This window comes from bacterium (assembly GCA_035380285.1).
Classification (GTDB): Bacteria; Auribacterota; Erginobacteria; order Erginobacterales; family DAOSXE01; genus DAOSXE01.
In genome coordinates this window covers 1-57671 of sequence record DAOSXE010000017.1, presented here as the reverse complement: position 1 = coordinate 57671, position 57671 = coordinate 1, and the positions used below count along the sequence as shown (strand labels likewise).

General features: G+C 65.3%; 48 protein-coding genes and 1 tRNA gene (1 of these 49 running past the window's edge). 40 read left to right on the top strand and 9 right to left on the bottom strand.

Annotation, left to right across the window (positions count from 1 at the left end; translation table 11 throughout):
• The 10 genes in view from rpsO to holA are tightly spaced (at most 35 nt apart) and all read left to right on the top strand, a layout consistent with a single transcriptional unit that may run on beyond the window.
• A protein-coding gene (gene rpsO, locus PLZ73_07990) for a 30S ribosomal protein S15 (protein ID HOO77813.1) crosses the window boundary here: on the top strand, positions 1-260 show its 3' portion. 10 nt of this gene lie to the left of the window's left edge; the window shows 260 of its 270 coding nt (coding positions 11-270); the start codon falls outside the window, past its left edge; the stop codon is at positions 258-260.
• Positions 261-292: 32 nt separating this feature from the next.
• Positions 293-2395 (top strand): polyribonucleotide nucleotidyltransferase, encoded by a 2103-nt coding sequence (gene pnp / locus PLZ73_07985; GenBank protein HOO77812.1) that lies wholly within the window; start codon positions 293-295, stop codon positions 2393-2395.
• 22 nt (positions 2396-2417) lie between these two features.
• Positions 2418-4865: a DNA translocase FtsK 4TM domain-containing protein gene (locus tag PLZ73_07980; GenBank protein ID HOO77811.1), complete on the top strand. Its 2448-nt coding sequence runs from the start codon at positions 2418-2420 to the stop codon at positions 4863-4865.
• Positions 4866-4869: 4 nt separating this feature from the next.
• A complete protein-coding gene (locus PLZ73_07975; protein ID HOO77810.1) occupies positions 4870-5628 on the top strand; it encodes a DUF4115 domain-containing protein in 759 nt (252 codons plus the stop codon).
• A complete protein-coding gene (gene rimO, locus PLZ73_07970; protein ID HOO77809.1) occupies positions 5625-6962 on the top strand; it encodes a 30S ribosomal protein S12 methylthiotransferase RimO in 1338 nt (445 codons plus the stop codon). The genes PLZ73_07975 and rimO overlap by 4 nt, the downstream gene beginning before the upstream one ends.
• On the top strand, positions 6959-7567 hold the full coding sequence (gene pgsA, locus PLZ73_07965; protein HOO77808.1) for a CDP-diacylglycerol--glycerol-3-phosphate 3-phosphatidyltransferase: 609 nt from the start codon (positions 6959-6961) through the stop codon (positions 7565-7567). The genes rimO and pgsA overlap by 4 nt, the downstream gene beginning before the upstream one ends.
• Positions 7551-8063, top strand: coding sequence for a phosphatidylglycerophosphatase A (locus tag PLZ73_07960; protein ID HOO77807.1), 513 nt, complete (start codon positions 7551-7553; stop codon positions 8061-8063). Before pgsA ends, PLZ73_07960 begins: the two co-directional genes overlap by 17 nt.
• A gap of 35 nt (positions 8064-8098) precedes the next feature.
• Positions 8099-9079, top strand: coding sequence for an outer membrane protein assembly factor BamD (gene bamD, locus PLZ73_07955; GenBank protein ID HOO77806.1), 981 nt, complete (start codon positions 8099-8101; stop codon positions 9077-9079).
• Entirely contained in the window at positions 9076-9582 is a 507-nt protein-coding gene (locus PLZ73_07950; GenBank protein HOO77805.1) for an LptE family protein, read from the top strand. Before bamD ends, PLZ73_07950 begins: the two co-directional genes overlap by 4 nt.
• Positions 9560-10603 carry a DNA polymerase III subunit delta gene (gene holA, locus PLZ73_07945; protein ID HOO77804.1) on the top strand — a complete coding sequence of 348 codons (1044 nt, stop codon included), beginning with the start codon at positions 9560-9562 and terminating at the stop codon, positions 10601-10603. The genes PLZ73_07950 and holA overlap by 23 nt, the downstream gene beginning before the upstream one ends.
• A gap of 1 nt (position 10604) precedes the next feature.
• Here holA and rpsT read toward each other — a convergent pair whose 3' ends face one another.
• On the bottom strand, positions 10605-10877 hold the full coding sequence (gene rpsT, locus PLZ73_07940; protein ID HOO77803.1) for a 30S ribosomal protein S20: 273 nt from the start codon (positions 10875-10877) through the stop codon (positions 10605-10607).
• A 112-nt stretch (positions 10878-10989) separates the two neighbouring features.
• Here rpsT and murJ point away from each other — a divergent pair, with 112 nt between their 5' ends.
• On the top strand, positions 10990-12591 hold the full coding sequence (gene murJ, locus PLZ73_07935) for a murein biosynthesis integral membrane protein MurJ (GenBank protein ID HOO77802.1): 1602 nt from the start codon (positions 10990-10992) through the stop codon (positions 12589-12591).
• Here the strand turns inward: murJ and PLZ73_07930 are convergent.
• Both PLZ73_07930 and PLZ73_07925 read right to left on the bottom strand, forming a co-directional pair.
• Entirely contained in the window at positions 12585-13616 is a 1032-nt protein-coding gene (locus PLZ73_07930; GenBank protein HOO77801.1) for a nucleoside kinase, read from the bottom strand. The two genes, murJ and PLZ73_07930, sit on opposite strands and share 7 nt — an antisense overlap.
• 19 nt (positions 13617-13635) lie before the next feature.
• Positions 13636-14433: a hypothetical protein gene (locus PLZ73_07925; protein ID HOO77800.1), complete on the bottom strand. Its 798-nt coding sequence runs from the start codon at positions 14431-14433 to the stop codon at positions 13636-13638.
• Between the two features lie 107 nt (positions 14434-14540).
• Here PLZ73_07925 and PLZ73_07920 point away from each other — a divergent pair, with 107 nt between their 5' ends.
• The 6 genes from PLZ73_07920 (at position 14541) to PLZ73_07895 (ending at position 20513) form a co-directional block, all read left to right on the top strand.
• Positions 14541-15965 (top strand): CoA-binding protein, encoded by a 1425-nt coding sequence (locus PLZ73_07920; GenBank protein HOO77799.1) that lies wholly within the window; start codon positions 14541-14543, stop codon positions 15963-15965.
• A gap of 22 nt (positions 15966-15987) precedes the next feature.
• Complete coding sequence (locus PLZ73_07915; GenBank protein HOO77798.1) at positions 15988-16686, top strand: acetate--CoA ligase family protein; 699 nt, start codon at positions 15988-15990, stop codon at positions 16684-16686.
• 61 nt (positions 16687-16747) lie between these two features.
• Positions 16748-18481, top strand: coding sequence for a 4-hydroxy-3-methylbut-2-enyl diphosphate reductase (ispH, locus tag PLZ73_07910; GenBank protein HOO77797.1), 1734 nt, complete (start codon positions 16748-16750; stop codon positions 18479-18481).
• On the top strand, positions 18472-18915 hold the full coding sequence (locus tag PLZ73_07905; GenBank protein HOO77796.1) for an MGMT family protein: 444 nt from the start codon (positions 18472-18474) through the stop codon (positions 18913-18915). The genes ispH and PLZ73_07905 overlap by 10 nt, the downstream gene beginning before the upstream one ends.
• The gene (locus tag PLZ73_07900) at positions 18915-19601 is read left to right on the top strand and encodes a queuosine precursor transporter (protein HOO77795.1); all 687 of its coding nucleotides are present in this window, start codon (positions 18915-18917) and stop codon (positions 19599-19601) included. The genes PLZ73_07905 and PLZ73_07900 overlap by 1 nt, the downstream gene beginning before the upstream one ends.
• Before the next feature lie 510 nt (positions 19602-20111).
• Complete coding sequence (locus PLZ73_07895) at positions 20112-20513, top strand: hypothetical protein (protein ID HOO77794.1); 402 nt, start codon at positions 20112-20114, stop codon at positions 20511-20513.
• Positions 20514-20543: 30 nt separating this feature from the next.
• On the opposite strand, the gene PLZ73_07890 is transcribed toward PLZ73_07895, so the two are convergent.
• Entirely contained in the window at positions 20544-22970 is a 2427-nt protein-coding gene (locus PLZ73_07890) for an MBL fold metallo-hydrolase (protein HOO77793.1), read from the bottom strand.
• Positions 22971-23056: 86 nt separating this feature from the next.
• Here PLZ73_07890 and mazG point away from each other — a divergent pair, with 86 nt between their 5' ends.
• The 4 genes from mazG (at position 23057) to PLZ73_07870 (ending at position 25606) form a co-directional block, all read left to right on the top strand.
• Positions 23057-23842 carry a nucleoside triphosphate pyrophosphohydrolase gene (gene mazG / locus PLZ73_07885; GenBank protein HOO77792.1) on the top strand — a complete coding sequence of 262 codons (786 nt, stop codon included), beginning with the start codon at positions 23057-23059 and terminating at the stop codon, positions 23840-23842.
• Positions 23843-23844: 2 nt separating this feature from the next.
• Complete coding sequence (locus PLZ73_07880) at positions 23845-24657, top strand: hypothetical protein (protein ID HOO77791.1); 813 nt, start codon at positions 23845-23847, stop codon at positions 24655-24657.
• Positions 24658-24761: 104 nt separating this feature from the next.
• A complete protein-coding gene (tpx, locus tag PLZ73_07875) occupies positions 24762-25328 on the top strand; it encodes a thiol peroxidase (protein HOO77790.1) in 567 nt (188 codons plus the stop codon).
• Positions 25325-25606, top strand: a complete 282-nt coding sequence (locus PLZ73_07870) for a glutaredoxin family protein (protein HOO77789.1) — start codon at positions 25325-25327, stop codon at positions 25604-25606. The genes tpx and PLZ73_07870 overlap by 4 nt, the downstream gene beginning before the upstream one ends.
• Before the next feature lie 63 nt (positions 25607-25669).
• Here the strand turns inward: PLZ73_07870 and PLZ73_07865 are convergent, their stop codons facing one another.
• Positions 25670-25954, bottom strand: a complete 285-nt coding sequence (locus PLZ73_07865) for an RNA-binding protein (GenBank protein ID HOO77788.1) — start codon at positions 25952-25954, stop codon at positions 25670-25672.
• Between the two features lie 259 nt (positions 25955-26213).
• Here PLZ73_07865 and recC point away from each other — a divergent pair, with 259 nt between their 5' ends.
• The 4 genes from recC (at position 26214) to PLZ73_07845 (ending at position 36775) form a co-directional block, all read left to right on the top strand.
• Positions 26214-29612 (top strand): exodeoxyribonuclease V subunit gamma, encoded by a 3399-nt coding sequence (recC, locus tag PLZ73_07860; GenBank protein HOO77787.1) that lies wholly within the window; start codon positions 26214-26216, stop codon positions 29610-29612.
• Positions 29597-33229: a UvrD-helicase domain-containing protein gene (locus PLZ73_07855; GenBank protein ID HOO77786.1), complete on the top strand. Its 3633-nt coding sequence runs from the start codon at positions 29597-29599 to the stop codon at positions 33227-33229. Before recC ends, PLZ73_07855 begins: the two co-directional genes overlap by 16 nt.
• Positions 33226-35160, top strand: coding sequence for an exodeoxyribonuclease V subunit alpha (gene recD, locus PLZ73_07850; protein ID HOO77785.1), 1935 nt, complete (start codon positions 33226-33228; stop codon positions 35158-35160). Before PLZ73_07855 ends, recD begins: the two co-directional genes overlap by 4 nt.
• An 82-nt stretch (positions 35161-35242) precedes the next feature.
• A complete protein-coding gene (locus PLZ73_07845) occupies positions 35243-36775 on the top strand; it encodes a 5'-nucleotidase C-terminal domain-containing protein (protein HOO77784.1) in 1533 nt (510 codons plus the stop codon).
• Here the strand turns inward: PLZ73_07845 and PLZ73_07840 are convergent, their stop codons facing one another.
• The gene (locus PLZ73_07840) at positions 36776-37141 is read right to left on the bottom strand and encodes an STAS domain-containing protein (protein ID HOO77783.1); all 366 of its coding nucleotides are present in this window, start codon (positions 37139-37141) and stop codon (positions 36776-36778) included.
• 157 nt (positions 37142-37298) lie between these two features.
• Between PLZ73_07840 and PLZ73_07835 the strand changes: the two genes are divergently transcribed.
• Genes PLZ73_07835 through PLZ73_07795 form a run of 9 tightly spaced genes read left to right on the top strand, consistent with a single transcriptional unit; the run spans position 37299 to position 47522 of the window.
• A complete protein-coding gene (locus PLZ73_07835) occupies positions 37299-38435 on the top strand; it encodes an N-acetylmuramoyl-L-alanine amidase (protein HOO77782.1) in 1137 nt (378 codons plus the stop codon).
• Complete coding sequence (locus tag PLZ73_07830) at positions 38432-38821, top strand: 6-carboxytetrahydropterin synthase (protein HOO77781.1); 390 nt, start codon at positions 38432-38434, stop codon at positions 38819-38821. Before PLZ73_07835 ends, PLZ73_07830 begins: the two co-directional genes overlap by 4 nt.
• A complete protein-coding gene (locus tag PLZ73_07825; protein HOO77780.1) occupies positions 38808-39647 on the top strand; it encodes a fumarate hydratase in 840 nt (279 codons plus the stop codon). Before PLZ73_07830 ends, PLZ73_07825 begins: the two co-directional genes overlap by 14 nt.
• Complete coding sequence (locus tag PLZ73_07820; protein ID HOO77779.1) at positions 39644-40216, top strand: fumarate hydratase C-terminal domain-containing protein; 573 nt, start codon at positions 39644-39646, stop codon at positions 40214-40216. Before PLZ73_07825 ends, PLZ73_07820 begins: the two co-directional genes overlap by 4 nt.
• Entirely contained in the window at positions 40213-41439 is a 1227-nt protein-coding gene (locus PLZ73_07815; protein HOO77778.1) for a HEAT repeat domain-containing protein, read from the top strand. The genes PLZ73_07820 and PLZ73_07815 overlap by 4 nt, the downstream gene beginning before the upstream one ends.
• 28 nt (positions 41440-41467) lie before the next feature.
• A complete protein-coding gene (locus PLZ73_07810) occupies positions 41468-43894 on the top strand; it encodes a DUF3536 domain-containing protein (protein HOO77777.1) in 2427 nt (808 codons plus the stop codon).
• A complete protein-coding gene (gene malQ, locus PLZ73_07805; GenBank protein HOO77776.1) occupies positions 43891-45420 on the top strand; it encodes a 4-alpha-glucanotransferase in 1530 nt (509 codons plus the stop codon). The genes PLZ73_07810 and malQ overlap by 4 nt, the downstream gene beginning before the upstream one ends.
• Entirely contained in the window at positions 45413-46987 is a 1575-nt protein-coding gene (locus tag PLZ73_07800; protein ID HOO77775.1) for a nicotinate phosphoribosyltransferase, read from the top strand. The genes malQ and PLZ73_07800 overlap by 8 nt, the downstream gene beginning before the upstream one ends.
• 16 nt (positions 46988-47003) lie before the next feature.
• Positions 47004-47522, top strand: coding sequence for a WG repeat-containing protein (locus tag PLZ73_07795; protein HOO77774.1), 519 nt, complete (start codon positions 47004-47006; stop codon positions 47520-47522).
• A gap of 25 nt (positions 47523-47547) precedes the next feature.
• Here PLZ73_07795 and PLZ73_07790 read toward each other — a convergent pair whose 3' ends face one another.
• A complete protein-coding gene (locus PLZ73_07790; GenBank protein ID HOO77773.1) occupies positions 47548-48009 on the bottom strand; it encodes a hypothetical protein in 462 nt (153 codons plus the stop codon).
• A gap of 188 nt (positions 48010-48197) precedes the next feature.
• On the opposite strand from PLZ73_07790, the gene PLZ73_07785 reads away from it, so the two are divergent.
• Entirely contained in the window at positions 48198-52913 is a 4716-nt protein-coding gene (locus PLZ73_07785; GenBank protein ID HOO77772.1) for a S8 family serine peptidase, read from the top strand.
• 90 nt (positions 52914-53003) lie between these two features.
• Here the strand turns inward: PLZ73_07785 and PLZ73_07780 are convergent, their stop codons facing one another.
• Positions 53004-53288, bottom strand: a complete 285-nt coding sequence (locus PLZ73_07780) for an HU family DNA-binding protein (GenBank protein ID HOO77771.1) — start codon at positions 53286-53288, stop codon at positions 53004-53006.
• A gap of 195 nt (positions 53289-53483) precedes the next feature.
• Here PLZ73_07780 and PLZ73_07775 point away from each other — a divergent pair.
• The 4 genes from PLZ73_07775 to PLZ73_07760 all read left to right on the top strand — a co-directional run bounded on the left by PLZ73_07775 (position 53484) and on the right by PLZ73_07760 (position 55699).
• Positions 53484-53557 (top strand) — tRNA-Arg (locus PLZ73_07775).
• A 46-nt stretch (positions 53558-53603) separates the two neighbouring features.
• Entirely contained in the window at positions 53604-54335 is a 732-nt protein-coding gene (gene rph, locus PLZ73_07770) for a ribonuclease PH (GenBank protein ID HOO77770.1), read from the top strand.
• 13 nt (positions 54336-54348) lie between these two features.
• Positions 54349-54957 carry an XTP/dITP diphosphatase gene (locus PLZ73_07765; protein HOO77769.1) on the top strand — a complete coding sequence of 203 codons (609 nt, stop codon included), beginning with the start codon at positions 54349-54351 and terminating at the stop codon, positions 54955-54957.
• Between the two features lie 61 nt (positions 54958-55018).
• Complete coding sequence (locus PLZ73_07760) at positions 55019-55699, top strand: porin family protein (protein HOO77768.1); 681 nt, start codon at positions 55019-55021, stop codon at positions 55697-55699.
• A 6-nt stretch (positions 55700-55705) separates the two neighbouring features.
• Here PLZ73_07760 and PLZ73_07755 read toward each other — a convergent pair whose 3' ends face one another.
• Positions 55706-56713, bottom strand: coding sequence for a tRNA-dihydrouridine synthase (locus PLZ73_07755; GenBank protein ID HOO77767.1), 1008 nt, complete (start codon positions 56711-56713; stop codon positions 55706-55708).
• Between the two features lie 750 nt (positions 56714-57463).
• Here PLZ73_07755 and PLZ73_07750 point away from each other — a divergent pair.
• Positions 57464-57671 (top strand): hypothetical protein (locus tag PLZ73_07750; protein HOO77766.1); only part of this gene is annotated, 208 nt, incomplete at its 3' end.

Below are 57671 nucleotides of genomic sequence, written 5' to 3'. Positions count from 1 at the left end.
CCGCCGAAGAAAAGGCCCGGGTCATATCCGATTTCGGCAAGCACGAACGGGACACCGGTTCGTCCGAGGTCCAGATCGCCCTTTTGACCGATCAGATCAAGCGTTTGACCGAGCATATGAAGCAGCACCGCAAGGATTTCCGGACCCAGCGCAGCCTGATCATCATGGTCAGCCGCCGCCAGAAGCACCTGCGGTATCTGAAGCAGGCGGATCCGGAAAAGTACCGCGACGTCATCGCGCGGCTCGGGTTACGAAAATAAGCTGAAGAGGACCAGTGGAACCAGAAAGAGGCATGGAATCAATGAAGAAGCAGATCAGTTGTATGCTCGGGGGCAAGGAGATCGTCTTCGAGACCGGTCACCTGGCCCGCCAGGCTAACGGCGCGGTGACGGCCACCTGCGGAGGCACCGTGGTGCTGGTCACCGTGGTGGCGGCCAAGCAGCCGCGTATGGGAACCGACTTTCTCCCCCTCACCGTCGATTATAGGGAAAAGATTTCCGCCGCCGGAAAAATCCCCGGCGGTTTTTTCAAGCGCGAAGGGCGCCCGACCGAAAAGGAGATACTCACCTCCAGGATCATCGACCGGCCCATCCGGCCGCTCTTTCCCAAGGGCATGCGCAACGAGGTCCAGGTCATCGCCTGGGTGCTTTCCTCCGACGGCCAGAACGATCCCGACATCATCAGCGTCAACGCCGCTTCCGCGGCCCTGATGGTCTCCGGGCTTCCCTTCTCCGGCCCGATCGGAGGCGTGCGGGTCGGCCTGATCGAAGGCGAGTACGTGATCAACCCCACCGAGGAGCAGCTGGAGAAAAGCGTGCTCGACCTGGTCGTCGTCGGGTCCGAGGACGCCATCATGATGGTCGAGGGCGGGGCCCAGATCGTTCCCGAGGACGTTGTGCTCAAGGGGATCATCTTCGGCCACGAAGCCCTCAAGGAAAGCTGCCAGGCTCAGGTCAGGTTCAAGGCCGAAGTCAACCCCGAACCCGTCGAATTTCCGCTGCAGGAGGCTTCCGAGGCGATCCTGAAGAAGATGGTGGCGGCGGTCGGAGACGAACTGCCGGGGCTGCTGCGGATCAAGATCAAGAAAGAGCGGGGCGCGGCCCTGGTCGAACTCCGCGACCGGACCTTCGTCGATTTTCTGGAGGAGGACCCGGAAACCGAGGAGTGGGAGTTCAATGCCGCCTACGGCGCCGTCATGAAGAAGGCCATGAGGCAGATGGTCTTCACCGAGGGGGTCAGGATCGACGGCCGCGGGACCGAAGACATCCGCCAGATCACCCCGGAAGTGGGGGTGCTTCCCCGGACGCACGGCTCGGCCATCTTCACCCGCGGCGAAACCCAGGCCCTGGTCATCACCACGCTGGGGACCCCCGGCGACCGCCAGCGCATCGGCGGCCTCCATGAAGGGGAGGGGAAGACCAAGCGGTTCATGCTGCACTACAATTTCCCGCCCTTCTGCACGGGGGAAGCCCGCCCCGACCGCGGCCCCAAGCGCCGTGAAATCGGGCACGGCCACCTGGCCGAACGCTCCCTGCTGCCGGTCCTTCCCACCGAGGAGGCCTTCCCCTACACCATCCGGGTGGTTTCCGACATCCTCTCCTCCAACGGTTCTTCCTCGATGGCCTCCATCTGCGGCGGGAGCCTTTCCCTGATGGATGCCGGGGTCCCGGTGAAAGCGGGCGTGGCCGGAATCGCCATGGGCCTGCTCAAGGGAGAAGATCAGACCCTGATCCTCACCGACATCCTCGGCGACGAGGACGCCATGGGCGACATGGACTTCAAGGTCGCCGGGACCAGGGACGGGATCACCGGCCTGCAGATGGACATCAAGGTCAAGGGCATCTCCGAGGAGATCATGCACCGGGCCCTCTCCCAGGCCCGGCAGGCCCGGGTCAGGATTCTGGACATCATGGATTCGGTCCAGCCGGCCCCGCGTCCCGAGATCTCGCCCTACGCCCCCAAGATACTGGCCATCCAGATCGATCCGGACAAGATCGGCCTGGTGATCGGGCCCAAGGGCAAGAACATCAAGGCCATGGAGAAGTGGGGGGTCACCATCGACATCGAAGACGACGGTCTGATCCAGATATCGTCTTCCGACCTGGAAGCCGCCGAGCGGGCCCGTTCCGCCATCGAAGCCATGGTGGCCGAGGTCGAGGTCGGGCAGATCTATACCGGGAAGGTCGTGAGCATCAAGCCCTTCGGGGCTTTCGTGGAGATCGTTCCCGGCAAGGACGGCCTGGTGCATATCTCCGAACTCGACGAACACCGCGTGGCCCAGGTCGAGGACGTCGTCCGGGTGGACGACATCATCAAAGTCAAGGTTATCAACATCGATAATCTGGGTCGGATCAAACTCAGCCGGAAGGCGGTTCTGGCCGAAAACAAGAGCTGACCGAAGGCTGCTCCGGATCGGGATGGCGCCGGATAGACAACACTCTCCTGCGTGGGGCTTGTTGCTCGTAGCCGGCGCCGTCTTCGTTCTGTTAAGCCTGGCCACCTATCAACCCGGCGACGTCGGACAGGCTTCCGGGGAGATCCCCGTCTTCAATTACATCGGGAAGGGCGGGGCGTGGACGGCGCTCGCCCTCTTCCTCCTTCTGGGGTGGGGCGCGTACTCCGTCCCGGTTTTCCTGCTGGGGGAGGGGGTGGGGTGCCTGGCCGCCGGGCCCGGCCCGCGCCGTCCGGTCGCGGTCAGGCTGCTTCTGGAGCTGGCCGCCGTTCTCAGCTTCGCCCCGCTCTTCAGCATCCAGACCTCCATCCCCGATTCCCGCATCGGGTGGGAACTCCAGGAGATCGGGCTGGGGGGCGCGTGGGGCGCGGCGGCCGGGGGCTTTCTCTTCGAGAACCTGGGCCTGGTCGGCAGCCGGCTGGTACTGATCACGGTTTTGGTCGTCTCCATCTCCGTGCTCACGGACCTCAAACCGTTTTTCATCGCCGGCGCGGCCGCGGCCCGGCTGGGGCGCGGGATCGCTTCGCTTTTCCGCCGCCGGCGGCGTCCCCGCGTCCGCCCGCCGGTTCCCGAAACCGCCCGTCCCGCTCTGAGGCCCCCGGTGATGCCCACCGGGGCCAAGCGCACGGCCCGGCGCCCCGGGTCACCGGCCGCGGCCGCCGCCGAAGCTCAACGCCGCCAGCGTCAGGCGCTGGAAAGCCGCCGGCGGGAGATGGAAGCCCGGAAACAGGAGAAGAAACGGGAGGAAGCCGAGGCCCGCGCCCAGAAGGAGGCCGAAGCCCGGAAACGGCGCGAGGAGAAGAAACAGGCCAAGGAACAGGAGCGTCAGCGCCGGCTCCAGCAGAAGCAGCAGGAGAAACCGGCGTCCGTTTCGGCTCCCGCCGAACCGTCCCCCCCCCGGCCAGCCCCGCCGGCCCCCGCCCGTCCCCGGGCCGCCTCCGCCCGCAAAGCCGCTCCCGGGGGGCCCTTCGTCCTTCCCTCCACCGAGCTTCTCGATCAGCCCGCGCCCAGCCGGGGCCGGGCCGCCGCCGGCGACGCCGATCAGAACGCCCGGGTGCTGGAAACCACCCTCATGGACTTCGGGATCGAGGCCAAAGTGGTGGGGATGGAGGTCGGCCCCGCCATCAGCCGTTACGAGGTCGAGCCCGCGCCGGGAGTGAAAGTGGGGCGGGTCAAGGCCCTGGAGAACGACATCGCCCTGGCCATGAAGGCCACCTCCGTGCGCATCCTGGCCCCCATCCCCGGCAAGGGGGCCATCGGGATCGAGGTTCCCAACCCCTCCACCACCCTGGTTTCGCTCCGGGAAATGGTCGAGTCGCATCAATTCCGGTCCCGTTCCCACGTGCTTCCCATACCGGTGGGGAAGGACCTTTCGGGGAAACCGGTCATCACCGATCTGACCAAGATCCCCCACCTGCTCATCGCCGGGGCCACCGGTTCGGGCAAGACGGTGTGCATCAACGGCATTATCATGGGTTTCCTGTTCGCCCGGACTCCGGACGAGCTCAAGCTGATCATGGTCGACCCCAAAAAAGTGGAGATGACGGCCTATACCAAGATCCCCCACCTGCTCTGCCCGGTCATCACCGAAGCCGGGAAAGCGGCCATGGCCCTGAACTGGCTGGTCAAGGAGATGGAAGAACGCTACGACCTCCTCGCCCGGGTCCCGGCCCGCAATATCGCCGGCTACAACAACCGGGACCGCAGCGGCGACGAGGAGGACATGCCGGAACGGCTTCCCTACATCGTCCTGCTCATCGACGAGCTGGCCGACCTCATGATCACCGCCCCCCGCGAGATCGAAAGCGCCATCGCCCGGCTGGCGCAGCTTTCCCGGGCGGTCGGTATTCACATGATCCTGGCCACCCAGCGCCCTTCCGTGGACGTCATCACCGGGATCATCAAGGCCAACTTCCCGGGAAGGATTTCCTTCAAAGTCGCGGCCAAGGTCGATTCCCGCACCGTTCTGGACGCCGGCGGGGCCGACAAGCTGCTGGGCAACGGCGACCTCCTCTTCGTTCCTCCCGGTTCCAGCAACATGCTCCGGGCCCAGGGGACGTTCTGCCACGACCACGAGATCACCGCGGTGGTCGATTTCATCAATCAGCAGCGCTCCCCCGAGTTCGATCGGACCATCTTCTCCCGGACCGCCGCGGGGCCGGGCGCGGCGGGGGGGGGAGCCGAGGAAACCGCCGACGATCCCATGCTGGAAGCGGCCATCGACGTCATCCGCGAAAACGGCCAGGCCTCGGTCTCCATCCTCCAGCGTAAACTGAAAATAGGATACTCGCGGGCGGCCCGGGTGATGGACGTTCTGGAAGAGAAGGGCGTGGTGGGGCCGGCCCAGGGAATGAAGCCCCGGGAGATTCTTATCGCCACCCTGGCCGATCAGGCCGTGGAGCCGGAGGATTGAGCCCATGACGGCGTCCATGAGAGAAATCGGCGGCGGCCTCAAACGGGCCCGTGAAGCCCGCGGGATTTCCCTGGAATCCGCCGCCCAGGTCACCAAGATCAAGCAGGAATACCTGGAGTCGATGGAGGCGGGGAGGTTCGAACTGCTGCCTTCTCCCGCGTATTCCCGGGGATTCATCAAGATCTACTGCCGGTTCCTGGACGCGGACCCCGAGCCGGTGGTGGAAGCCTACGCCGCCTCCAGCCATCCCGTCGACGAGGCGCTGGTGTTGGACCGGAGCCGCACCGAGCCCATCCCCCGCTTTTCCAGGATAAAAACCCGCAGCGTTCTCCTGGCCGTCGGGGCGGCGGCGGCGGCGGGGTTGCTGATCCTGGGGTTTCTGCGCCTGGGCGCCAGCCTGGTCGCGCCGGGCACCGACCGAACCGGTTTCGAGGTCGTCGAAAGCCCTTATCTGCCCGGATCCGACGCCCGGATCCCCCTGACCGCGGGCGCGGCGGCGGAAGACTCCGCGCGCCTGATCCTGGAGATACGGGCGGCGCAGGACGCCTGGATCGAGGTTTCCCCCGACGGGGTTCTCAAATTCTTCAGCACCTTGAAGAAAGGCGACGCCTACCAGGGAAGCGCCCGGGATTATTTTTCGGTCAAGGTGGCCGTTCCCGACCGGGTCGAATTTTTCCTCGACGGAAAACGCCTGCCCCTGCCTTCCGATCTGCCTTCCCCCGCCCGGTTGCGGGTGACCCGATCGGGCGTGCGGGCGCAATGACCCGTGTCGGCCTGGTCAGCCTGGGCTGCCCCAAAAACCGGGTCGATTCCGAGGTCCTCCTGGGCTCCTTGGCCGGGGCGGGATTCGAGATCACGGCGGACCCGGCGGAAGCGGAGGTCGTCGTCTGCAACACCTGCGCCTTTCTGGCCGAGGCCCGACGAGAAGCCGAGGAAGAAATCCGCCGCCTGGCCCGCTATAAGAAACGGAGCTGCCGGTTGCTGGTGGCGACGGGCTGCCTGGTCAAATACCTGGCGGATCGGGGGAGGGGGGAGGTCGCGGGAGCGGACCTGCTGGTCGGCTTCTCCGACTACCGCCGGCTCCCGCTCCTGATCCGCCGCCGCCTGGGCGAGGCGGAAGGAGAGCCGGCCGCCCCAGCTTCCTCCCGCATCGTCTCCACGCCGCCGCCGTTCGCCTATCTGCGCATCGCCGAGGGCTGCGACAACCGCTGCCGGTATTGTCTGATCCCCTCCCTGCGGGGTCGCCTGGCCAGCCGTCCCCCCGGCGATATCCTGGCCGAAGCCCGCTCCCTGGCGGAGCGCGGGGTCAGGGAGCTGATCCTGATCGCCCAGGATACCGCGGCCTACGGCCGCGACCGGGGGGAAGAAGGGGGGCTGGAACGGCTGCTCGATTCCCTGGAGGGAGTCGACGGGATCAGATGGCTGCGGCTCCTGTACGCCCATCCCGGGCACCTGGCGGCGGGGGTGCTGGAGAGGATGGCTTCATCGGCCCGGCTCCTCCCCTACCTGGACATCCCTTTCCAGCACGCCGACACTTCGATCTTGAAAAGAATGGGGCGGGGCCTTACCCGGGAAAGCCAGGTCCGTCTGGTGGAACGCTGCCGGGAAACGGTGCCCGGAATCGTTCTGCGCACGACCCTGATGACCGGGTTCCCCGGTGAAGGCGAGAAAGAATTCGCCGGGCTGATGGAGTTCGTGGAATGGGCCCGGTTCGATCACCTGGGGGTGTTCGCCTATTCCCCGGAGCCGGGGACGGCGGCTTACCGGGACCGGCCCCGGGTTCCGCCGGAAACGGCGGCTCGGCGGCGGGAAAAGATCATGCTCAGGCAGCGCGAGATTTCGGCCGAGGTCCTCGCCGGGTACCGGGGGAAGACGATCGCGGCGGTGGGGGTGGATCCGGAGACGGCGGAGGGCGGCGCGAACGCCCGAGCCTGGTTTCAGGCGCCCGAAATCGACGGGGGAGTGATCCTGGAGGGGCGCCGCCCGCCGCCCGGCGAATTTTGTTGGGTTGAGATCGACGACAGTTCCGATTATGATCTCTTCGGCCGCGTGGCCGGAGAAGTTCGCACCGAATCGGCGCCGGAGGCCGGGGAATGAATCTGCCCAACAAACTGACGGTCGCCAGATTGCTGGCAACCCCGTTTTTCGTGGCCGCGCTGTCTCTCGATTTCAGCGGAAACTATCTTCTGGGCCTGACCATCTTTCTCGTGGCCATGCTCACCGACTATCTCGACGGCGTCCTGGCCCGTTCCCGGGGACAGGTCACGCGCCTGGGGATGCTGATCGATCCCCTGGCGGACAAGATCCTGATCTCGTCGGCGTTCATCTGTTTCGTCAGCATCCCCGAGATCGGGCTCCCCGCCTGGATGGCGATCGTCATCATCAGCCGCGAGTTCGCCATCACCGGCCTGAGGCTTCTGGCCGCGGGGCAGGGGAAGATCATGCCGGCGGGAAGATGGGGAAAGCACAAGACCATATCCCAGGTGGTCGCCGTCGCCGGGACCCTGCTTTACCTCAGCCTCTTCTACGACTCCCGGGCGGACGTGGAGCAGTACCGCTGGGTGATCATGGTCCTGGCTTGGGCCACCGTATTCATGACCACCTTCTCCGGCCTGTATTACATGGTCAGCAACTACCGCTGTCTCCTGGTGGAGATGGAGCGGGAAGCGATGCCGGCGGGGACGGGTGAGGAAAACGACTGAACAGGCCGCGTTGTTTTTCGGCTCGTTCTTCTACGCCGGATTTCTTCCCGTCGCGCCCGGGACCGTGGGGGCAGCGGCCGGGCTGGTCTGGTTTCTGATCCTGAAGCGGGCCGCTCCCGGACTCGTTCCCGCCGACGTCTCCGCCGCCGGCTGGGCGTTCGCCGTTTTCATGGCGGCGTTTTTCGCGATCGGGGTCTGGTCCTGCTCCCGGATGGAAACCGCGATGGGAAGGGCCGATCCCCCCGAGGCGGTCATCGACGAAGCCTTCAGCGTTTTCGTGACCTTCGCCTTCATCCCCGTCGCCGGCCGGGGCGGGGGCTGGCTCCTGATTCTTGCCGGGTTTGTATTCAACCGGATATTTGATATACTCAAGCCCGTCCCGGTTCGGAACCTGGAAGGGTTGCCGGGGGGATGGGGGATCATGGCCGACGATATGGCGGCGGGGATTTACGCCAATCTCTGCCTGAGGATCATGAAAGCGGTTTTTCGGTTTTGAGATGTCGCCCGACCCGGGAGAAAGAGACGCCTGACATGAAGTTCGCTCCGTGTGCAATCCTGATCGTCGTCTTCGCCTTGTGCGCCGTCGTGCCGGCGGCGGGAGCCGATCCCGAAGAGCAGGCGACCGACGCCCTGGCCGCGGCCCTGTACCGCCGGGGGCTCGCCGCCGAGGAGGAGGGAGACCTGTCCGAAGCCGTCGACTGCTACGAAGACCTGATCGACGATTTTCCCCACGCTCCCCAGGCCCCCGACGCGCTTTTGCGGCTGGGAGAAGTGCAGGAACGCCGGGGGGATCTTTTCGATGCCTTCGAGACCTACCAGCGGATCCTCGACGATTATCCGGGGGAGGGCAGCCTCAACGAGATTCTCCAGCGCCAGTTCCGGATCGGAGAGCAGTATCTCGGCGGAGAAGAGGACGGGTTCTTTTCTTCGGGGCTCTCCACCGCCGAGACCATCTTCCAGACCATGGTCAAGACCGCCCCCTTCAGTCCCATCGCCCCGCAGGCCCAGTACAACCTGGCCGTCGCCATCCAGGAAGACGGCAGGTACCGGGAAGCGGAGGTGGAATACGATCTCATCCTGGAGAACTACGCCGGCAGCGACGTCGTTTCCTCAGCCATTTTCCAGCACGGCTACTGCGCCTTCCAGCTTTCCCGTTCCTCCAACTACGATCAGACGGAAAGCCGCCGCGCCCTGAAGTGGTTCCAGCTCTTCATCGGCCGTTACCCCGACGATCCCCGGGCCGGCGAGGCCGGGGAGATGGAGGCGGAACTGCGGGAGAGGCTGGCGGAAAAGGATTTCCGGATCGGCAAGTATTACCAGAACAGGGGCGACCCGGTCGGGGCGCTGATCTACTACCGGACCGTCGCGGAAGAATATCCGAATACGACCTGGGCCGCCCAGGCGCGGGAGCGGATCCCGGTGGTCGAACCCGCCGCGGCCCAACAGAAGCTGCTGGAGAAAGAGGTGGCCGAGGAGGAATGGAACCCGACGGAAGATTCGGAGGAGGAGTGAGGGGGCTGGTCCGCATCCTGGCCGGGGGGGGGCTGTTGCTGGCCGGCGCGTGCTCTCATTACCAGGTGGGGACGACGCTGCCTCCCAATCTGAGGACGGTGTACGTCCCCACCTTCGTCAACTCCACCAAGGAAGTGGGGGTGGAAGTCGATATCACCGACGCCGTCATCAACCGCCTCCGCCAGGACGGGAACCTTCAGCCGGTGCCCCGCAGCGACGCCGATACCGTGCTTCAGGGGGAGATCGTGGACTGGACCCGACGGGTGATGGGGCTTTCCGGGCGCGACGACGACGAGGTCGACGAATATCGCCTGATCATCAGGGCCCGGATCTCCCTGACCGACCGGCGTACGGGAGAAAAGCTGGTCGCCCACCAGACGGTACAGGGGAAAACCGACTTTTTCGTGGAGGGGAGCCTGCCCCAGTCCGAAGAGAATGCCAGGCCCCTGGCCTACCGGGACCTGGCCCGGGAAGTGGTCGATGCCGTCGTCAGCTACTGGTAAGGCCTCCGCCTCCCTCCGGGGCGGACGCCGCCCCCCCCTGGCTTTTTTGCTGGGGGAAGACGATTATGCCAAAGCCGAGTTCGTTTCCTCCATCAAGGCCGGCCGCTCCGGGCCGGCCGCTCCGGGGTACGATTTCCTGATGGGGGACGAGACCTCCCCGGCGGAGATCCTGGACTCGGCCCGGACCGTCGCCATGGACCTGTTCTCCCCGTCGCCGGAAGAGGGGGAGGGGAGACTGGTCGTGGTCGACCGGGCGGAAAAAATCCCGGCGGCGTCCTGGAAGGCGATGGAAGACTATTTTCAGAAGCCCGATCCCGACGCCTGCCTGGTGTTTCTGATCGCCAAGAGCAGGAAGGAATGGAGCCCGGCGCGCCGTATTCCCGCCCCGTTTCTCCATGAATTCAGGGCCCCGTCCACGGTGGCCCTGAAGAAGTGGATATCGGAGACCTCGCGCCGGCGCGGGGTGAGCTTGACTCCAGCCGCCGTCGCCGCTCTCCTGGAGACCGTGGGCACCAACCGGTTCGCCCTCGAAGGGGAGCTGGAAAAACTTTCCCTGAGGTTCGGGGAAGGAGCGGAGATCGACGAAGAACGCGTTTCCGAAATCGCCGGCCGCAGCCGGGAGACGGATTTCTTCTCCCTGGGAAAACTTATTTTTTCGGGCGACGCGCCCGCGGCCCTGCGCGCGATCGGCGGGCTGCTCGCCCACGGGGAAAATCCGGTGGGCCTGCTGGCGGCGGTGGCCCGGCATTTCCGGCGCCTGGCCCGGGGCCGCGCCGCCCTGGAGTCGGGCGGGGGAAACGAGGAAATCTGCCGGGCGGCGGGAGTGTTTTGGTATCGGGAGGAGTTCCTGGCTCAGGTCCGGGCGCTGTCCCCCGGACTCATTCCCGGCATCTACCGGGATTTGGCCGCCGCCGATGCCTCCATGAAGGAGACCGGTTCCGTTCCCGGCGTGGTTCTGGAGCTGACGGCGCTGAAAACCGCGTCCGCGATCGCCGGCAAGGGGCGCCGCGGGGGCGTTTGAACTACTGAGCGGGCCCGGCGGGCCGACAGCGCGCGGAAAACCTGGCTTTCTGCCGGGCGGCGAAGTTCTTTTTGACGATGCCCTTGACCTGGGCCCGGTCGAGCATCGAACAGTAACGCCGGAAAGCGGTCTCGGTTTTTTCCGCGTCCCCGGCGGCGATGGCGGTCAGAACCGCGCGCCGACCGGTCCGCATCCGAGCCCGGATCGTCCGGTTCCTGGCGGCACGGCGTTCGTTCTGCCGAAGTCGTTTCTCGGCCGATCGTATCTGAGGCATGTCGTTTCTCCCGATAATCGTTGGAATGATCGTGTTTTACCGTCAATTCGGGGTACTATAGTACCCGCTCAAGGCGCCGTCAACCCGAAATCGCCCTTGAGCAAGGATGGAGATGAGGGAACGGGGACAGCTGCTGAAGAACGCCGGGATCGTCAGTTCGGCGACCATGGTCAGCCGGGTGCTGGGCCTGATCCGGGACATCGCCACCGCCTCGATATTCGGCACCAGCGCGGCCTGGGACGCCTTCGTCGTCGCCTTCACCATACCCAACCTTTTCCGCCGGCTTTTCGGCGAAGGGGCCATGACCGCCGCCTTCGTGCCGGTCTTCACCGGATACCTGGAAGGGAAGGGCCGGGCCGAGGCCTGGAAGCTGGCGTCGGTCGTGATCAGCACTCTGGCCGTGGTCCTGGCGGCCCTGGTCCTGGCGGGGATGGCGGTCTGCTGGGCCCTGGCCTCCTGGGGACGGGAAGAATCGGCCCTGGTTTTCGGCCTTTCGGGGGTGATGCTCCCCTACCTTTTCTTCATCTGCCTGGTCGGCCTGATCGCGGGTTTGCTCAACAGCCTGCGGCACTTCACGGTCCCGGCCTTCTCCCCGGTCGTCCTCAACATAGCCTGGCTGGCCGCGCTCTTCGTCATTTGTCCGCTCTACGGGCCGCGGCTCGAGGATCGGATCTTCGGGCTGGCTCTCGGGGTTCTGGCGGGAGGAGTGGCCCAGTTGGCCGTTCAGATTCCGGTCCTCTACCGGAGGGGGTTCCGCTTCCGGTTCATGCTCGATTTCCGGCACCCGGGAATGAGGAGGATAATTCTCCTCATGGGCCCCGGGATCGTGGGGCTGGCCGTCTTCCAGTTGAACACGCTGGTGGACAGGGTCCTGGCCATCGGCTTCCTGGGGGAGGGGGCCCCTTCCGCTCTCTACTACGCCAACCGCCTGGTTCAGCTTCCGTTGGGTCTCTTCGGGGCCGCGTTGGCCACCGTCATTCTCCCGCTCCTGTCCAGCCAGGCGGCCGGCGCGCGCTTCGCGGGCCTTCGCGAAACCTATCTGCGTTCGATGAAACTGATTTTCCTGGTGGGGCTTCCCTCCACGATGGGGCTGATCCTGCTGCGCCGGCCCCTGATCGGCGCCCTTTTCCAGCGCAACCAGTTCGACAGCGCTTCGGTCCAGGCCACGGCCTGGGTCCTGCTCTACTACAGTCTGGGCCTGGTCGCCTTCATGGGGCTGAAAGTCACGTCCCAGGTTTTTTACGCGCTCCAGCGGCCGGGCATCCCGGTTCGGGCGGGGCTGGCGGCCATGGCCTTCAACCTGGCCTGCAACCTGGCGGTGGTGTTCATTCCCCCGCTTCGGGACGGCCTGGGCGCGGGGGGGCTCGCCCTCTCCACCGCACTGGCCGCGTTCATCAACCTGGGCCTGCTTCTGAAGTTCCTCCGGGCGAAGGTCCCGGGGAGTTACCGGCCGATGTGGGAACTGCTGGGCCGCGCCGCCGCCGCCACCGCGGTTATGAGCGGAGCGTGCGTGGGGGCCATCTTCCTCTGCGGCCGTCTTTTCCCCGGAGAAGGTCTCTCCGCGCGCCTGCCGACGCTGGGAATCCCCCTGGCCGCCTCCCTGGGAGTCTACTGGGCCTCCTCGCGGCTGTTGGGGATCGATTTCCGCAAGGAGTTCCATCCGCGGGCGGTCCCGGACGCGAACGCCGGTCCCCCCGCCGGGGGCGTTCAGTAGGAGTACTCGCTGCCTCCGATGAACTCCCGTAGGGGGGACTTCCCGGGGATGCAGGAATCGTCTTCCACCACGGTGATGGTGTCGAGCAGCTCGTAGACCCGGCGGGCCCGGATGTAGGCGTCCTGCTTTCCGGGATCGTCCTTGAACTCGTCCATCGCTTCCTTGAGGGCGGCGAACGAGTATTTCTTGTGGATGGGCAGTTCGTAGGCCAGAGCCCCGTTGACCACGAAATCGGTTTCGGTGATGAAGGGGACGATATGCTTCATTTCGCTTCTGCGCACGTAATGCCAGTGGCCGATGGTGCGCACCGGCGAGTAGCTGCGGTGCCAGCTGTCACGGATCATCCTGCGCAGGAGCCGGATATCGGTCCAACGGGTCCATTCCCCGTGAACGTCCTTGAGCTGGGAGAGGGTTTCGATGTAGAGCCTGAACTTGTTGGCGGCGGGGACGCTGCTGGTCATGGGTTCGTAAAGGCCGTGGAGGCTGTCGATGAGAACGATTTCGTTTTCCGACAGCTTCAGCGGCACGGTCTCCTGGAGCCTTTTGCCGGTCTTGAAGGAGTAGATCGGCATCCGGATCTCCTTGCCGGCCAGGAGGTCCCCCAGGTGCTTGTTGATCAGGGGGAGATCCAGCGCCTGCGGCGTCTCGAAATCGTAATCCCCGTATTCGTCCTTGGGGTGCATCTCCAGGTCGAAAAAATAGTTGTCGAGGACCATCGGCACCAGTTCCAGCCCTTTTTCCTTGAGCCGCTCCGAGATCTTGATCGTAGCCGTGGTTTTCCCGGAGCTGGAGGGGCCGGCAATGATCACCAGACGTATCGGCTTGGGGCTGTTGATGATGGCTTCGGCGGCCGTTCGGGTGAACCAGTGGTAGCGTTCGTCGGACGCTTTCACCAGATCGGCGAAACTGCCCTCGGCGATGCGGCGGTTCAACCCCTGGACGGTATCGACGTTTTGCTCCCGGTTCCAGGTCAACGTCCCTTCGATGACCTGCATGGGGATGTTCTGGATATATTGGGCGTCCATGGTTGTGCTCCTTTCGTAACTATCTGCCGGTTTTATTAGTATCCCCTTTTCGGGAAGATGTGTCAAGTAGTTCCAGCGCCTCCCCCCCCCGGTCGGAAAGAGCGGTCCACCCCGACGACATGCTGTCGGCGACCAGGAGGGCCAGGGGCCCGGCGACTCCCAGGTCGGTTTCGCAGACGCTCAGGGCCAGCGACACCTTCAGGGGGGGGATCTCGGTCCAGCAGAAAGATTCGGAGGGGGGAAAATAGTACGTCGTTTTTCGGTTAATCGAGTATTGGGACGCCTCGCGGAAGCTGTCGTAGCGCAGGGAGAAGGGAGCGTCGAACGAGCAGTTGCGGTAGGTTTCGGTTTCCCGGAAGGTCTCCACCGCCAGATCGTCGACCGGGTCGATTCCGGTGAGAAAGGAGCATTCCCGCTCTCCGTCCAGGAGCACCTGCTCGTCGCCCCGGAGAAACGAGTTGCGGACGGCGATGTGCTCGATGAAGAGAGGCGGGAGGGAGACGTAGATGTTGCGCTGGATCTCCCCGCCGCGCAGGTCGGGCTCGGTTTCCAGCTCCAGCTTCAAGGGGATATAGAGGCAGGGATGCCCCCGTCCCCGGGTCTGCGGAGCCCGATCCACTTCCACCACCGCCACCGTCAGGCGGGCTCCGGTCAGGTCTCCCCCCGCATAGGAACCTCCGGGGGCGACCGGAAAATCCTGGTCCCCCGCCGGGTCCCGGGCTTCCAGGACCAGCACCTTCCCGGCCGGGGGGGGAGTTCCGTTCCCGTTCCCGGCCGCGGCGGCCAGAAGGAGGGCTGTCAAGACGGCGCCGTTCATGATGATAGAATCTTATTGAAGGTAAGCCCGGAGACAATAGAATAAATATGTTCCTTCGGCGGCCGCGCCGCCCAACGAAAACGCCGTGCAAGAATCAGAGGTTCGCGATGTCGGTTGATCTGAAAGCCCTTCATGACGAAATCGATCCTTTTTTTTATCCCCGGGGAGTGGCCGTGATCGGAGCTTCCCGCAAGGATAAAAAAGTCGGCCATACCGTGCTTAAAAGCCTGATCGACGGTGGCGAGTTCCCGCGTCCGGGACTGCGGGGGTTCGACGGGGGAATCTACCCGGTCAACCCCGGAGAAAAGGAAATTCTGGGGCTGGCCTGCTACCCGTCGGTTCTGGACGCGCCCGGACCGGTGGATGTCGCGGTTTTCTGCGTTCCCGGCCCGGCCGTTGCCGGGGCCATGAAAGAATGCGGGCGCAAAGGGGTGAAGGGCGCAGTCATCCTGACCGCCGGTTTCGGCGAGGCCGGCGAGAGCGGGAAAAAGCTGCAGGAGGAGTTCATGGTGGTGGCCCGGGAATACGGAATCCGGGTTATCGGCCCCAACTGCCTGGGCAGCCTCTATCCTCCCGGAAACCTCAACGCCAGTTTCGGGATCACGCTCCCTTTTTCCGGACCCGTGGCCCTCTTCAGCCAGTCGGGCGCCCTGGTCGATTGCATCATCGATTGGTCCATCGACGAGAAATACGGATTCAGCGCGGTCGTCAGCTACGGGAACAAAGCCGACCTGGATGTGCCCGATTTTCTGGCCTGGGCTGCCCACAACGACTACACCCGGGCGATCGCCCTCTACATCGAGGGCGTCAGCGACGGGCGCCGGTTCCTGGAGGTGGCGAGCGAGGTCTCCAAAATCAAGCCGATCGTGGCCCTCAAGGCCGGGCGTTCGGCCAAGGGAACCAAGGCGGTTTCTTCCCATACGGGATCGCTTTCGGGAAGCTACGCCGTCTACCGGGGCGTCTTCAGCCAAGCGGGCGTGATCCTGGCCGACAACCTGACCGAACTGCTTTCCATCAGCCGCGCCCTGGCCCACCAGCCCCTGATGAAGGGAAGGAGAGTCGCCATCGTCACCAACGGGGGGGCCTGCGGCGTCATGTGCACCGATTACTGTCAGGAAGTCGGCCTGGAACTACCGGACCCCTCGCCCGAATGCATCAAGCGCCTGGACGGGACCGGGCTCCTTCACCCGGCCTGGTCCCGCGGGAACCCTTTCGATATCGTCGGCGACGCCGGCCCCGACCGTTACCGGGCGGTGCTGGAGGAAGTGATGAGTTCGGACCGCTACGACGGGGTCATCGTGATTCAGACCCTGCAGGCGGTCACGGACAACCTCGGCGACGCCCGGGCGGTGGTCGAGACCGCCAGAAAATACGCGAAGCCGACCCTGGCGGCTTTCATGGGGGGGATGATCTCGGCGGAGGGCATCCAGTACCTGGCCGACCACGACATCCCCAATTTTTTCGACGTCAAAGCCGCCGCGTACACCATGAAAGCCCTGGCCGATTACGGCGAGTACCGGCTGCGGGCCTAACCCCGGAGCCGAGGAGAAAGAGATGAAGATCGACGCCATCCTCGACGAAGCCGCGGCGGAAGGCCGCAGAACCCTGCTCGAATACGAAGCGGAGAAGATCTTCTCCGAAGCCGGCATCCCCGTCGCCCCGGGGCGCCTGGCGGTGTCGGCGGAGGACGCCGCCGCCGCCGCCGCCGAAATCGGCTATCCCGTGGTCATGAAAATCATGTCCGCGCAGATCGTGCATAAATCGGACGCGGGGGGAGTCAAGGTCGGCCTGAAAACGGGAAAGGAAGTCGAAGCGGCGTGGAAGGAGATCGTCGCCAACGCCGCGGCCTACGACCCCGAAGCCTCGATCCGCGGAGTCCTGGTCCAGAAAATGATCTCGGTTCCCGACGGGCGCGAGGTGATCGTAGGGGCCAGCACCGACCCCCAATTCGGACCCATCGTCATGTTCGGGCTGGGAGGGATTTTCGTCGAGGTGCTCAAGGACGTCGCTTTCCGGGTGGCGCCGGTTTCCCGGGAAGAGGCCCTGCGCCAGATCCGATCGATCCGCACCTTCCCCATCCTGGAAGGAATGAGGGGCGCCGGCCCGATCGATTTCGAGGCTTTGGCCGACCTTATCAGCAGGGTCTCCCGGCTGATGCTGGAGCATCCGCGCATCTCCGAACTCGACGCCAACCCCGTTCTGGTCGACGGCCGGGGCGCCCGGGCCCTCGACGCCCGTATTATTCTGGCCTGATGCAGGAGGGAGGAGCCGGCGCCTCTCCGGGGAAAGCCGGCCGGGGGCCGTCCCGGAATCGATGAAAATAATTGTCGCCAGAGAGGCCGGGTTCTGCATGGGGGTGAAGCGCGCCCTGGAGATGGTGGTGGACTGGAGCCGCCGCCGCGGCCCGGGCGTCGTGACCTGGGGGCCTCTGATTCATAACCCGCAGGTGGTTTCCCTGCTGCAATCCCACGGGATCCGCAGCGGCCGGGAGATCGACGAACTGGGGCCGGGCAAAACCGTTTTCATCAGCGCCCATGGAATTTCCCCGGCCGAGCGCGAACGCCTGGTCCGGACCGGCGCCCGGGTCTGCGACGCCAGTTGCCCCGACGTTCTCAAAGTCCAGGGGATCATTAAAAAATACGCGGCCCGCGGTTACGCCACCGTCATCTTCGGCGATCCCGGTCATACCGAGGTCAAGGGGCTTCAGGGGTATGCCGGGGAAAAAGGATACGTGGTGGAGAACCTCGGAGACGTGGACCGGCTCCCTCCCCTGGAGAAAGTCCTCCTGGTCTCCCAGACCACGAAAAGCCAGGAAGACTACGACCGCCTCTCCGCGGCCGTCCGGGAGAAGTTCCCCGAGGTGGAAGTGGCCCAGACCATCTGCGCTTCGACCCGGGGACGACAAGGGGAACTGGGCCGTCTCCTGGAAAGGGTGGGGGCCTTGGTGGTCGTGGGGGGTAAAAACAGCGCCAACACCGCGCGCCTAACCGCCATCGCGCGCAACCGGGGGCTCCCGGTGTTTCAAGTGGAGACGGCGACCGATCTGCCTCTGACGGAACTGGAGGGATACCGCACGGTCGGGGTAACCGCGGGCGCTTCGACCCCGAACTGGCTGATTCAGGGAGTGGTCGACCGGCTCAAGGAATGGTCCCGGGACCGCCGGGCCCTTCCCGTGCGCTGGTTTTTCCGCGGGCTGAGGCTCCTGGTGAAGGGGAACGTTCTGGTGGCGGCGGGGGCCTTGTTCCTGACCCTGGCGGTTATGCTGGGAATGGGGCTCGCTCCCGCCCCCGTTCCCCTGGCGTTTTCCTTTCTCATGATCCAGGCCGTCTACACCGTCAATCTCTTCGCCGACCAGCGGGCGCTCATGGTCAACGCTCCCTACCGTTATCAGTTCTTCCGTCGGAACCGGCGCCCCCTGGGCCTGTTGGCGGCCGCGGAGGTGGCCGTGGCGGTCGGCCTCGGTCTCGCTTCCGGGCCCGGTCCGGCCGTGCTCGCTCTCCTGGTGGTGCTTACCGGGGTCCTGTATCTTTTTCCCGTTCTGCCCCGAAAGCGGGGTTTCCGCCGGCTCAAGGATTCGCCGCAGTTCCGGGAAGTGGCTTCCTCTTCCGGATGGGCCGCCATCACCGTAGGTTTTCCGCTGACGCTGGCGGCCGCGCCGGTTCCGTTTCCGAGCGCGGTCGTGGGCCTCCTCTTCGTCCTGGGGATTTCCCTGGTCAGATCCATCCTGTTCGGGGTCAGAGACATCCAGGGCGACCGGCTGTTGGGGAGGGGAACGGTCCCCCTCCTCCTGGGAAGGAACCGGACCAAGGTTCTGGTGGTTTCGCTGCTGCTGACCATAGGCGCGCTGATCGGCTTCGGCCTGGCGGAAGGCTGGCTCCGGCCCCCGGCTTTCTCCATGCTGGCCGCGATAGCCTACGCCTGTCTCTACCTCTACCTCTACCACCGCCGGATCGTATACGAAGGTCTCTTTCAGGAGGTTTTCGTCGACACCCAGTTCATCCTGGCCGGGGCGCTGTCCCTGCTCATCAGGTGGCTGTCGTGGGCCTGAAGGTCATTTCCAGTCCCATCGGCGAAGTGAAGGTGGCGGAGGGGAACGGCGGGGTCAGGCGCCTGGAACTCCCGGAGCGGCCTCCGGCGGAGCCCGTTCTCCTCCCTCCGGGGGCCCCGCGCGATTGGCGGCGGCTTCTGGGCGCCGGGCCCGCGGATACGGCGGGTTCCTCGGAATTCCGGCGCCGGGTCTGGGCCGCCGCCGCCGCCATCCCCTTCGGCCAGACCCGAAGTTACGGCTGGGTGGCGAGCAAGGCCGGAAAGCCCCGCGCGGCCCGGGCCGTGGGGGGAGCGCTTCACGCCAACCCCGTACCCCTGCTTGTCCCCTGCCACCGGGTCATCCGCGCCGACGGCGAACTCGGCGGGTTCGGCCGGGGCCGGGCCTGGAAGATATTCCTCCTGCGGTTCGAGGCGGACAACCGGGAAAAACCGTAATGTCGAACGAGCTGCTCTGGTTGGGGTTTATGTTGTTGGACCTGGGGGCGGTCCTTGTTTTTTTCCGGGCTTTCGGGAAATACGGACTCTATATGGTCATGGTCACCTCGATCATCGTCTGCAACATCCAGGTGATGAAACTGGTCACCTTGTTCGGACTCCCCGCCACCCTGGGGAACATACTCTACGCCGGGCTGTTTTTCTCCACCGACATCCTCTCCGAGGTTTACGGAAAGAAAGAGGCGAAACGGGGGGTGTGGCTGGGGTTCGCGGCCCTGATCCTGGCGATGGTCTACATGCAGGTGGCGCTGCGGTTCGCTCCGGCGCCCGAGGACACCGCCCAGCCGGCCCTGGAGAAGATCTTCAGTTTTTTCCCGCGGGTAGCGTTGGCCAGCCTCTGCGCGTACTTGAGCAGCCAGCTTCACGACGTCTGGGCCTTCCATTACTGGAAGAAAAAAACCTCCGGGCGGCACCTCTGGATCCGCAACAACGCTTCCACCATGGTCAGTCAGCTTATCGATTCCGCGGTCTTCTGTCTGATCGCCTTCTACCGGGTCTTTCCGGGGCCCGTTCTGCTGGAGATCTTCGTCACCACCTACGTCTTCAAACTGATCGTGGCGGCCGCCGATACCCCGTTCATATACTGGGGGAGAAGGCTGGGACGGCGTCTCCCCCAGGAGCGATGAAGCGGCTTCGGGAAAAACTCCGCGAAGCCCGTTCCCCCTGGGAGACGGGCGGCTCGGGGGGGAAGGGGCTTTTCCGCCGGGCCCTGCTCTGGATACTGACCGGAAACGGGAGCCCTTCCGGGATCGCCCTGGGGTTCGCTCTGGGGCTGGCGCTCTCGATCGTTCCTTCCTTCGGGTTGGGCATGGTCGCGGCGCTGCTGGCCGCTCCCTTCCTCAGGGCCAACCTGGCAGCAACCTACCTGGGAACGCTGATGGTCAACCCCTTCAACGGGGTCTTCATCTACGGGGCCGACTACCTTTTCGGGGCCTGGTTGCTGGGGATCGAGCCGGTCTCCTTCCGCATGCCCGGATCCTGGGCGGAATTCGGGGGCCTGGCCGGAGACATCGTCTCCCCCCTGTACCTGGGCGGGTGCGTTCTCGCCCTCGGAGCTGGCAGCGGCTCTTATCTGCTGATATTATTATTCATCAAAGGTTGGCGCCGCCGCCGGGCCCGCAACCGGGGAAGGGGAGATGGGTTTCAAAAGACCGAAAACGCATTTTTGGGTGGGATGGGCCCTGAAAAAACACGCCCTGCGCCGGGCGGCGGCGGGAACGGCGGTGCTGGCGCTGCTGGCGGGGGCGATCGCCCTGACGGTGGTGTTCCTGCAGCGCGGCGAGAAGGCGCCGCCGGCGACGGCCGCCGTTCCGACCCCGAGCGGGTTTCAGGCCGAGGCGGCCTGGACGGAGGCGCTGGCGCTGCTTGACCGGGCCCGGGACAACGAGTTCAAAGGCCGCCGAGGCGGCGTTCTCGAAGATTACCGGGCGGCCCTGGCCCTCCTCGACGAGATCAGGCAGCGCGCTCCCGGGTTCAAGTCCCGCGAGATCGAGGCCAAAATACGGTTCTGCGAACTGCGCCTGCGCAAGAGCCCCTGATCCCCGGATTCCGCAGATCCGCGCCCCGGATCAGGGGTTGCAGCCCGGGCACGGTTTTCTTCCCTGCCGGACGAACCAGGACCGGTCCCGGCTCCGGACCGCGCGGGCGGGATCGATTCTCCGGGCGGATTCGCACCAGGGGTAATGGAAATACTCGCTGTTTTCCGAAGCCACGTAGCAGACGTCTTCGCCCGTCATCGCCGCGGCGCTTTTCTTGAGGCGCGCGCCGACTTCTTCGTCGTAGGGATCGATGCTGTTGGCGGCGCGCAGCAGTTCCAGGCCGGTCCGTTCGTGGCCGGATGACGAATAGATGTCTCCGAGCAGGGATAGGGCCCGGACGTCGTTCGGGTTCTGGTAAAGGCAGCTGCGCAGCTCCACGACCGCGCCGTCCAGGTCCCCTTTGCCGACGAGCATTTCGGCCAGGCCCAGGTAGGGGCGATAGTCGGTCGGATTGATCGAGATCATTTCGCGGAAAGCGGTTTCGGCTTCCTCCTCCCGTCCCAGTTCGAGGTTTACCCTTCCCGTCAGGTACCAGGCGTCGGCGAGGTTGGGATAACGGGCGGTGGCGTTGCGGGCGAAGCGCAGGGCCGTTTCCGGGTTGCCGTCGAGCCAGGCCCGTTCGGCCTGGGCCAGGTTCCCTACCGCCGCGGCCTGGTTCCCGGGCCGGCTGGCTTCGGGCAGTTCCAGGATGGGGTCGACCTGCCGGAGCCTTTCCGCCAGGGGGGAATCGTCGTGAACGACCTCGAGGAAGGAATTTCGGTCCAGGTAAAGGGAATCGAGGAAGGCGGGGACGAAGACCGGGATGCCGAAATCCTTTTCCACCTCCCGGCCCAGGTTGACCGCCGATTCGGCTTCCCCGTGGTGGACGATCACTCCCTTGAGGTCCCGGTATCCGGCGATGTTCTCCAAGAGCATGTCCAGGTCTCCGTGGGAAGAGAACTGGCCGAATTTACGGACCGTGGCCCGCACCGGGATCGGTTCCCCGGCGATGACCACCTCGTCGAGGTTCATCGCCGCCGCGCCCACCGAATCGTCGCTCTGCCAGCCGACGATGAAGAAATCGGTCTTGGGGTCGGAGAGGTAATCCCTGGCCATCTGCAGGGAGGACGCGAAGTCCATCATCCCCGAGGAGACGACGAAGACGGCGGGACGTCCGATCTCGCCGTTTTTCTCGATGTAGCTTTTGATGGAGCCGAAAAAGAGGCGGGGGTTGCGGAAGGGGTTCCGCCACTCGCGCCGACGCAGCAGATAGTCGGAAAAATAGGCCTCGGGCGCGCTCTGAAGATACCGGTCGTAGACTTCGTCGAGGGCGGCCACGGTCGGCGAACTGACGATGATCGGACACCCCGGAGGGATCTCGTTCCGGGCCGCCAGTTCCGACAGCAGGGAGACCACTTTCTGCGATTTGCTCAAGACGAACGCGGGGATGATCACCCGCTCTCCCCGGGACACGGCCTCGACCACGGCTTCCTCGAAATCCCGGAAATACGGTTCCTGAAAATTCTTTCGGACCGCGCCGTAGGTCGACTCCGTGACCAGGAAGTCCGCGTCGCGCAGACGGTCGGGCCTTCGCAGGACCGGGGAGATGATGTTCCCGTAATCGCCGCTGAAGACGATGGTGACGGCGGACTCCCCCGTGCCCAGGGTAAGTTCGAGCTGGCTGCTCCCGAGAATGTGGCCGGCGTTGAAGAGGCGGAAGGAAACGTCGTCCGCCAGCTGTTCGGTCTCGCCCGGTTCCACGGTCTCGAACCAGGTCATCACTTCCTCGCCCAGGGCCCGCTTCTTCCCGGCCATCCGGGACCGGCAGAGGGGGCAGGTATGGTATTCCATGATGTCGTACCAGGCGGAAGCCTCCCTCAGGTCGAGATGGTCGATGGGCGCGAGCCCCTCGGCGATCGGGCAGGAGGTGTTGTGCACGCTGCGGTTGGCGAAATCGACCCGGTACTTGGGAACGCCGATGGAAGCGGCCAGTTCCAGCATGATCCGGGAGATATCGCGGGTGGGGGGGGTGGCGTAAACTTTTCCGGAATACCCCCGGCGGTACAGGAGAGGGAGGCGTCCGTTGTGATCCCCGTGAGCGTGGGTGAGAACGACCCAATCCAGCGTGGAAGGATCGAATTGAAACTGACGGTCGAGGGAAGCGAGACTTTTCATGTAAAAAATCCCGGCGTCGACCAGAAGCCTGCGTCCCCGGTACTCGACCAGCGTGCAGGCCCCCCCCACCATCCGGGAGGCCCCGTAGAAGGTGAGTTTGACCGCGTCTCCGTCGGCGATGACCCGTTCGGCGTCGGCGCGGAGAGCGACCCGGTTGTATTCGTGAAGGGGGATCCCCTCGGCCGTCACCCGCTCCTCTTCCGCGGCGGCCTGCTCCTTTCCGGCGTCTCCGCAGCCGACGCCGAGCCCCATTCCCAGCAGAAGCAGGAGAGGGATGATTGTATTGCTTAGCGGGAGATTCATGCCACAATGCTTCCGATCAAAGCATAGCATTTCCCGCCCCGATTCGCCACGAACCGCCGGGCGGGTAGGGCGTCAAGGAGAACCCCATGAAGGAACTGGATGAACTGGTGGAGTTGATCGACCGTCTCCGCGGCCCCGACGGCTGTCCCTGGGACCGGCGGCAGACCCTGGCCACCCTGCGGCCGTGCCTGCGGGAAGAAGCCTGCGAAGTGGTCGCGGCCATCAACGCCCTGGACCGGGAGAACCTGGAAGAGGAACTGGGCGACCTCCTCTTCGGCACCCTGATGCTCTGCCGGACGGCCGCGGAAGAGGCCGATATCGGCTGGGAGGGGATCTGCCGGGGAATAACCGAAAAGATGATCCGCCGCCATCCTCACGTCTTCGCCGAAGTCGAGGTGAGCGGGGCCGACGAGGTCGTCGTCAATTGGGAGGGGATCAAGGCCGAGGAAAAAGGCCATGCCCCGGCGGGTTTTTTCGACGAGACCTGGGACCATCTGCCGGCCCTGGCCCGGTCTCAGAAAGTCCAGAAGAAGGCGGCGCGCATCGGCTTCGATTGGAAGGACCCGCACGGCGTCGTGGCGAAAATCCGGGAGGAGACGGCCGAAGTCGAAGTAGAGATCGGCCGCGGCGATCTCAAGCGCCTGAACGAGGAGATAGGAGACCTGCTCTTTTCGGTCGTGAACCTGGCCCGGTTTTTCTCGATCGACGCCGAGACGTCTCTGCACGAGATGGTGGACCGCTGGGTCCGGCGGTTTCAGAAGATGGAGCAGTTGGCCCGGGCCCGCGGCCTCGAGCTGGCCGAAGCCGGTCTCGACCGTCTCGATCCGCTCTGGGACGAAGTATCGGGGAGAACGCCGCCCGACCGGGAGTGAGCATGGACCCCGGGCGCCTCTTCCCGCTTCAGCTTCTTCTGAGCTTCCTGGTCGGCGGTCTCTGGATCCTGGCCACGACTCTGATCGCCGAGCGTCTGAATCCGCGCCTGGGCGGACTGGCGGGAGGACTCCCCTCGACCTCGGCGGTGACTTTTCTTTTCCTGGGTTGGGCGCGCGGACCCGGCGAACTCGACCGGGCTCTGAGCGCATTTCCCCTGACCTTCTCCGTCAACGCCGCTTTCCTGGGTATTTTCGCCCTGGTCGCGCCGCGCCGGGGCGCGGCCGTCGGGCTGGCAACGGGCTTGGGGGCTTGGCTGCTGCTGCAACTGGCGGTTTTCGCGGTTTCCCCGCTGCCTTCGGCCGTTGCACTGGGGGTGTGGGCGGGCGTGCTCGCGGCCGCGGTCCTGATCTTTTCCGGGCCGACCGCTTCACGGTGCGGGCGGCCGCAGATGGAGGCGCGGAAAGGCGCCCTGGCCGCGCGCGCGGCCTTGAGCGGTACGGTGGTGGCCCTGGCCGTGCTCTTCGGCGAGATCGGCGGACCGGTGGCGGGTTCGGTCTTCGCCGCGTTCCCCGCGGTGTATCTGATGACGCTGGCCATTATCAGCCGGTCCTCGGGGGTTCCCTGCGCCCTGGAGGTGGTCGGGCCGCTTCTGATCAGCGGGGAGATCAACTGCGTGCTCTTCGCGGTGCTGATGAGGGCGGTTCTTCCCCTGGCCGGCGTCGCCGTCGCGGCGGCGGCCGGCTACGCCGGAGTCGCCCTCCTGGCGACCGCCTGTATCCCTTGCCTCCGGCGTCTGCTCCGGGCGGCGGATTAATGCCGCGCTCCGTCGCTGGGCGCTTCGGCTTCCGGGAAAAACGTGGTATACTTCAATCGGGGCCGTTCAAACAACCTCGGGGAAACCCCGGGAAGGAGCTGGCAATGGACTGGTGGCTGAAGTCGTATCTGGACCGCGGCCGATTCGAACTTCCGGAGCGCGCCGGGGTCGTCACCATGAAGGGGCGCCCCCTGACCCTGGTCGGCGAGGAGCTGAAGCCGGGGATGCCCGCGCCGGGGTTCAGGGTGGTGGACAACGAGTTGAACGAGGTCACCATGGATCAGATCAAAGGAGAGCCCATGGTCATCACCTCCGTCCCTTCCCTGGATACTCCCGTCTGCGACATCGAGACCAGGCATTTCAATCGGGCCGCCGCCGAGATGGGCCCGAAAGTGAAAATATACACCATTTCCATGGACCTCCCTTTCGCGCAGAAACGCTGGTGCGGGGCCAACGGGGTAAAAAACCTGCAGACGCTGTCGGACTACCGGGACGCCTGGTTCGGCTACCGCTACGGGATCCTGATCAAGGAACTGCGGCTCCTGGCCCGGGCGGTCTTCGTGATCGACCGCGAAGGCATCGCCCGGTATTGCGAGGTGGTCGGGGAAGTGGCGGACGAGCCGGACTACGACTCGGCGCTCTTCGCCCTCCGCGGGCTGGTGGGCTATTGACGGCGGAGCCCTTGATCCTCTATTCCCTGGCAGGTTGCCCCCACTGCCGGGCGGCCAAGGAGTATCTGCGCCGCCGAGGCGTCGTGTTCCGGAACCGCGACGTGGAAGCGGACTCGGACGCCTACGGGGACCTCAAGCGCTTGACCGGCCGGGGCCGGGTGCCGGTGTTCTCCCGCGGTTCCCGGGTGCTGGAAGGGTTCGAGCCCTCCGCCCTGGAAGCGTTTTTGCGAGAGGAGACCCCGGAAACGGGCGCTCCCGGCGCCGGGGCCGCAACCTGAAAAAAAACCGGGCGCCCGGACCTTGCGGGTCCGGGCGCCCGGTCGTTTCGCGCGTGTTAGCGGTTACCAGCGGCCTCTGCCGCCTCCGCCGCGATTGTCGTTCTTGGGCCGAGGCTTCGACTCGTTGACCCGCAGGGCGCGTCCACCGACCTCGGAGCCGTTCATGGCTTCAATGGCTTTTTCGGCTTCGGCCCGATCGGGCATTTCCACAAAACCGAAACCCTTGGACCGTCCGGCGGCGCGGTCCATGATCACCCGGGCTGAGGCCACCGCCCCATAGCTCTCGAACATCTGACGCAACTCGTCGTCGCTGACGTCGTAGGGGAGGTTGCCGACATAGATATCCATGCTCTTTCCTCACATCTCCGATGTGCCATATTCTCCAGTAATCGAGCCGGCATCTTTGGCACCAGATCCGTCTCGCGGGGCTAATCCAGATAGCCTTGCGGGTAAGCATGCCGGAGAGGGCCCCGGCTGTAAACAATATTTTTGGGATATTGCAGTTTTTTTTTGCTTCTCCCGCGGTGCTCCGCCCGCTTCCGCCCGCGTCTTGGGGATGTTACAATACCTCGAACCCGGGAGCGGCCGGGGAAAGGAAACGGCGGCATTGAGAAATCTGCAGGTTTTTTGGGGCGATCGGATGGAGGCTCTGGCCGAACATTTGTTCGCCGCCACCGAAGCCGCTCCTCCCGAAGACCCTTTTCAGCGGGAGTGCGTGGTGGTGGAGAGCCGAGTCGTCGGGGCCTGGCTCAAACATTACTTTCTCTACGACCGTCGCCGCCGCAACCTGCGCCGGGTGCTGGCGAACTGGGAGTTCTATCCTCTGGAGCTGTTCTTCAACGATTGGCTCTGCTACATGCGCCGCGGCGGGGTCGACCCCCGGAAGGAACGGTTTCACCCCTGGGGGAAGGAAGCCCTGCAATGGAGGATCCGGGGCGTTCTTTCCCGGCGGGATTTTCTGGAAAACGAGGAATGCCTCCCCGTGGCGGAGTATCTGGGTTCCCCGCCGGAGGAAATGCGCGTCTTCCGGTTGGCCGGGACCCTGGCCGAGCTCGTCGACGATTACCAGCTCTACCGCCCCGAGATGCTCCTGGGGTGGGAAGATGAGGACGAGGCCGGGAAGAACGCTCCGGAGGAGCGCTGGCAACGGCGCTTGTGGAGGGAGCTGCAGAGGCAGGAAGCGGGGGGCTACCCCCGGGAACTGCTCTCCCCCGGGGAGAAGCTGAAAACAGCGGGCCTGGCCGAACGCTACCCCCGACTCCGGGTCTTGACTCCGGGAAGCCTGTCCCCGGTGTATCTCGATTTTTTCTTTTCCGTCTCCACGCTGATCCCGGTCTCCCTCTACCTTTTCAACCCGTGCCGGGAGGAGTGGTTTTCCGACGTCAGCCGGCGCGGCAAAGAGAAGCGGAGGGAGCGACGGGCAGCGAGCGGGGGGCCGCTGGGGGACGAATACCTGGAAACGGGAAACCCGCTGCTCAGTTCCCTGGGAAAGGTCAGCCGGGACTTCCTCGGCGACGTTCTCGACCGCACCGGCGGCCAGGTGGAAGAGTTGAGCGCCGAGACCTCTTCCCCCGGGGTGTTGGGGGCGATTCAGGAAGATATCGCCCGGCGCCGCTGGATCCCGGGCTCGGGGGACGCCGAAAGCCGCGCCCGGCTGCCGGTCGAGCGCGGCGACGGCTCCCTGGCGATCCATATCTGCCATTCGCCCCGGCGCGAAGTGGAGACGGTCAAGGACGTTATCCTCGACGCTTTCGCCCGGGACCGGACACTGCAGCCCCGCCAGGTCCAGGTGCTGGTCGGAGACATCGAAGTCTATATGCCCCTGGTGGAATCGATATTCCCGGGCTTCTCCGAGGCCGACGACGAAAACATTCCCTTCGTCGTGGCCGAACGGACCCGCGCCGGGGCCGGCGTGCTCTCCTCGTTGTTGATGAGGCTCCTGGAAATCCCGAAAGGAAGGTTCGAACTCTCCTCGGTCGTGGAACTCCTGGAATACCGACCGCTCCGGGAAGCTTTCGGCATCGGCCGGGCGGAGGCCGATCTTCTCCGGGAATGGGCGCCCGAATGCGGGGTCCGCTGGGGTTTCGACGAAGGTCAGCGGGAAAAGGAGGTGGGGATCGCCTACCGGGAAAATTCGTGGCGGGAAGGGGTGGACAGGATGCTTCTCGGTTACGCCATGCGCCGGGGCGAACTGGAGCTGGACGGAGGGGAAAGGGTCCTCGCGCCTTTCCCGGCGGTGGAAGGCGAGGACGCGGAGGCGGTGGGGAAACTGGAGAGCCTGCTGGAGGCGCTGCTGGACCTGTGCCGCGTCTTATCCGGCCGGGAGACGCTTCGGGGATGGAGCGAACGTCTGCGGGAGATCTGGGACCGCTTCTGCGCCGCCGGTTCCGAGGAGGACTACCGGGAGGCGGCGGCGATCGAGGGAGCGCTGAACGCGGTCGCGAGCATGGGCGAGCTCCCCGGCGTCTCCGGGGAAATCCCGATCGAGCCCGTGGCCGAATTTCTCGTTCGGAGGCTGGAGCGCCGGGAAAATCCACCGGACGCGCTGACCCGCAACGCCGTGGTCGTGAGCGCTCTCAGGGCCGGGCGGCCCGTTCCCCGGAGGCTGGTCTGCCTGCTGGGAATGAACGACGGCGAATTTCCCCGGTCCCACCGGCGTGCCGGGTTCGACCTTCTGAAAACAAATCCGGCCCGGGGCGATCGCTCCCCTCCGGGCCAGGATCGCCAGGCTTTTCTGGAAGCGCTCCTCTGCGCCCGGGAGGCGTTCGCCGTTTGCTATACGGGCCGGTCCCGCAACGACAACGAAGCGATCCCTCCCTCGACCGTCCTCAGCGAACTGAGGAGCTATTTGAAGGAAGGTTTCGAACTTCCTCCCGCCCATGCGTCCGCCGACGGCCAGGAACTGCTCTACTGCGAAACCCTGCACCGCCTGCAGCCGTTTTCCCCGGACTACTTCCGGGAAAAGAGCGGACTGTTCTCCTATTCCCGGGAGAATCTGGCGGGAGCGCGGGCGCTGGCGGAGGCCGGGAAGGCGGAGTTTTCCGCGGTTCCGCGGTTTTTCGCCGGAAGCCCTCTTCCGCTCGCGGATTCGGTTCGGGAATGGCGCCTGGACGATCTGGAGAGGTTCTGGAGCAATCCCGCGCGGTTTCTGTACCGGGAAGCGCTTAAAACCGAATTTTCCCCGCCCCGGCGCTTTTTCCCGGACGACGAACTGTTGGAAATGGATCCGCTTTCCCGGCACGCCGCTCGCCGGGAGATCGCCGACGCCTGGTTGGAAGGCGCCCGGGACCGGTTGACCCGGAGCCTTAGGGCCCGAGGCCTGGTAGCTCCGTTGCGGGCGGGGGAGGAGCAGGCCCGGTTGCTGGTGAAGGAAGTGGAGCTGTTCATGCGGCGCGATCTGAGCGTTTTCGGCCTTGCCGGAGAGCTGGAGGACCATCTGCGCTCCGGCGGGGAGATCCTGCCGGTGGAGGTCGATATCGAAGGAATCAGGATCGAAGGGCGCCGTCGTCTCTACCGGTCCGGGTCCGGTCCGGGGTGGTCCCTGGAATGGCGCCCGGGGGGAAAGCTGCGCGCTCTGGACCTGATCCGGGGCTGGGTGGCTCACCTTGCCGTCTGCGCCTGCCGGGAACGTACCCCGATGCTGCTGGTCTCACTGGAGGAATGCGCCCTGATCGAAGGTCTCGCCGCCGCCGAAGCCCGCGCCCGATTGCAAAGCTTGCTGGAGATGATGCTTCAGGGGTTGGAAAAACCGCTTCCCTTCGCCCCCGAAACCGCCTGGGCCTATATCCGCAAGGCCCACGGACCGGAGGGAGAGGCCCTGGCCGCGGCCGAACAGGCATGGGAAGGTCACCGGGGACTCCCCGGCGACGGCGACGACGCCTATCAGCGCCGGGCGCTGGGGGAAGCGGGCCCCGTTTCTCATCCCCGTTTCCCGGAAGTGGCGAGGGCGGTGTTCGCCCCCCTGCTCGAAAAACTCCAAGGAGTGCGGTCGTGGCCGACAACGTGACCGGCAAACCCCTGCGCGACGTCATCTACCGCCCGGATTTCCCCCTGGGCGGCGTGAACTTGATCGAAGCCAGCGCCGGTACCGGGAAGACCTACAGCATCCAAAGCCTCTACCTGCGGCTGGCGGCGGTGGAAGGCCTCGCCGTGGACCGTATCCTGGTGGTCACGTTCACCGAAGCCGCCACCCGGGAACTCAGGGACCGCCTTCGGGGCATCCTGGAAAAGGGGAGAATTTTTCTGGAAGGGAATCTCGACCCCGGGGACCCCGACCGGGAGCGGATCGAGAGGATCCTCGGCCTCCCCGCCGCCGGCGTTTCCGGCTCCGATGAGGAAGAACGCTCCCGCCGGGGGCGCCGGTTGCGCTCGGCGCTGCTGAACTACGATGCCGCCGCTATTTCCACCATCCACGGTTTCTGCAACCGGATCCTTCAGGAGTACGCCTTCGAAAGCGGGCAGGAGTTCCGGATCGAGCTCAGCGGCGATCCCCGGGGGACGGTGGAGGACCTCTGCCGCGACTGGTGGCGCGCCCATGTCCTCGACGCGACCGACCGGGAACGTGCCGTTTTGGGGGCGATGGCCCTGGAGGGGCTGGTCGCCGCCGCCCTGAAACGAATCTCCAAGCCGTACGCCCGGCTGCTGCCGACGCCGGGGCCGGCGGTTTTCCCGGCAGCCGAATACGAGGCCATGCTGGCGGCTTGGTCGGAACCGGAGGTGCGCGCCGCCCTGCGGGAGGGGAAGGTCAGGAAAAGCGCGGTTTCGGAAGCCGTTTTCGGTTTCATCGAAGGTCTGGCCGGGGGAAATCCGTTTCCGGTCGCTCCGGGGGATGACCGGCTTCTGGAAAAAATGACGCGGACCCACCTCGAAACCCGGCTGAACCTGGGGTCGCCGGGACTTCCCCCTCATCCTTTTTTCGACCGCTGCCGCACGTTCGTCGAAGCTTTGGCCGCGGCGCGCTTAAGCGCCCCGGCGGCGGCGGTAGAGGAGGTGGCCGAGCGTTTCCACTCGCGCCGGGACGATCGGATCACCTACGACGAGCTCCTGCTGCGGTTTCTCCGGGCCCTGGAAAACCCGGTTTCGGGTTCCGCTCTGGTCTCGGCGCTGCGCGGCGGTTTTCAAGCCGCGCTCATCGACGAGTTCCAGGACACCGATCCGGTGCAATACCGGATTTTCCGCAGGATTTTCTTCGGCGGCGAACGGCCCGTATTTCTGGTGGGAGATCCCAAGCAGGCCATCTACTCTTTCCGCAACGGGGATATTCACACGTACTACGCCGCCGCCCGCTCCGTCCCCGAAAACCGGCGTTACCGCCTCGACGTCAACCACCGCTCCGAACCGGCTCTGGTCGACGCCGTCAACCTGCTCTTCCGCGACTCCTCCCGCCGCCGCGCCTTCATCAACCCCGAACTCCCCTTCGCGGGCGAAGTAAAGGCCGCGCCCCGGCGGGAGGCTCCGTTTCTGGAAATCGGCGGAAAACCGGACGAACGTCCGTTTCGGATCTGGTACTACCCGGACTGGGCCGATTCCGGGCGGGGAAAGGCGCCGGGGGAAAGTTCGGCCCGGGCCCGGCGGCTTTATGCCGACGTGGCGTCCGAGGCCGCGCGCCTGCTCGCCGATCCGGCGGTCGCCCTCGGCGGCCGCCCTCTGGCTCCGTCGGACATGGCGGTTCTGGTCCGGACCCACCGGGAAGCCGACCTGATCGCCGACGCCTTTCTCCGCCGCGGAATCCCCACCGTCCAGCAGAACACCGGTTCCGTCTTCGATTCCCCCGAAGCCGTGGATTTTCATCTTCTCCTCAAAGGGTTGGCCGATCCCGGGGACATCCGGTCGCTGCGTTCGTTGCCGGCGGCCGATATCTTCTTCGGCGGTGCGGCCCAGGTGTCGGCGCTGCTCGCCGGTACCGATGTCCGGAGTCCCGTCACCGGCCGGCCCGTCTCCCTGGCCGGGATCAAGGAGCTCCTCGAAGAAGCCCGGAAGCGTTGGCGCTCGAGTTCGTTCATAGCGGGGTTCAACTTCTTCGCGCGGGAGACGGGAATGCGCGCACATCTTCTGGGAAGGCGCCGCGGGGAACGGGCGCTGACGAACCTTCTCCATCTGGCCGAACTGGGGCAGGCGGCCTGCGCGGAGTCGGGGCTGGGTCCGGAAGGACTCGTCCGCTGGCTGGAATCCCGCCGGGCCTTCCCGGCGCCCTGGGAGGACGACATCGAAATCCGCCTGGAGAGCGACTCCAGAGCGGTCAAGATCATGACCGTCTTTAAAAGCAAGGGGCTGCAGTTCCCCGTGGTTTTCGTTCCGACGCTCTGGCGCCCCGCGCGCGCGGACCGGAGCCCGGTCCGGGAATACCACCGCCCCCCCGCCGCCGGGTCGGATCCGTCGGCGGTCCTCGATTTCGACCGGGACGGCCCCGGAAAGGAAGCGGCCGCCGCGGAGCTCAGGGAGGAGAGCGTCCGTCTGCTGTACGTGGCCCTGACCCGCGGCATCAACCGGACGTACCTCGCCTGGGGGGACATCCGCGAGGATTCCGGTCCGCTGGGCCACATCCTGGGGACCGATCCGCGGGAGGCGTGGTCGGCCGCGGATTCGCCGATCCACGTGGAAGAAAAAAGGGGGGGGGAGACGGACCTTCCTCCCGTCGCAGTCCGCGCCGGCGGTGAGGCGGACGGTGGTCCCCTTCTGACCGCGGACCGCGGAAACCCTCTTCTCCGCCCCCGGTTCGACGCTGCCTGGGGGCACTCGAGTTTTTCCGATCTCCATCCGGCGGCGCCGTCGTTTCCGGGGGCCTCCGCCGATTCCCGGGATTACGATGCGGGCGGGGAGGCTCGGGAGGCCGGCGGCGAGGAGGAGGGGGAGAAGACGATCTTCGACTTTCCCGCCGGGGCCCGAACCGGGGAATGCTGGCACTCGATCCTGGAGACCGTCGATTTCGCGGTGGGGGACGAAGCCCTGCTGGCGGCGGTCTCGAACGGTCTCGACCGCTACCGTCTCTCCGGTACGGAGGCGGAGCGGGAGACCCGGTGCCGGTCGGTGGCGGGAATGATCCGTTCGGTTTTGACCACCCCGCTGGACGCGCACGGCGAAATCGTCCTGGAGCGGATCCCGCGCCGCGACCGCGTCAGCGAAATGGAGTTCGATTTCCCCCTGGCCTCCCGCAAACGGATTTTCACCTCGGAATGGAGAAATATCCTCGGGACTTATTGGGGGGAAGACCCCCGGAAAAGGATTTTCACGGAAGCGCTGGAGGGGTGGAACCGGCTCATCCCGCGCGGATTCATGACCGGCTATATCGATCTGATATTCCGGCGCGGGGGGAAGTTCTACCTCGTCGACTGGAAATCGAACCGGCTGAACGGTCAACCCGTGGGTTTCGCCCCCGAGGGGCTCCGCCGGGAGATGGCGGAGCGCGGGTACGCCGTTCAGTACCTGCTGTACACGGTGGCCCTCAACGCCCATCTGCTCGACACCGTACCGGGGTACGAATACGAAACCGGGTTCGGCGGAATTTTCTACGTGTTCCTGCGCGGCGTCGACGGAACCCCCGGACGGGGGATTTACGCCGACCGGCCCGCCGCCGGTCTGATCGGCGAACTCTCCGATCTGCTGCTTGAAGGGGGAGGAGCATGAAGAGCCGCCGACGGGCTTCCGCCGAAGTTTTCCGCGAACTGGACGAGCGCTTCGCCGACTTCATCTGCCGTCTGGCGGGCACCGCCGACCCGCGCCTGCGGTTGGTCGCCGGGATGCTGAGCCGGGCGGTGGGGAACGGTCACAGCTGTCTCGATCCGGCGAAGATCGAAGGGCGACTTTTTAGCGCGGACGCCGTTCCGACGCTCTCCCCCGACGAACGGTGGGAACGTTTTTTCGCTTCACCCGGCGTGAGCGCCGTCATCGGGCCTCCGGAATCGCGCCGTCCGATAGTCCGCGGCCCCGACGGTCTCCTCTATCTGCAGCGTTACTGGGATTTCGAGTCATCGGCGGCGGCGGCCCTCAAGGAGTTGAGCCGTCCGCGCCGGGATCGGACCCCTCCACCCGATCTGGGCGCGCGGCTGCTCCGGTATTTTCCCGCGCCCCCCGAACGGGGGGGGGACCGACAGCGCCTGGCCGCCTACGCCGCCTGGCGCAACCGCCTTCTCATAATCAGCGGCGGCCCCGGAACCGGGAAGACCTATACCGCCGCGCGGATCGCGGCGTTTTTGGCCGAGATCGGGGAAGAGACCGGTTTCCGGATAGCTTTGGCCGCTCCCACCGGCAAAGCGGCCGCCCGGGTGACCGAGAGCATGAGCGGAACGGTCGCCGCCGCCGCCATTCCCGAACGGATACGGAAACTGCTTCCCCGGAACGCTTCGACCATACACCGCCTGCTGGGAGTACGGAGCGGGACCCGGGAATTCCGGCACGGGCCGCGGAATCCCCTCGTAGCCGACCTGGTGATCGTGGACGAAGCCAGCATGATCGCGTTGCCGCAGATGGCGAGACTGCTGGAGGCGTTGGACGGGGAGACCCGTCTGATCCTGCTGGGGGATATGAACCAGTTGGCCTCGGTGGAGCCCGGGTTCGTCCTCGGCGATATCTGCGCCGCCGGCGGAATGGGGGCCTTTTCTCCGGCGCTGCTCGAAGACTACCGCCGGGACACCGGTCTGAAGCCGGAGGTTACGGCTATGGGCCCCGCCGCCGGCGGATTATCGGAATGCCTGGTCGAATTGACCTACAGCCATCGTTTTCACCCCCGCGGCGCGATCGGGGCCCTCAGCCGCCTGGTCAACCGGGTCGAGGACGAGGCGACGGCCGGAGAGGCCTGGAAGAGGCTGCGGCACCCGGCCCGGGAGCCCGGGCCGGTGGCTGACGCGAGCGAGGTTATCTGGAAGCCCATCGGCGTTTCCCCCGCCGCCTCCCGGGGGTTGCCGGTCGAGGAACTCGAGCAGGCGATCCGCGAGGGATACGGGCCGTTCCTGAACGCCGGCGGCCCCGCAGAGGCGCTTCTGGCCCTGGAACGGTTCCGCGTGCTCTGTCCGTTCCGTTCGGGAACCTACGGAGTGGAGCGGATAAATCGGACGGCGGAGGCGGTCCTGTCCTCGCCGGACGTCGGGAAGCATCGTCTGCATCCGGGGCCGGGTTGGTACGATCACCGTCCCGTGATCATAACCCGCAACGACTATTCGCTCGGACTCTTCAACGGCGACGTGGGCGTGATCCTCGACGACGAGGGCGTTTTAGCGGCATTTTTCCCTCCCGCGGCGTCCGCCGCCCCTCCCGTCCCCCGCCGTTTTCCTCCCGCGCTCCTGCCGGAGCTGGAGACCGCGTTCGCCCTGACCGTGCACAAGGCACAGGGTTCGGAGTTCGACGGGGTCCTCCTCGTCCTCCCTCCGGGGGAAGGCCCCGAGTTGACCCGGGAACTGATCTACACGGGAATTACGCGCGCCCGCACAAGGGTCGAAGTCAGATGTTCGGAAACGGGGTTCCGGGAGGCGGTTCTTCGCCGGGTGGGGCGGCATTCGGGTTTGGCGGCGGCCCTGGCCGCGCCGGCGTCCCCGAAAGCGGCGGGAAACGAGAAACGTTGAGATTACGGCGGGGACCGGGTATCCTCAGCCTGCGCCGGCGGCCGGGCCGCGGCGGCGCCGAGAAAGCGGATCGAGAGGAACGATGACGGGCAACAAGGTTCGAGGAAAACTGTCGGTCGCGCCCGCGATCGTGCTCATGCTCCTGCTTTTCTGGGGGTGCGGCCCCCGGGAGGAGCTGCAGCCCCTCTGCATCATCCATACCAACGACATCCACGGGCATATTCTTCCCGAGCGGACGGCCGGAAGCCGGGACCTCACCGGCGGCGCCGCCGTCCTCGCCGCCTGGATATCCCGGGTGCGCCGCGAGAACGAAGCCGCCGGCATCCCCACGCTTCTTCTGGACGCCGGCGATATTTTCATGGGGACCCCCGAGGGCCAGGCGGAGAAGGGAGCGGCGATGATCGACCTCATGAACCGTATGGGGTACGATGCCATGACCGTCGGCAACCATGAGTTCGACTTCGGCTACTACAACCTGAAAGCGCTGGCGGCCGCCGCCCGGTTCCCTTTCCTGGGCTCCAACGTATACCGGAACAATAATGTGGGGCTCGTGGAATTTCTCAAGCCCTCCCTCACCGCTCGGGCCGGGGACGTTACGGTCCTGATCGTGGGAGTCACCACCGATGAAATCCCCACCATCACCATCAGCGGCAACGTCGGCAACATCGATTTCAGGGACCCGGTTTCGTCGGCGGCCAATCAGATCAAGCTCTTTTCCGGCGCCCGGCCGCTGGTGGTCGTCCTCAGCCACCTGGGGCTGGAAGGCGATGAAACCCTGGCGGAGAGCGTTGCGGACATCGACGTCATTATCGGCGGGCACAGCCACACCCTGCTGGAAACTCCCGAAATCCGCAACGGGGTCGTCATCTGCCAAGCCGGTTCGTATGGACGGTGGGCGGGCAAGCTGGACCTCCTGATCGATCCCTCGACCGGAGAAGTGGCCGATTACGAGTACCGGCTTTTCGAAAACCTCAAGGGAACGATTCCGCCCGACATCCCCGTGGAGAGGGAACTCGACCGGCTCGAGAACGGTCTGCCCTCCGACTGCCGGAGAGATTACGGGATGTCCTTGAGCGACCTGGTCTCCCGGGACCGGGAAGAGAGCTGCCTGGGCGATATCATCGCCGACGCCATGCGGTCGGCGACCGGAACCGACCTGGCCTTCGAAAACCCCTACGGGATCCGTTGGCCGATCTTCAAGGGTGAAATCACGGGCCGCGATCTGTTTTTAGTGGTTCCTTTCGAGGATTCGCTGGTGACGATGAGCATGACCGGAAGCCAGATCAGGCGGGCCTTGGAACAGAGCCTGACCCTGCGCAAAGGAATGCTCCAGGTTTCGGGGCTGAAGGCCGAATACGATCTCGATCGGCCTCAGGGGCGCAGGCTGGTGCGGGTTTGGGTGGGAGGGGAGGCGCTGGAGGACGAGGCCGTTTACAGCGTGACGGTGAACGAGTTCCTGGCGGGCGGCGGCGATTATTTCGAAGCGTTCACCGAGGGCCGGAACCGATATCGAACCGGGGTTCCGCTCCGGGAAGCCCTGGGCGACTTTATCCGGGACCACACGCCACTGTACGGAGATACGTTCAAACCCGAGCGCCTCGTCCCGGTTCGGTGATCAGGGGCGAAACTCCCGGAGATGGCGCTCGGCGGCGCCCACCGAGGGATAGAAGGCGAAAAGATCGTACATGCCGCTGATGCGCATCACCTGGCTGACCTGAGGCCCCGGGTCGCAGAGCGCCAGCCGCCGGCCCGCTCCCTGCATTTTCCGGTGCAGGGCCAGTAGAACCCTGATGCCCCCGGAGGATATGTACGAAACTCCGCTCAAATCGATGACCAGGTCGAGATCGAGCGCACGGCCCTGGCGGTTCTCCTGAAGAGCGAAGTCGATGCGGTCGCTGAAAGCCTGAGACCAGTTGGCGTCGAAGTTGCCCTCCAGGTCGACCTGGAGGTATCCGGAGTTTTCGTTGATGGATATGTTCATCGTTATACCCGAAACGACTTTGCCATTCCCCAAGCGCTCTGGCAACAAATTCCCGCCGCCGTTTCCGGCGGCGGGGGATCGCCCCGGCCGCAAACAAACTTTTTCTGCTCTGGCCCGGCCGCTCTGTTAAAATATGATTTTTGAGAGAAGCACGCGCATGCAACGGACGACGATACGGATGTTGGGAGTTTTGGCGGCGTTCTGCCTGGGTCCGGCCGCCTCTCCCGACGTGGGAGCGGCGGTCATCCGCGGCCCCGTCTCCGAGGTCCGCACCAGGTCGTTTCCCCACCGCGACACCCTCTTTATCTCCGCGGCCGCCGTCGCCCGGGCCTGGGGTTTGTATCGCTTCGAGTCCGGAGAAGAGTTCTGCAGATTTTTTTCCCCCCGCCATTCCCTGACCCTCACCCCCGGCTCGGCTCTGGCCGTTTTCGACGGGGAGGACCTGGAAATGGACGCGGAGGCGGTCTGGATCGACGGACGTCTCTGCGTCCCGCTGTATCTGGCCCTGGTCGACCTTCCCGGGTTGGTCCCTCCCGCGAGCGCGGAGCGTTTCGCCGCCGGCGAAAAGAGCGGGCCCAGAATCGTCCTCGATCCCGGGCACGGGGGCCGCGACCCGGGAGCGGTGGGGGAGGGGGGGTCCGAGGAGAAGGAGGTGGCGCTCGATATCGCCCGCCGGGTTCGGGACCGGCTGCGGTCTTCGGGGCTCGAAGTCGTCATGAGCCGGGACTCCGACGTCTATGTTTCCCTCCCCGATCGAGTGGACCTGGCCAACCGGGTGGAAGGAGATATTTTCGTCAGCATTCATGCCAATGCCGCCGAGAACCTGGCCGCCAGCGGCACCGAGACCTTTTACGCCGCTCCGGCGGGAGATTCTCTTTCCCGGCGCCTGGCCCGACTGGAAAACGCCGTTCTGGAACTGGAGGAGTTCAAGAGTTTCGTTCCCCCCTCGAGCACGCCGCGGGGGAAATTATTGCGCAGCCGACAGCTGGCCGGCAACGTTCAGGCCCGGCTGTCGTCGGCCGCGGGAAGCCCGGACCGCGGGGTCAAGACCGCCCGGTTTTACGTGATCGAGCGCACGCGCATGCCCGCCGTTCTGGTCGAAACCGGTTTTCTTTCCAACCGCCGGGAAAAAGAACGGTTGGACAGCCTCTCTCACCGGGAACGGGTGGCGGAGGCGATCAGCGAAGGAATTTTGGATTACTTCCGTTACGGATACGGGCGCCCCGCTCCCGGCGCGGTTACGATCGACCGAGCGGCCGGCGCGGAAACGACCGAGGGGAGCGAAGACGGGTGAGGTACCGGACCGGAGTCGCCATCGAATTTTCCGCCGCTCATTTCCACGGCGGCGCCGGCCCCGAATGCGCCCGCGTTCACGGCCATAACTACCGGGTGGAAGCCGCGGTGGAAAGCGGGCGGCTGGAAGCAGGAATGGTTCTCGACTTCCGCGTTCTGCGGGAAATTCTGCGGGAGGCGGTTTCGGGTTGGACCCACCGGCTGTTGAACGATACCGCCGAATTCCGGGACGTGCTCCCCACCACCGAGAATCTGGCCCGGATCGTCTACGAGAAGTCGGCCGCCGCCGCGGGCCGCGCGGGGGCGAGGTTGATCCGGATCACGGTCTGGGAAAAGAACGACTGCTGGGCTTCCTACGGCGGGGAGGCGGGCGATGCGCGAACTTGAAGTCTCGGCCGTCAGCGGGTTGGTGAGCGGGTTGGTCGGCCGGATCAACCTGATCGCGGACCCCGAGGTCATGAAAATCATGGCGGACGTACGGAAGGGGAACGGCTCCCTCTCCGGCCGGCTGGCCGGCATCCACCTGGACAACGCCGCCGCCGCCGCGGAAGACGAGGTTCCCGTCTGCCAGGATACCGGGATGACCGTGGTTTTTCTGGAGGTCGGCCAGGACGTCCACCTGGTCGGCGGCGCCCTGGAGGAGGCCGTCAACGCCGGGGTGAGGGAAGGGACCAGAACCCATCGCCTTCGGCATTCGACCGTCTCCGATCCGCTGCGGAGAGTGAACACCGGCGACAACGCTCCCGCCGTCATCCACACCCGCCTGGTCCCGGGCGACCGGGTCAGGGTGGTGGTGACGGCCAAGGGGTTCGGAAGCGAAAACGCCTCGGCCCTGGGCATGCTCCCCCCCTCGGCGGGGCGTCGGGGCGTGATCGAATTCGTCCTGGGAGCCATCCGGGAAAAAGGCGCCGACGCCTGCCCCCCGCTGGTGGTGGGAGTGGGGATCGGGGGAACCATGGAAAAGGCGGCGCTCCTGGCCAAGGAAGCCCTGACCCTTCCCCTGGGGCGCCCCCATCCCGATCCGTTTTACCAAGAGCTGGAACGGGAAATCCTGGACGGCCTCAACCGTCTCCCGGTGGGGATGCAGGGGCTGGGGGATGGCCCCACGGCCATGGCCGTCCATATCCTGACCTACCCGACTCATATCGCCGGACTCCCGGTGGCGGTCAACCCCTCCTGCCACGTCTACCGCCACGAGGAAGGAGTGTTGTGAAAGAGGCAACCTCGAGAAGAGAAACGCCGGCGGTGAGGATGACGGCCCCTCCGCCCCCGGGGCGGTTGGAAGCGGTGCGGGCGGGGACCATGGTCGAAATCACGGGGATTCTCTATTCGGCCCGGGACCGGGCCCTGGAGCGCCTTTTCGCCGGGGAAGAACCGTTCCCGTTCGACCCGCGGGGGCAGCTGATCTATTTCGCCGGACCCACGCCGGGACGCCCCGGGCGCCCGGTGGGCGCCATGGGGCCCACGTCGTCCTCCCGGATGGGAAAGTACATCAGCTTTTTGTTGGAGCGCGGCGTCCGGGGCATCATCGGGAAAGGGCGCCTCTGCCCGGAAGGCAACCGGGCCCTGCGGCAAGGCCGGGGCGTTTACTTCCTGGCGGTGGGCGGGGCCGGAGCGCTGCTCGGGCGCCGCGTCCGGGAAGCCGAACCGGTCGCCGGCCGCGACCTGGGACCGGAGGCGGTGCATCGGCTGGCCGTGGAGAAATTTCCCGTGATCGTAGCCGTCGATGCCGAGGGGAACTCTCTTTTTAAATCCGTTCACGCAGGGGGGACAAGGAAATGAAGAAACTATTGTTGCCGGTGTTGCTGGCGGCCTGGGCCGCGTTCGGGGCTGCGTTCCCGGCCGACCAGCAGGCGCGGGTCGAGGAATTGATCGGCAGGTTGTCGGGATTCGATTTCCCGTCCATCAACGCCGCCACCGACGAACTGATCGAGATCGGGCCCTCCGCGGTGCCGGCCCTGAGACAAGCGCTGAAGAGCCAGGACCCGGGCATCCGCAAAGGCGCGGCGGCGGTCCTGGGCAAGATGAAAGCGGTGGAGGCACTGGACGAGATCGGGGCGCTGGTCGAGGATCAGGAGTACTGGGTGGCCCGGGGGGCTGTTTATTCGCTCAAGGACCTGGAAAGCCCCGCCGCCGTCCCCTACTACCGCAAGGCGCTGGAACATTACAACCCCAAGGTCAGGGAAACCGCGGTCTGGACTCTCCGGGAGGTCAAGGACACCGCCTCCGTCCCCGCGCTGACCAAGAGAATGCTCACCGACAGCGACCAATACCTCCGCTGGGGGGCGCTCAAAGCGTTGGCCGAGATCGAACCCGGAAGCGAAGTCGCCGCGCTGAAGCAGGCGCTGGGGGATAAGCAGGCGGCGGTGGCGGCGCGGCGCAACGCCGCCGAATTTCTGGGAATACTGGACGAAGCCTCCGCCCGGGATCTGCTGGTCGGAGCGCTCAAGGACCCGGACGCGGGAGTGCGGTGGAGGGCCCTGGAATCGCTGGGCGCGCTCCGTGATGCCTCGGTTCTGCCGGCGGTGAAGCCCCTCCTTCAGGATCGGGACGAGAGCGTGCGCATGATGGCGGTGGCGGTCCTGGGCGAATTGGGGGACCCGGCGGCGATCGAGGCTCTGAAACCCCTGGTTTCCGGGAAGGGGGGAGAACTGAAGAAAAACGTTCTGCGGGCCCTGGAGCGATTGGGCGGACCCGAAGCGGTGGCGGCCGCGCAACCCGCCCTGAGCGATCCCGACAAACTGGTACGGGCTCAGGCGGTCGAGGTCATCGGACGGATCGGCGTTCCGGCGGATGCCGCCCTGCTGGCGCCCGCGGCCGAAGACCGTTTCCCGATCGTGCGCGTGGCCGCCATGCTGGCGGCCCGGCGGCTGGGAGGACCGGAATCGCTGAAACTGCTGGAGAAAGGAGCCGGGGACTCGGATTTCTGGGTACAGAAAACCGCGCAACTGCCGCCGCTCGGCGGGGAAACACCGGCGGCTCCCCGATCTCCCGGGTCCGAGTAAGGTAGACGAGAAAGGAACTGAACCAACCATGCGCTCGGTCTGTATACACGGCCATTTTTATCAACCGCCCCGGGAGAACCCCTGGCTGGAAGAAGTGGAGCGGCAGGATTCGGCCTATCCCTTCCATGACTGGAACGAACGGATCGCCTACGAGTGTTACGCTCCCAACACCGCTTCCCGGATATTGGGCCGGGATTGGAAGATCATCAACATCATCAACAACTATTCCCTGATGAGCTTCAATTTCGGTCCCACGCTGCTTTCGTGGATGCAGAGAAAAGCCCCGGAAACGTACCGGGCGATCCTGGAAGCGGACCGCTCCGGGAGAGAGCGTTTTTCCGGCCACGGGACCGCCCTGGCCCAGGTCTACAACCACATGATCATGCCCCTGGCTTCGAGCCGGGACAAGCGGACCCAGGCGATCTGGGGAATCAGGGATTTCGAACACCGCTTCGGCCGTCGCCCCGAAGGCATGTGGCTGGCCGAGACCGCGGTCGACCTGGAGACGTTGGAGATCATGGCCTCCTGCGGGATCGATTTCACCATCCTCGCCCCCAACCAGGCTCGCCGGGTCCGCCGCCTGGGGGAACAGGAATGGCGGGACGTTTCCGGAGGGAGGATCGATCCCAAAAGGCCCTATCTCTGCCGTTTGCCCTCGGGGAGCAGCATCAACCTTTTTTTCTACGACGGCCCCATCTCCCGGGACATTGCCTTCGGGGACCTGCTCGACAACGGGCAGGGGTTCGCCGGGCGCCTGCTCGGCGCTTTCACCGGAAACGGCGACGAAGACCAGCTGGTCCATATCGCCACCGACGGGGAAAGTTACGGCCACCACCGCCGGTTCGGGGACATGGCCCTGGCGTACTGTCTGCAGGCGTTGGAATCGAACGGGTCGGCGCAGCTGACCATCTACGGGGAATACCTGGAGAAGCACCCCTCTTCCTGGGAAGTCGAAATCTTCGAAAACTCTTCCTGGAGCTGCGTGCACGGGATCGAGCGCTGGCGAAGCGACTGCGGATGCAACAGCGGGGGCCACCCCGGCTGGAACCAGCGCTGGCGCCGGCCCCTGCGGGAAGCGATGGATTGGCTCCGCGACCGCCTGGCCGAACTGTACGAAAAAGAGGGGGCCGTCCATTTCCGCGATCCCTGGCGTGCGCGCGACGATTATATTCGGGTCATCCTCAACCGCTCCGACCGGTCCCTGGAATCCTTTTTTTCCACCCACGGCCGGGAGGGGTGGCACAGAGAAAAAGGCCGCGCCGCCCTCAAGCTCCTGGAGATGGAGCGCAACGCCATGCTCATGTTCACCAGCTGCGGATGGTTTTTCGACGAAATCTCCGGCCTGGAAACGGTCCAGATCATCCAGTACGCGGCCCGGGCGATTCAGTTGGCCCGGGACGCCGCCGGCGTCGATCTCGAAGCCGAGTACCGAGAACGCCTGGCCCGGGCCTCCAGCAATATCCCGGGGTACAAGGACGGGGCGTGGATCTACGACAATTTCGTCAAACCCGCCGTCGTCGACCTCCACCGGGTCGGGGCGCATTACGCGGTGACGTCGCTCTTCGAGGAATATCCCGAAAAAAAGCGCATCTACGAATATCAGATCAAATCCGAACAGTACGACCGTCGGGAAGCGGGCAAGCAGAAGTGCGCGGTGGGACGGATTCTGGTGACTTCCCTGGTGACCCGGGAAGCGGTTTTACTCGACTTCGCCTCGCTGTATCTGGGCAACCACAATCTGGTGGCCGCGGTCCGCAACCACGACGGCGCCGAAGAGTCGTCCCTGGCCGGAATCATGGAGGCGTTCCAGGGGAACAATATCCCCGAAGTCATCCGGGAGATCGACCGCCATTTCGAAAAGCACAACTACACGCTCTGGCACCTGTTCCGCGACGAACAGCGGCAGGTCCTCGATCACGTCATCCACGGAACCAGAGAGGAGCTGGAAGCCTCCTTCCGCCATCTGTACCGACACCATTACCCCGTGATCCAGGTTTTGAAGAAAGCCGAAGTCCCTCTTCCCCGGGAGATGGCGGCGCTGGAGGAGTTCGTCCTCAACGCGGATTTCCGGGCTTCGCTGGAAACCGCCAGGATCAACACCAGAAAACTTCAAAGTCTTGTGGACGAACTGAAAGGGCGACCCCAGCAGATCGACCGGCAGCTGGTGGAATTCGTCGTCCGCAGCCGGGTGGAAAGGATGATGGAGGAAATCATCGCCGCTCCCGACGACCTCTCCGGGATCAGGCGACTGAGCCGGGTCCTGAAGACGATCGAGCAACTGCCGGTGCGGTTCGACTTCTGGAAGGCCCAGAACCTTTTTTTCCAACTGGCGCAGGGTCAGGTCCAGGGGCGCCGGGCGCGCGCCAAGGGCGGGGACGAAGAAGCCGTTCGTTGGCTGCGGACGTTCGCCAGACTGGGCGAACAGCTCCGCGTCGGGTTGCCGGGGGAGGCATGAAAACCGCCGTGACGACCGGGCGCCGGGCCGGAATTCTTCTGCACATCACCTCCCTCCCTTCGGATTTCGGCATCGGAGATCTGGGCCCGGCGGCGCGGGAATTCGCGGATTTCCTGGCCGCCTCGGGACAGGTCCTGTGGCAGATACTCCCCCTCTCTCCCACCTCCCCGGCCCACGGCAATTCCCCCTACAGCAGTTCTTCGGCGTACGCCGGCAACCCGCTTCTGATCAGTCCCGAACGAATGGCGGACGACGGCCTGCTCTCGCCGCGCGAGGCGCGAGCGGCCCGGCGCCCCTTTCGGGTTCGGGTCGACTACGAGGAAGTCGGAGCTTTCCGCCGCGAGCTCCTCTCCCGGGCCGCCTCCCGGATCGCCGCCGTCGGCCTGGAGAAGGAGTTGACGCGATTTCAAAGCCGGTCCCCCTGGTTGCCCGATTACGCGCTTTTCCGCGCGATCGGAGATCGGCGTCGGGGACAGCCCTGGTGGCGCTGGCCGCGCCCACTGCGGGAACGGGACCCGGCCGCGTTGGAGCGGGCCCGCCGGGATCTGGCTTCCGAAATCGATCTGATCGCGGCCGTTCAGTTTCTCTTCCACCGGCAGTGGAAGGCGTTTCATGAGGATTGCGCGAAAAGGGGAATAAGCCTGATCGGAGACATCCCCATCTACGTGGACCGCAACAGCGCCGATGTCTGGAGCCGCCGCGATATCTTCCAGTTCGGGGACGGTTCCCGGCCGCGGGCGGTTTCGGGCGTTCCCCCCGATTATTTCACGCGCAACGGGCAGCTCTGGGGCAATCCCCTCTACGATTGGCCGGCGCTGGCGCGGGACAACTATTCCTGGTGGGTGGAACGGATGCGGCACGTTTTCACCCTGTTCGACTACGTGCGTCTGGATCACTTCCGGGGTTTCGAAGCTTACTGGGCGGTGCCGGCGGGAGCCCGCACCGCCCGCGGAGGCCGGTGGGAGAAAGGCCCGGGTTTCGATCTTTTCCGGGCGTTGAAGGCCGAACTGGGACATCTTCCGGTCATCGCCGAAGACCTGGGGGAAATCACCCCCCCCGTCCGGACTTTGATGAAACGGTGCGGATTTCCGGGAATGAAAGTCATTCAGTTCGCGTTCGAAACCGACCTGCCCGGCAACGAGCATGCCCCCCACAACTACCGACCGGATTGCGTGGTCTACACCGGAACTCACGACAACAACACCGCGAGAGGGTGGTACGAGCATGAAACCTCCACCGCCAAACGCCGTCGGATCCGTCTCTATCTGGGCCCCGCGACGGACAAGGAATCCATTGCCCGGGAAATGGTGCGCCTTGCTTACGGGTCGGTCGCCGATCTGGCGATCGTCCCTTTCCAGGATATTCTGGGGCTGGGGGCGGCTTCCCGGATGAATACCCCGGGATCGGCCCGGGGAAACTGGGAGTGGCGTTTCCGCCCGTCGCGACTCAACGCCGCCCTCGCCGCGGAACTCTCGGAATGGACCTGGGCTTTCGGGAGAAGGGGAACGGGGACGGGGCATGCCTGACAGCCCCCTCGAATTCGGGTATCTCTTCACCGATATGTACCAGTTCACCATGGCCCATTGCTACTATCGCCTGGGCCTGCACGAGCGGCCGGCGCGGTTCGATCATTTTTTCCGGAGCTACCCGGATTACGGAACCCACCAGGCCGGTTACTGCGTCTGCGCCGGTCTGGAATGGTTCCTGGATTGGCTGGCGAACGCGCGCCTGGGAACGGCCGGCCGGGACTACCTGGCCGGCCAACGCAGCCGGACCGGGGCCCCGCTGTTCGGGTCCGACTTTCTGAAGTGGCTGCGGGAGCACGGCGACTTTTCCCCTCTGAGCGTGGAGGCGGTGCCCGAAGGGCGGGTGGTTCACCCGGGCGTTCCCCTGACCGTGGTCCGGGGCCCGATCGCTCTCGCCCAGCTGGCGGAGACCCCGCTCCTGAATCAGATCAACTACCAGACCCTGGTGGCGACCAAGGCTTCCCGGCTCTGCGAAAGCGCCCGGGGTGGGCTCCTGCTCGAGTTCGGACTTCGCCGCGCTCAAGAGCGGGGCGGCAACGCCGGCGCCCGCGCCGCCCTGATCGGAGGGGCCGACTACAGCTCCAACGTCGCGCTCTCCAGCCGGCTCGGGCTTCCCGCCAAGGGAACGCACGGCCACAGCCTGGTGCAGCTCTTTCTGGCGCTGGGGCACAGCGAACTGGACGCTTTCCGGGCGTATGCCGAAATTTACCCGGACGACTGCATTCTCCTGGTCGACACCATCGATACCCTGGGCAGCGGGATCCCCAACGCCATCCGGGTTTTCGAGGAACTGAAACGAGGCGGCCACCGGCCGGTGGGGATTCGTCTGGACTCGGGGGACCTGGCCCACCTCAGCATCCAGGCCGCCCGTCTTTTGGACGCGGCCGGCTTCGAGGACGCGGTCATCGTCCTTTCCAACAACCTGGACGAACTGGTGATCTGGCAGATCGTCACCCAGGTATCGCAGGAAGCTCCCCGCTACGGCGTCGATCCCGACCGCCTCATCCGCCGGCTGGCGTACGGCGTGGGGACGAGGCTGATCAGTTCCTGGGGCGCCCCGGCCCTGGGAGGAGTGTATAAGCTGGTGGCGGTGGAGGAGGGAGGGGCGTGGGAACCCGCGATCAAGGCGTCCGAAACCCCGGCCAAGACGCCCAACCCCGGGATGAAAGTCGCCTGGAGGATCTACGATCTACGGGGAAAAGCGTCGGCCGACGTCCTCGGTCTGGAAGGCGAGGACCCGGGCGCCCGCGACTCCCTGGTGCTTCACCATCCGCTGGAGCCGGGGCGCCGGCGAACGGTTTCCTCCCAGCAGATATCGTTCGTGGAGAAGCTCCTGGAGGCGGTGTGGGAGGGGGGAAAACTGCTTCGCCCCCATCCGCCGCTCGACGAAATCAGGGCGACCCGGCTTCGCGACGTCGAGCGGCTCGATCCCGGGGTCCGGCGCCTGGTCAACCCCCACATCTACCATGTCTCCCTGACCACGAAGCTGTGGGAGATGAAACAGGAACTTCTGGCCAGAATCGGACCCGAAGCTTATGATGGCAAGCGCAGGGGAGGGGAGCGATGAAGGAAGGAGGAGAGGTATGAAGAACATCATCCGCCACGTGTTGGCCATGGCGGCGGCGGGAATCTGCGTATCCTGCGGGGGAGACGGCGAAGAACCGGCTCCCGCGTCCGCCGCGGCTCCCGCTTTCGCTCCGCCGTCGCCGGCGCCCGCTGCCGAAGCGCCTCCCATGAACTTCGAGGTGGGGGGCAGATGGGGTTATAGGGCCCCGGACGGCCGGATCGTGGTTCCTCCCGATTATGATCGGGGCGAAGGGTTTTTCGAAGGACTGGCCGCCGTACAGCGCGACGGCAAGTGGGGTTTCATCGACACCGCCGGGAAGGTGGTCATCCCGCTCCGCTACGAATGGGCGGTGTACTTCAGCGAGGGACTGGCCCCGGTCAAGATGCAGGGGAAGTGGGGATACATCGACCGCTCGGGAGAGATGGTCATCTCCCCCCGGTTCCAACTGGCCAACGACTTTACCGGCGGCCGGGCGGAAGTGGAGCTGAACGGTCGCCGATTTCACATCGACCGCTTCGGCAACCCCGTCGACTGACCGTTCCCGGTCCGGCCGGAGGCGATCAGGAGAACCGGACGGCGACCCACCCCGAGTCGGGGTCGTTCCCGGGAGCGGAGAGACCGCCCAGCACTTTCCATTCGTGGGTGGCGTTGATCCCGGCGTAAGAGGGCTGGGATTGGGGGGGCAGGGTGACTTCCGTTTCCCAATCATAGCCGCCGCGGGCGACCAGCTTCTGCGCCCCGGCCAGGGAAAGCTGGGTCTGGAAGGTATATTCGGAAGCTTCCACGTCCCTGCGGACGGCGGGGGTGCTCTCGCCGGCCGGAGCGACTTCGACGTCCTTGATCGTGACCCGTTCGATTCCGGCCACCTTCAAGTAAACGCCGGCGATCTCCAAATCGGTTTCGCCCACCACCGCTTTGACCTTGACTTTGAAGGGGGCGCCGAAGACGGCTTCCTCCACCTCGACCTTCACCGTGGCACCGCCGCCGGTCACCATGTTCTTGAGCTTATTGAAGAAACCCATACTCTCCTCCCCGGTTCGGGTTCGGTCTGTGCGGTATGGTAGCCGAATTTGCCCGGAAAGAGAAAGGAAAACGGGGTCGCGCACACGGATTCGGACGGGGAATCCGGGAAAACCGGTTGACACCGGCCGGGGGTGCATCGATACTTGATAATAATTTCCTTAAACGATCCATCAGAGGGGAGGATTCCATGAAAAAAGCGCCGGTTGTGTTTCTGGCCGTGGCGGCCCTGATCCTGTCCGTTTCGGCGGAAGCGGGCGTGAAGGTCCTGGTCCCCGCCGGCAGTCCGGACGTTCCCGGGACGCTGGTGGCGCGGCGGGGAAGCTACGACGTCTACGAACTCCCGGGAAAAGACGCGGCGGCCGTCCGGGGGATCGACGGTTTCCGGGCCCGCCCCGATTTCGACACGATCTGTCTCAACCGCGAGAAGATCGACACTTCGGCGCCCGTCCCCGCGCCGGCGCGGCTGGCCGGGAACGGGAGCGGCGAAGGGTTGATGTTGGTCCAGTTCTCGGCGCCCCCCGTCGATGCCGACCTCGAAGTCCTCACCGCCGCCGGCGCCGAAATCGTTCAGTACGTTCCCCAGAACGCCTACATACTCTGGATCCCCGAGGGCAAGGGGAAGGCGGTGGCGGCCGCGTCCGGCGCGCCGGCCGTCCAATATTTCGGGGAATACCACCCTTACTATGCGCTCTCCCCGCGGCTGGACGGGGCCGACGGAGAAACCGCGGTCACGGTGCAGTTCTACAACTACGGCAAGAGAGCCTTGGCGGCCGCCCGCGGCGTCGCCGCCGGCTCCTCTCGGGTGCTGATGCCTCCCACCGAAGCCGTGGGAGGGCGCTACCTCAACGTCCGGGTCCGGATCTCCGCCGCGGCCGCCGCGGCGATCGCCTCCGTCCCCGGCGTGGTCACGGTCGAGCCTTACGTCGAACCGAAACCCTGCGGGGAACGGCAGGACATGGTGATCTCGGGCAACCTCGACGGGGGCGGCAGCGGGCCTTCCGGCCCCGGGTACCTGGCCTGGCTCTCCTCCCTTAATTTTCCCACCGATCCCGCCGAATATCCGATCGTCGACATCGTCGACGACGGCTTCGACACCGGCAACGCCGCCAGCCCGGGGAACTCCGAGTTTCGGGAGCTGAACAACGCCGGGCTGCCTTCCCGCTGTCAATACGCGGTCATCGCCTCCGGGGCCTCGGGGATTTCGTCGCCCGACGGGGTCGCCGGCCACGGCAACATCAACTGCTCGATCGTGGGAGGATACAACGACGGTTCCGGGAGCCCGGCCAACGTCGATTCCCAGGGTTTCCACTGGGGGTTGGGGGTATCGCCCTACGGGCGGATCGCCTCGACCAAGATTTTCGCCGACAGCGGCGCCTGGAGCTACCCCGATGAAGACCAGATGGTGAGCGACCAGTACGCCGCCGGGGTCCGGGCCACCAGCAACTCCTGGGGAGCCTCGGTCGGCGGCGCCTACGACGTCGATTCCCAGGCCTACGATTCCCGGACCCGCGACGCCCAGTCGGGAACGGTGGGGAACCAGGAGATGCTCTTCGTCTTCGCCGCCGGCAACGACGGCGATTCCTCGGAATCGGTGGGCTCGCCGGGAACGGCCAAGAACGTCATCACCGTCGGAGCCAGCGAGAACGAGGATACGGCCCTCAACTACACCGACGGCTGCGGGGTGGCGCCGGCCGACGCCGACGACATCCGGGATATCGTCTGGTTCTCCAGCCGCGGGCCCTGCAGCGACGACCGGGTGAAGCCCGAGATCGTCGCCCCGGGCACCCACATCCACGGGGCCGCTTCCTACGACGCTTCCTACGACGGCACCGGCGTCTGCGATCAGTACAACCCTTCGGGGCAGACCAAGTACGCCGAAAGTTCCGGCACCAGCCATTCCACCCCCGCCATTTCGGGGTGCGTCTCCCTCCTCGCCAACTGGCTGGACCGGGTCCAGGGCATATCCGACCCCAGCCCGGCGCTGCGCAAGGCCTGCATCATCAACTGCGCCATGTTCATGACCGGCGTGGACGCCAACGACGACCTCCCCAGCAACTCCCAGGGGTACGGACTGGTCGACCTGGGCACCGCCTTCGACGAGTCGGTGAACCGCTATTTCTTCGACCAGGAAGAAGTCTTCACCGAATCCGGCCAGAGCTGGGAACAGGCCGGCTGCCCGATCACTTCCTCGGCCCAGCCGGTCAGGGTTACCCTGACCTGGACCGACGCGCCCGGCGCCACCAGCGGCAACGCCTACGTCAACGATCTCGATCTCGAGGTCGAGGTCGACGGGACCGTCTACCGCGGCAACAACTTCACCAAGGGTGAAAGCCAGCCCGGCGGAACCCCCGACGTCAGGAACAACTACGAATGCGTGTTCCTCCCCGCCGGGACTTCGGGGGAAGTGACGATCCGGGTCAACGCCACCACCATCGCCGGTGACGGCGTTCCCGGCAACGGCGACGCCACCGACCAGGATTTCGCCGTCGCCGCCTACAACCTGACCGATTGGCAGCCGGACGATATTTTTTACGAAGGTTTCGACGATTTTCAGAACGGGGTTCGGCCCTCGGGCTGGACGTTCGTGGGCTGCGATCAGAACACCGACACCTACACCGCGCCGTCCAGCTATTACGGACGCTGGTACCCCTCGCTCAAACTCAACGCCAGCGGCAACCAAGTGGTGACCGCGACCTTCTCCAATCCCCGCGATCTTTCCTTCTGGATGCGGGGGGTGGAGGGCAACCCTTCGGGGACCGTGCTGGTCGAGGAGTTCTACGGCGGGAGCTGGAGTTCGCTGGCGGACCTGGCGGTAACCGATACCGGAACCGTGGCCGGTCCCTACCCGCTGAACGGCACCGCCACCCAGGTGCGTTTTACCTACGCCAAGGCCGGATCGGAACTGGCCTTCGACGACGTTCGGGTCCGCGAAGGGACCACCCCCACTCCGACGGCATCCCCGAGCGCGCCCCCGACCTCCACCCCGACCGCGACTCCGTACGGGTACAAGACCCCGACGCCGACCCCCTCCGTCACCCCTTCCTTCACCCCCACGCCCACCCCCACGCCCACGCCCGCGGGGCTGCGGATACTCCTCAGCGAGGACTTCGAAGGCGCCTGGCCCGGCTGGACCGAGGACCCGGTGGTCGGAGACGAACCCTGGTGGCAGGCCGCCGGCGCCGGCGATCCCAGCGGGATTCCCCCCGCCGCCTACGAGGGGTCCTATAACGCTCTCTTCTTTTACGACGACTATGCCAACAAGCAGACGCGCCTGGTCAGCCCCCAGATCGTTTTCACCCCGGGGATGACCGACGCCACCCTGACCTTCTGGCACGCTCAGGGCGACTGGGATGGTGATTACGACACCATGAAGGTCTACTACCGGGCCTCGGCCGGCGGTTCCTGGCAGGAACTGGCTTCCTACCCCAGCCCGGTCGACTCCTGGACCAAGCGGACCCTCTCCCTCCCCGCCGCCAGCTCCGACTACTACATCTGCTTCCTCCCCAGCACCGCCTACGGATGGGGGGTCTGCGTGGACATGGTCGAAGTGACGGCGGTGGAGCTCTTCACCCCGTCCCCCACGCCCGAAGGGTACAAGACCCCGACCCCGCCCCCGACCGGGACGCCCACGCCCCCCGAGCATCTCATCATCCAGGAAGGGTTCGACGGGTTCGACTTCGGAACCCGCCCGTCCGGATGGGTGTTCGACGGGTGCAACCTCAACAGCGACGTAGGGACCCTCATCGGCTACTTCGGCCTGGAATCCCCCTCCGTCAAACTCGACGCCAACGGCGACGCCGTCACCACCCGGACCTTCTCGGTGCCTTCACCCGAGCACGTCAGCTTCTGGCTGCGGGGAGAGGGCGTCGACGCTTCCTCGGCGCTGCTGGTCGAGGAGTACTACGCCGGCGGCTGGCGGGAGATCGCCCGGGTCGAGGAGATCGGCCCGGTCGGCTTCATCCGCGGGCCGTACGGGTTCGCTTCCTCGGCGTCGCGGCTCAAGTTCCGTTTCCTGCTGGGCGAGACCGGGACCCTCTACTTCGACGACGTCCGGGTGACAGGTCCGATCACTCCCACACCCCCGCCCACGCCCATCCCCACGCCTACCGCGCCCCCGACCCCGATACCCACCCCCTCCGTGACGCCGAAGCCGCCGGCCGCGGGCGCGGTCGTCGGCGATTACAACGGGGACGGCACATCCGACATCGCCGTGTTCCGTCCCACCAACGGGTTGTGGGCGATCCGGACCGTCACCAGGGCTTATTACGGGTTCTCCACCGATACCCCGGTGCCCCGGGATTACGACGGCAACGGGGCCTGGGACCTGGCCGTTTTCCGGCCCGCCAACGGCAAGTGGCTGGTTCGAAACGGATTGACCGCCTATTTCGGAGTATCCACGGATACGCCGGTCCCGGCCGACTACGACGGGGACGGGACCTCCGACGTCGCCATATTCCGGCCGGCGGCCGGGAAATGGATGGTGAAGGACGGTCTGACGGCGTATTACGGCGGGAGTTCCGACGTCGTCGTCCCCGGCGACTACGACGGGGACGGGACCACCGATGTCGCCGTCTACCGGCCCAGCCAGGGCAAGTGGCTGATCCGGGACGGGATAACCGCTTACTTCGGTCTGGTGACGGACGAAACCGTTCCCGCCGACTACGACGGCGACGGGGCCGAAGACATAGCCATCTGGCGGCCTTCGCTGGGCAAGTGGATGGTGCGCGGCGGTTTGACCGCTTTCTACGGAGTTTCGACCGACGTCCCGGTCCCGGCCGACTACGACGGCGACGGGACCATGGACGTGGCCGTCTTCCGGGCGGCGAACGGCAAATGGCTGATCAAGGACGGAGCGGCCGTCTACTTCGGAAGTTCGAACGACGAGCAAATGACCAACCCTTGATCGGGGCGGGGCCTCCGTGCCCCGGGAAAAGAAAACGCCCGGCAGGCGCGAGCCTGCCGGGCGTTTTTGCGGTAAAAGGGACGAAGCCGCTTAGACGATGGCGTCCTGGGCTTTCTTGGAGACCTTGAACTTGACCACGGTCTTGGCCGCGATCTTGATCTGCTGCCCGGTGGCGGGGTTGATGCCTTTGCGGGCCTTGCGGCGGGCCTTGACGAATTTGCCCAAACCGGGAAGGGTGATCCCTTCCTTGGCCTTGGCGCCCTTATAGACCATATCCACCAGGGAATCGTAAGCGGTGCCGGCCTGTTTCTTGCTGATCCCGGCGGCGGCGGCGATGCCGTCGATGATGTCCTTCTTGGTCTTGACCTTAGCCATGGTGCAGCGACCTCCTCGTTGTGGGGTTGTCTTCCGGACTCCTGATCCGAAAGTATTTTCCAGTTTTTAAAACAAGGGCGCCGGTTTGTCCAGCAGAAATTTAGGAAAAGGGGTGCTGGAGCGCCCGCGGGGATGCCGGCATGTTTTCCCTTTCGTTCCCGGCGCGGTTGTAGTATACAAGTTTACCGTGTTCAGGCGCCCGTAGCTCAGTTGGATAGAGCGCATGCCTCCGGAGCATGAGGCCGCAGGTTCGAATCCTGCCGGGCGTAGGAACGGATGCCTCAAGCGTCCGACAACCCCGGGAAAGGGGCTGGATTGAGGGCCGACGACAGGAAAGACGGCGAGCTGCGGCCGGTCAAGATCATACCCGGTTTTGTGGAGATGCCCACCGGTTCGGCCTTGATCGAAATGGGGCAGACCAAGGTGGTCTGCACCGCCTCCGTTGAAGAGCGGGTGCCCCACTGGCTCTACCAGGAACAGCTGCACTCTTCCCGGAAACGGGGCTGGGTTACCGCCGAGTATTCGATCCTGCCGGGCGCCGGCCCCACCCGCACCAACCGCGAAGCCACCCTCGGCCGCAAGACCGGACGGACGCTGGAGATCCAGCGGCTGATCGGGCGCGCCCTGCGCTCGATCGTCGATCTCTCGCTGCTGGGGCAGCGGACCGTCTGGATCGATTGCGACGTGCTCCAGGCCGACGGCGGGACCAGGACCGCGGCCATCACCGGAGGCTATGTCGCCCTGGCGCTGGCCCTGCGGGAACTCAAGAAATCGGGCCAGGTCGCGGCCATTCCCCTGGCGTCGCCGGTGGCGGCGGTCAGCGTCGGGCTCTGGGAAGGGCGTTATCTGCTCGACCTGGATTACGAGGAAGACAGCCGCGTCGACGTGGATTTGAACGTGGTCATGAACGAAGCCGGCGAATTGATCGAAGTTCAGGGAACGGCCGAACACGACCCCTTCACGCCGGAAGATCTTGCCCGCATGGTCGCCCTGGCGGGCGACGGCATCGGCCGTCTTTTGGAAATTCAGAGAAGCGTGCTGGAATAATCGGAGGAAGGCAATGGATCTGACCGTCGCCAGTCGCAATACCGGAAAGATAACGGAACTGAAAAAGCTGCTGTCGGGGCTTCCGTTCCGGGTATTTTCCCTGGACGATTTCAAGAACGTCCCGGAAGTGGAGGAGGACGGGGAGACCTACGAGGAGAACGCGGCCAAGAAAGCCCTGGCGGTGGCGGCGGCTGCCGGGATGCCGGCCCTGGCCGACGATTCCGGCCTCGAGGTCGACGCGCTCCTGGGCAAGCCCGGAGTCCGCTCCGCCCGTTTCGGCGGAGAAGGGCTGTCCGACCACGAACGCTATATGAAGCTGCTCGGCCTCCTGGAAGAGACGGCGGACGAGGACCGGGGCGCCCAGTTCCGCTGCACGATCGCCATCGCCGTCCCCGGCAAGATCCTGAAAACGGTCCAGGGCGTCTGCCGCGGGACCATCATCCGAGAACCCCGCGGCGGCGGCGGATTCGGCTACGATCCGGTCTTCATCCCGGTCGGCTACAACCATACCTTCGCCGAACTTTCCCCCGAGATAAAAAACCGGATCAGCCACCGGGGCCGGGCTTTGGAGAAAGCCGCGCTTTTTCTCGAGGGCTATATCTACTCGGAAACGGGAGACTGACCCGGACGCCCCCCGTCTCGACGAGGAGAAGGCGGGCGTTTCGGGAAAAGGAGAAGCGATCATGAAGCGGATCATCGCGGCGGCGGCGCTGATGGCGGCCGGGGCGGCGTGGGGGCAGGAGGGAGGCGTTTCCGTGGAGAAGATCGGCAGCCCGGAGACGCGGCCGATAACGACTCCGGCCTCCCCCGCTCTGGGGAAAGGCGAGGTCGGCCCGCTGGCCGGGCTGCCCTACTTCGGGGCCACGCTCGGGTATTCGATCAAAGTCTTCTCGGGCGACCTCGACGAAGTCGACTGGGACAGCGCCCTTTCCCTCGGTATCAAGGGAGGAATTTTCGCCGCCGAATGGCTGGCCCTGGAAGTGACCGGCCTCTATTCCGGTCCCTACGTCTACGAATACAGCGTCTGGGACTCGGATTACCGGCACGTGCTCAACGCCTTCAGCCTGACCGCCAACGCCAAGCTCATGGTCCCGGCCGGCGACGGCTTCCGCCCCTACCTGCTGGTGGGGGGAGGCTACGGGTGGGTGCGCATCGACTACGATTGGCCGTCCTACTTCGACGAACCTTCTTCCTCCACGGACGACGGCGGGTTCGGCCGGGCGGGAATCGGCTTCGATTATTTCTCCACCGCCGGGATCGGCCTGGAATGCGAAGCCACCTATAACTGCGGGTTCGGGGATATCAGCGACTTCCGCTACGTGGCCCTGCAGGCCGGCATCGTCGTTCTGTTCGGGAGCAATTAGGTCCCTTCATAACCCCAGCAGCTTTTCGGCTTCCCGCAGGACTTCCACCGCAGTGGCGACGTCGCGGAAATAGCGCCGTTTCAAATCGCTCAATCCGGGGCGACCCCGCAGGTACCCGGAGAGGTGGGGAAGGAAGGCCCGGCAGGCGATGGCTTCGACCTGCTCGTTTCCGGGATATACGCGACCGATCCGGCGGCGGGTCCGGGCTATTTCTCCTTCCAGGTGGCGCGCCACTGTTTCCATAACGGCCGCGGCCGGCGGCGGGGTCCACGCGCCCCCGCTGCGGGCCGCCAGGGCTTCCTCGAAAATCCAGGGGTTCCCCAGGGCCGCGCGGCCGATCATGACGCCCGCGAGCCCCCCCCGGCTTATCAGCTCGGCGGCGGCGGAGCCGTCGCGGACGCCGCCGTTGGCGACAATGGGGACGGCGCAGGTTCGGCTCAGGCCGAACGCGGGGGCGTGGTCGGCAGGCCCGGCGTGGCGGGCGGTCGCGAATCTTCCGTGCAGAAACACCGCCGCGGCCCCCGCTTCGACCGCCGCCGCCGCCGCTTCGCCGGCCAGGGGCCGGCCGGGGACGAGGCCCAGCCTGATTTTAACCGTGACCGGGAGCGAAAAAGCCGCCGCCGCCCGGACGATGGCGGCCAGGCGGTCCGGCTCCTTCATCAGCGCCGCGCCGGCTCCCCGCCGCGTCACCTTGCGCACGGGGCAGCCGCAGTTGATGTCGAGGAAGGAAAAACGCCCCAGCGCCCTCAGTGCGTCGGCGGCGGCGGCGAACGCCTCGGGGTCGTGGCCGAAGAGGTGCGCGCCCAGCGGAGCTTCCCCGGGCAGGCTTTCCAGGTACGCCATGGTGGCGGGGGTCTTGCGGCGGATACCCTCGGCGCTGACCATTTCGGTCAAGGCCAGGCCGGCGCCGTGTTCCAGGCAAAGGAGCCGGAAAGGCGACGTGGTCAGTCCCGCCATCGGAGCCAGAACGAAAGGGCGCTCGGCGAGAACGGTTCGAATATCGGTCGGTTTCATCCGCGTTCAAAAGGTTGTGCCCGGAAAAGCGGGTTTGGAGGAAGGATATACGAGGTTGGGGCGGCATTCAATCCGCGTAATCCTAGTTTGACCATGAAGGACATGAGGGGAGGGGGGGAGGAGGGGGAGGAGGGTTCAGGGTTCAGGGTTCAGGGTTCGGGGTTCAGGCCCCCCGCCTAGTCCCCTCAATGAGTCCACAGACCTGCCTGCGGCAGGAAGGCCTGCAGTTTGACCATGAAGGACATGAAGCTCATGAAGGTGGGGAAGATGGCGAGATGGGGTCCTCTATGCTCCATGCCCTATGCTTTTCACAGGTGCAAAAATCTCCAGGGGCCGGGATCGGGGGCTACTGAATTCTGAGTTCTGTATTCTGAATGCTTTTCCTTTCAGAGTTAATCAGGTGCAAAAATTCCTCCCTCACTCATCTGTGGATTCACCGTGAAGTTCATGGCGGAGATATTACCCCGGGGTGCCCTGTGCGTGAAAATTTTATTCCTTACGGAGTCCCATTGATTAAGTGGGCGCTGTTGCAATATTTTGCCTATCAGTATTTAATCCTATAATTTCTTACAAGCCTTCTTGATCTAGAAATTTCGAAGTCATTGGTTATAAAATTACTGGACTAATATCCTGTAATGAGCAAACAGCCTTGCACTGTATTTATTTAAACTGCGCAATGTATCGACCCGAAACCGAAGAATGGCATTGACTTTACCGAGGAAAACTCATTAAGAATAACACGGCTTAGGAATGTATGCGAAACCCACAAGCTATGGGCGTCTGGGTGTTCACCCGTCTTCGTTTGAAGGCGGGTTTTTTTATCGGTTTCGGAGTCCTAAGGAGTGGGTCAGCGGAACCGAGGCGGCGTTTGCGGGACAAACCTGGGCGGCTTCGGTCACTTTTACCTACGGCACCAACGTCATCTCGGTCAGCGCGCGAGATCAAGCCGGCAACGTTT

Coding starts and splice junctions, on each gene's coding strand:
- pnp (HOO77812.1), top strand. CDS start 293: ATGGAATCAATGAAGAAGCAGATCAGTTGTATGCTCGGGGGCAAGGAG.
- PLZ73_07980 (HOO77811.1), top strand. CDS start 2,418: ATGGCGCCGGATAGACAACACTCTCCTGCGTGGGGCTTGTTGCTCGTA.
- PLZ73_07975 (HOO77810.1), top strand. CDS start 4,870: ATGACGGCGTCCATGAGAGAAATCGGCGGCGGCCTCAAACGGGCCCGT.
- rimO (HOO77809.1), top strand. CDS start 5,625: ATGACCCGTGTCGGCCTGGTCAGCCTGGGCTGCCCCAAAAACCGGGTC.
- pgsA (HOO77808.1), top strand. CDS start 6,959: ATGAATCTGCCCAACAAACTGACGGTCGCCAGATTGCTGGCAACCCCG.
- bamD (HOO77806.1), top strand. CDS start 8,099: ATGAAGTTCGCTCCGTGTGCAATCCTGATCGTCGTCTTCGCCTTGTGC.
- holA (HOO77804.1), top strand. CDS start 9,560: ATGCCGTCGTCAGCTACTGGTAAGGCCTCCGCCTCCCTCCGGGGCGGA.
- rpsT (HOO77803.1), bottom strand. CDS start 10,877: ATGCCTCAGATACGATCGGCCGAGAAACGACTTCGGCAGAACGAACGC.
- murJ (HOO77802.1), top strand. CDS start 10,990: ATGAGGGAACGGGGACAGCTGCTGAAGAACGCCGGGATCGTCAGTTCG.
- PLZ73_07930 (HOO77801.1), bottom strand. CDS start 13,616: ATGGACGCCCAATATATCCAGAACATCCCCATGCAGGTCATCGAAGGG.
- PLZ73_07925 (HOO77800.1), bottom strand. CDS start 14,433: ATGAACGGCGCCGTCTTGACAGCCCTCCTTCTGGCCGCCGCGGCCGGG.
- PLZ73_07920 (HOO77799.1), top strand. CDS start 14,541: ATGTCGGTTGATCTGAAAGCCCTTCATGACGAAATCGATCCTTTTTTT.
- PLZ73_07915 (HOO77798.1), top strand. CDS start 15,988: ATGAAGATCGACGCCATCCTCGACGAAGCCGCGGCGGAAGGCCGCAGA.
- ispH (HOO77797.1), top strand. CDS start 16,748: ATGAAAATAATTGTCGCCAGAGAGGCCGGGTTCTGCATGGGGGTGAAG.
- PLZ73_07900 (HOO77795.1), top strand. CDS start 18,915: ATGTCGAACGAGCTGCTCTGGTTGGGGTTTATGTTGTTGGACCTGGGG.
- PLZ73_07895 (HOO77794.1), top strand. CDS start 20,112: ATGGGTTTCAAAAGACCGAAAACGCATTTTTGGGTGGGATGGGCCCTG.
- PLZ73_07890 (HOO77793.1), bottom strand. CDS start 22,970: ATGAATCTCCCGCTAAGCAATACAATCATCCCTCTCCTGCTTCTGCTG.
- mazG (HOO77792.1), top strand. CDS start 23,057: ATGAAGGAACTGGATGAACTGGTGGAGTTGATCGACCGTCTCCGCGGC.
- PLZ73_07880 (HOO77791.1), top strand. CDS start 23,845: ATGGACCCCGGGCGCCTCTTCCCGCTTCAGCTTCTTCTGAGCTTCCTG.
- tpx (HOO77790.1), top strand. CDS start 24,762: ATGGACTGGTGGCTGAAGTCGTATCTGGACCGCGGCCGATTCGAACTT.
- PLZ73_07865 (HOO77788.1), bottom strand. CDS start 25,954: ATGGATATCTATGTCGGCAACCTCCCCTACGACGTCAGCGACGACGAG.
- recD (HOO77785.1), top strand. CDS start 33,226: ATGAAGAGCCGCCGACGGGCTTCCGCCGAAGTTTTCCGCGAACTGGAC.
- PLZ73_07845 (HOO77784.1), top strand. CDS start 35,243: ATGACGGGCAACAAGGTTCGAGGAAAACTGTCGGTCGCGCCCGCGATC.
- PLZ73_07840 (HOO77783.1), bottom strand. CDS start 37,141: ATGAACATATCCATCAACGAAAACTCCGGATACCTCCAGGTCGACCTG.
- PLZ73_07835 (HOO77782.1), top strand. CDS start 37,299: ATGCAACGGACGACGATACGGATGTTGGGAGTTTTGGCGGCGTTCTGC.
- PLZ73_07825 (HOO77780.1), top strand. CDS start 38,808: ATGCGCGAACTTGAAGTCTCGGCCGTCAGCGGGTTGGTGAGCGGGTTG.
- PLZ73_07815 (HOO77778.1), top strand. CDS start 40,213: ATGAAGAAACTATTGTTGCCGGTGTTGCTGGCGGCCTGGGCCGCGTTC.
- PLZ73_07810 (HOO77777.1), top strand. CDS start 41,468: ATGCGCTCGGTCTGTATACACGGCCATTTTTATCAACCGCCCCGGGAG.
- malQ (HOO77776.1), top strand. CDS start 43,891: ATGAAAACCGCCGTGACGACCGGGCGCCGGGCCGGAATTCTTCTGCAC.
- PLZ73_07800 (HOO77775.1), top strand. CDS start 45,413: ATGCCTGACAGCCCCCTCGAATTCGGGTATCTCTTCACCGATATGTAC.
- PLZ73_07795 (HOO77774.1), top strand. CDS start 47,004: ATGAAGAACATCATCCGCCACGTGTTGGCCATGGCGGCGGCGGGAATC.
- PLZ73_07790 (HOO77773.1), bottom strand. CDS start 48,009: ATGGGTTTCTTCAATAAGCTCAAGAACATGGTGACCGGCGGCGGTGCC.
- PLZ73_07785 (HOO77772.1), top strand. CDS start 48,198: ATGAAAAAAGCGCCGGTTGTGTTTCTGGCCGTGGCGGCCCTGATCCTG.
- PLZ73_07780 (HOO77771.1), bottom strand. CDS start 53,288: ATGGCTAAGGTCAAGACCAAGAAGGACATCATCGACGGCATCGCCGCC.
- PLZ73_07765 (HOO77769.1), top strand. CDS start 54,349: ATGGATCTGACCGTCGCCAGTCGCAATACCGGAAAGATAACGGAACTG.
- PLZ73_07760 (HOO77768.1), top strand. CDS start 55,019: ATGAAGCGGATCATCGCGGCGGCGGCGCTGATGGCGGCCGGGGCGGCG.
- PLZ73_07755 (HOO77767.1), bottom strand. CDS start 56,713: ATGAAACCGACCGATATTCGAACCGTTCTCGCCGAGCGCCCTTTCGTT.